This is a genomic window from Caballeronia sp. ATUFL_M2_KS44 (assembly GCF_023630965.1).
Taxonomy (GTDB): domain Bacteria; phylum Pseudomonadota; class Gammaproteobacteria; order Burkholderiales; family Burkholderiaceae; genus Caballeronia; species Caballeronia concitans.
Genome location: NZ_JALQEA010000039.1, coordinates 454058 through 508901, shown reverse-complemented (window position 1 = coordinate 508901; position 54844 = coordinate 454058). Strand labels below are relative to the sequence as shown.

The following is a 54844-nucleotide window of genomic DNA, read 5'->3' as shown; positions in this document are numbered from 1 at the left end:
CACGCGGCGCTGCAAGGCCGTTCGCTCGCGATCCTGCCGTGCTTCATGGCGTCGCCCGATGCGCGGCTCGTGCCGGTGCTGGCCGATCAGATCGTCGTGACGCGCGCGTTCTTTCTCTCGTGCCGCGAGGACTTGCGCCGGCTGCGGCGCATCACCGCTGTCTGGGACTATTTGCGCGCGGCGGCCGAAGCGAACCGCGCGTTCCTCATGGGCGATGCGCCCGGCATGGCCTGGGTGGACATCAAGCCCGCGTGAGTGAGCGGCGGCGTCATCGCGCGTACACGCTTTTTGACTTTGTTATCGCGATCAAGTGTTTTAATGCCGCTTTTCGGCGATAAACGCAGTTCTGCCCGTCTCACCACTACCCCGTATTACATTGATTCGCTATCCCAATCGATTATCGGCGCGCCGCGCGGATCGCCTCGAATCGCGCTTCTCGCGCCGTGCATCCCGCTTCGTTCAGCCCCGTTCACTTTCCGCCGTCCGCTGATGCCGTTCGTCATCTGGTCCAGGCGGTCGATGTCCAGCCAGCGCATCCGCTTCGTCGAAGCGCGCACGGCGCGCACCATCGCCGTCGTCGCATTGATGGCGCTTTTGATCGCGGCGCTCGCGATCGGCATCGTCATCGGCACGATGTTCGCGCGCACGCATCTCGGCGAAAAGCAGGCGCTCGCGGCGCGGCGTTCCTATGAAATCGAGCAGCTCGGCCGTATCGACGCCGGTCTCAGTGCGCTCGGGCCGCGCGTCGCGGCGTTGGCCGCGCAGTTGAGCGAATTGCACGACTTCGACATCCGGCTGAAAGGCTCGTCCGGCGGCGGCAACGCGCCGGGCGTTCACGATGTTCCGCCGCTGCCGGACAGCCAGGAGCCCGCGACATCGCTCGACGGCGCGGGCGGCCCGGAACTGCCGCCGCGTTTGTGCAACACGGACCTCGCGAGCGAAGGCACGCCGCCGCAACGGCTCAAGCGCGCGGAGAAAGCCGTCGAATGCCTCGACGACACGCTCTCGCAATTGCAGAGCCAGACGGTCGCGCATTACGTCGCGTACATGGCGTTTCCGGGCCGCGATCCCGCGCCGGGCGCGCGCTTCGGCTCGCCGTACGGCAATCGCATCGATCCGTTCACGGGCCACGCCAGTTTTCATCCGGGACTCGATCTCGTCGCGCCCACCGGCACCGCGATTCTCGCGAGCGCGGGCGGACGCGTCGTTCAGGCGGGCGAACGCAACGGCTACGGCAACGCCGTCGATATCCGTCATGCGAACGGCGTCGTCACGCGCTACGGACATGCATCGCGCCTGCTCGTGAAGGAAGGCCAGTTCGTGATGCCGGGCGACGAAATCGCCGAAGTCGGATCGACGGGCCGTTCGACCGGGCCGCATCTTCACTTCGAAGTGATCGTCGGCGGCGCGCAGCTCGATCCGAAGCCCTATCTCTCGCTCTTCACGCACAAGCCCAATGCGAAAGGCTGATTCAAAACGGGTGTCGCTGAAGCTCACCCAGCATCGTTACTCGCTCACGCCGAAGCGCAATGCCGCGTGGCTGCCCGGCGCGATCGCGGCGGTCTGCGCGGTCGGCGCGCTCGTCGCGGCGAGTTTCGCGCTGAAAAGTTCGCAGGACCAGTCGCGCAAGCTCGACACGCTGTGCGCGCCGCCCGCGTCCGAACAGACGTTGCGCGAGCAACTGGCTCACGCGCAATTCGCGCTGGAACAGGAAGCCGCGACGCGCACCGCGCTCGAACAGCGCGTCGCGCAAGGCACGGCGCAGATCGAACGATTGCAGACCGACCTCGCTTTCCTCAGGAAGCAACGCTGATTCAACCGGCCATCGTGGCCACGCCGCGCGGCGTGGCCGTTTGAAACCACTTTGATCGCATCACAAGGATTCGCCATGTTTTCATCGAAGAAAGACCCAAAGAGCGTCAAGACCGCCAAACTCTCCACGCTCGTCGCGCAGAACGTGCACGTTTCGGGCGATATCGAATTCAGCGAGGGCCTGCGCATGGACGGCCAGGTGACCGGCAACGTGACCGGCCGCCCGGGCGACGAATCGCTGCTCGTCGTGAGCGATCAGGGCGCGATTCACGGCAACGTGAGCGCTTACGACGTCATCATCAACGGGCGCGTGGTCGGCGACGTCACGGTCGCGCATTTCGTCGAACTGCAATCGAACGCGCACGTACACGGCAACATCTTCTATCAGAAGCTGCGCATGGACGTCGGCGCGACGGTCGAGGGCAAGCTGACCAAGCTCGATTCGATGCAGCCGGCACCCATCGCATTGCCCGCCGCCGAAGTCGTGCCGGCGCTCGATTACTCCGCAAGCTGAGCGTCGCGCGGGCTTGCACGAAGCCCGTTTCGCGAGGCAATCCGCTAAGATTTCCACGATGACAAAGCCACGCGCTCGTAGCCGCCCGGCACGAGCGCGCGGCCCATTACATCGACATAACAAGGGCGCCCCCATGCTCGTCAATTGCGCGGCCTATCAGAACGGCCGGAAGCTCGCGGACGTACACATCGACGATATCAACGCGTATCGCGATCTGCCCGACTCTTTCATTTGGGTTGCGCTAAAAGAGCCCGGCCCCGGCGAACTCGCGCACATGGCGCAGCAGTTTGGCCTGCACGAACTGGCCGTCGAGGATGCGCAGCACGGGCATCAGCGGCCGAAGATCGAGGAATACGGCGATTCGCTCTTCGCCGTGTTTCATACGGTCGAGTTCGACGAGGAAGGCGAATTACTCGTCGGCGAGATGAACGTGTTCGTCGGCAAGAATTACGTCATCTCGGTGCGTAACCGGACGACGCAAGGCTTTCAGGAAGTGCGCAAGCGCTGCGAGCGCGAGCCGCATCTGCTCAAGCACGGCCCGGCCTTCGTGATGTACGCGCTCCTCGATGCAGTCGTCGATCGCTATTTCCCTATCCTCGAAACGCTCGGCGCGGACCTCGACGAAGTCGAAGAGCGCATCTTCGAGCACAACGGATCGGCGGCGTCGCGGGAGATCATCGAGGATCTGTATTCGCTCAAGCGCCGCATGACGCTTTTGCAGCATCACACCGCGCCCTTGCTCGAAGCCGTGAGCAAGTTGTATGGCGGGCGGCCGCCCGGCGTCTGCGCGGGCATGCAGGAATATTTCCGCGATGTGTACGACCATTTGCTGCGCATCGTGAAGACCATCGAAGGCCGCCGCGAAATGATCGTCACGGCGATTCAGGTCAATCTCGGCCTCATCGCGCTCGCGGAAAGCGAAGTCACCAAGCGCTTGGGCTCGTTCGCGGCGCTCTTCGCCGTGCCGACGATGATCGCCGGCATCTACGGCATGAACTTTCATCGCATTCCGGAGCTGGACTGGGCTTATGGCTATCCGGCGTGCATCAGCGTGATGCTGGTCGTCGACGTGCTGCTATTCCTGCGCTTTAAGAAGGCAGGTTGGTTATAATGGCGACTTCGATGCGAAGTTTGCATCGGTAGTCGAACATTCATAGGGCAGCGCGCGGGAACTTTTGCGCGATGTTGTCTGTCTAATCGGACATGTTTGCTGTGATTTACCAGAGCCGCAGTCTTGCAGTCTTGCAAATCGGACTTGCCGGCCGCAGCTAGAACCAGCAGCAGACACGTTCAATCCTGCAGTCACGCATCACATCGCACGTTGGCAGCCGTGGCATCGCGCCGAACATCACTTCGGAGCGGTTCATGCGCCAATGTCGCCGTCCCGGTCATGCCGGCCAGGGTTCGCCGCCTCACGGCGGGCTCCGCAGTTCCGGCCTATGCCGTCAAGCTCAGCACGAGCCTGAAACGAGACGCGGCGCGCTCAATCGAGCGTGCCGGACACGCTTTACATCGCTTCTGACGCATTGCAGCGACGATGCCTTCTGGCGCAGCCGCTCGTGCATCCATCCGCGAAACCGGCGTTGTGTGCCTGCTCGTGTGCCCGCGCGCGTATCGCGTCGAAGCGGGCAATGGATGAATGAGGCAGGCGCAGCGCCCTACACCACCTTCAACAGGAGCTCAAATGGCGAAAGAAGAACTCATCGAACTCGATGGCATCGTTGACGAAGTGCTTCCCGACAGCCGCTACCGCGTGACGCTCGACAATGGCGTCGTCGTGGGCGCGTACGCTTCGGGCCGCATGCGCAAGAACCATATCCGCATTCTGGCCGGCGACCGCGTCACGCTGGAGCTGTCCGTGTACGACCTCACGAAAGGCCGCATCAATTTCCGTCACAAGGACGAACGCGCAAGCGGCGGCGGCGCGGCACGCGCACCGATGCGCCGGCGTTAATCCTCAAGTATCCGCAGTTAGCGTCCACCGCTGATCCGAAGGCTGCTTCGAAGCCCCGATCCGCGGCGGGCGGCCCCTCAAGTCTCATCCGCGCGCCGACAACAGCGCGTTGATCCCCACCGCAAATCCATCGGCGTCGTTCGTCGCCGACACCAGGCTCGCGCGGCTCTGCACGCCTTCCGACGCCTGTCCCATCGCAATCGACACCCCGGCAATATCGAACATCGCGATATCGTTGGTCATGTCGCCGAGCACGGCCACGCGCTCGAGCGGCACGTTCCTGCGCTGCGCAAGCTCGCGCACCGCTTCGCCCTTGTTCGCGAGCAGATGCGTGATGTCGAGGTAATAGCTCTGCGAGCGCGCCGCGTTCGCCCGCCCTTCCAGCCGCGCCTGCAACTGCTGTTCGACGCGTTCCAGGAGCGGCGCATCGGCGGTCGAGCCGACGATCTTGTCGACCGCATCCAGATCCACGTCGTCGAAGCGCTGCACGAGCACGCCGTCGTAACCGACCGTGCGACGCTCGCGCGGCACGTATGCGCCGTCCGGATTCGTCAGATACCAGACATCGCCGACGAACACCCACGCATCCACACCCGCCGACGCCAACGCTTCCAGCGACGTCTGCACCGCGTCGCGCGGCAGCTTGTGCGCGGCGAGCACTTCCCACGTGCGCGGCGCGACTAGATTGCCGCCGTTATACGACGCGTACGGCATGTCGACGGCGAGCGTCTCGACGATATGCCGCATGCCCGCGCCCGGCCGGCTGCTCGCCACCGTGAATTCGACGCCCGCCTCGTGCAGACGGCGCACCGCGTCTTTCGCGGCCTCGCTGATCGACTTGTCGGTGTGAAGCAGCGTGCCGTCGCAATCCGATACGACGAGCTGGACCTGCGCGAGCGCCTCGAAAGCGGCGGCGCCGTCGCCCGTCACGCTATGCAAACCGTATTGGCCATTCGCGTTCATGAAAGCGCTCCTTCGCGCTGATTGAAATGAGGCAATTGACGGGTTTCGCGCACGGAACGCGGATGCCACAGCTTCGCGCCGCCCTCGATGCCCGCCGCGTTCGACACCACCGCCACGTTCGCCGGCAACTCGAATTTCAGATGCGCCGCGTTGCCGCCGCCGATCCACAGCTTGTCGTAGTTCACGAGCGACGCCAGAATGCCGACGATCTTCTCCACGCGCCGGTTCCAGCGCTTGCTGCCCGCCTTTTCGCGCGCCGCGTTGCCGATGTATTCGTCGTAAGTCCGGCCCTTCGAAACCGGATGATGCGCGAGTTCCAGATGCGGCATCAGTTCGCCATCGCGGAAAAGCGCGGTGCCTGCGCCCGTGCCGAGCGTCAGCACCATTTCGATGCCGCTTCCTTCGATGGCCGCGAGCCCCTGCATTTCCGCGTCGTTGATCATGCGCACGGGCACGCCGCCCAGACGCTGCGCGATCATGTCCGCGAGCGGCACGCGATTCCAGTATTCGTTGCCGAGATTCGGCGCGGTCAGCACGACGTTCTCGCGCACGACGCCGGGAAAGCCGATCGATATATGCGTCGGCGGTTCCGCAACGATCGGCGCGACGAGCGTCATCAGCGTATCGACGACGACATCGGGCGTCGCGGGCTTCGGCGTCGGCACGCGCACGCGCTCGCTTTTCATCTCGCCGTCTTCGGAAAGCATGGCGGCCTTCAACCCCGTTCCGCCGATATCGATGGCCAAAATGCGGTCGGCCTTCGGCGCGCCCTTGGCGGTGGACACGCGCGTCCTGTGCTTCGTTCTGGTTTCCGTGCTCACGTTTTTTGTCCTTCTTCGTTGTGTTGATCGGCGCCATCGGCCGGCGGATTCAACGCGCGCCACGCACGGCCATCGCCTGCCAGCAGCGCGTCCGCCGCTTCCGGCCCCGCGCTGCCCGCCGCATAGCCGTGCACGGGCAGATCGCCATCCGGATGCAGCACGCGATCCACCACCGCCCACGCCGTCTCGATGCTGTCCGCGCGCTGGAAGAGCGTCGCGTCGCCGAGCATGCAGTCGTAGAGCAGCGTCTCGTAGCCCACGTTCGCGCTCGCCGCGAAAAAGTCGCTGTAATCGAACGACGAACGCACCGCGCCGATCTCCACCAGCGGGCCGGGCTTCTTCACGTTGAAATCGAACGTGGTGCCGTGCGCCGGATCGATGCGCAGCGTGTAGACATTGGGCGTGAGCGCGTCGTTGGGCGTATCGCGGAAAAGACGGAACGGCACCGCTTTCAGTTGCACCGATATCTCCGTGCAGCGCTCCGCGAGCCGCTTGCCGGTGCGCAGGTAGAACGGCACGCCGGCCCATCGCCAGTTGTCGACGTACACGCGCGCCGCCGCATACGTCTCGACACGGCTGTCCTTCGCGACGCCCGGCTCATCCCGATACGCGGGCCCCGCCGGACCGGCTTCGTACTGGCCGAGCACGACATCGTCGGGGGAAAGCGGCTTCATCGCCTCGAAGACTTCGGCTTTCTTGTCGCGCACGCTTTCGGCATCGAACGAATTCGGCGGCTCCATCGCGACCATGCCGAGCAACTGGAACAGATGATTCGGCACCATGTCGCGGAACGCGCCCGTGTGCTCGTAGAAGCTGCCGCGCTCTTCCACGCCGATGGTTTCCGCCGCCGTGATCTGCACGTGATCGATGTACTCGCGCCGCCAGACGGGTTCGAACATCGCGTTGGCGAAGCGCACGGCGAGAATGCTCTGCACCGTGTCCTTGCCGAGAAAATGATCGATGCGATACACCTGCGACTCGTCCGCGTGCGCGAGGATGCAGCGGTTCAGCTCTTTCGCCGACGCGAGGTCCGTTCCGAACGGCTTCTCGACGACGAGCCGCCTGAACGCGCCGTCCTTCTGTTCGAGCAGGCCGGCGCTGCCGAGATGCTCCGCGATCGGCGCGAAGAACCGCGCGCCCACCGCGAGATAGAACACGACGTTGCCGCTCTTCGCCTTTTCGAGCCGTTCCTTGAGGCGCGTGTAGGTCGCATCGTCGTCGAATTCGCCCGCGAAGTATTCGAGGCTCTGCGCCACGCGATTCCACGCGTCCTCGTTCAGCTTCGACGTATGGAACGTGCTCGCCTTGTCGGCGGCGAACTTGCGCAGCGACTGCGTCAGATCATCGCGCCATTCGTCTGTTTCGCGCTCGCCATGATTGACGCCGATGACCTGCATGCCGTCGTCGAGCAGGCCATCCGCGGACAGGTTGTAGAGCGCGGGCATCAGGAGACGCTTCGTGAGATCGCCGCCCGCGCCGAAGATCACCAGCGTGCACGGCGGCGCGCGCCGCTTCGTTTTGTTCGAATCGCTTGACTGCGTGGCTTCGTTCGGCATGACGTGGCGTTCCTTATCCGTTATCCGTTGCTGAAGCTGGAAAGACCCTCGGCGATGCGGCACAGTTCAATCGAACGCCTTGTATTACGGCACATGCGGCGCTCTGTATGCGTTTTGTAATTTCTCGCCTTTCGTGTCGTAAAATGTCCCGTCCTCGGGCGACGCGTCGCGACTTCGCAGATCACCAACATGAATCCAAACGACACTTCCATCGACCTGTCCGCTTACTTCGCGCGTATCGGCCATGACGATGCAACCCGCCCCGCGCCGACGCTCGACACGCTGCGTGCGCTGCATCTGCTTCATCCGCAGGCGATCCCCTTCGAGAATCTCGACGTGCTGCTCGGGCGTCCCGTGCGGCTCGATCTGGCGTCGATCCAGCGCAAGCTCGTCGCCGACCGGCGCGGCGGCTACTGCTACGAACACAATCTGCTTTTCCGCAGCGTACTCGAAGCGCTCGGTTTTCGCGTGCAAAGCTACGCGGCGCGCGTCCTGTGGGGCCGTGCCGATCCCGCCATGCCGCCGCGCTCGCACATGCTGCTCGTCGTCCAACTGGACGAAGGCGCGTTCGTCGCGGATGTCGGCTTCGGCGGCATGACGCTTTCCGCCCCGCTCGCGCTCGAAAGCGGCCTCGAGCAGATCACGCCGCACGGCGCGTTTCGTCTGGAGAGAATCGATCCCGACGCGCGGCTGCCGCATTTCCGGCTCGACGCGCTCATCGACGGCACATGGGCGCCGGTCTACCGCTTCGACTTCGATCCGCAATACGGCATCGACTATGAGATGTCGAACCATTTCGTATCAACCTATCCGCAGTCCATCTTCCTGCACAACCTGCTCGCCGCGCGCCTCGCGCCGGGCCGGCGCTACGGGCTGCTCAACCGTCGCCTGTCCACGCACGACGATCGTGAAGGCACCACGCATCGCGAACTGGCGAGCGTGGCCGACTTGCGCCGCGCGTTGAGCGAGGAGATCGGCATTCATCTGCCCGATGCGCCCGATTGCGCGAATCCCGTCACTACCGCCGATCTGGACGCCGCGCTCGCGCGTCTTTCCGCGTCCCATCCGGCCTGACCGCACGACACCGATGTTCAGAAGAAAAACGCCAGCAAGCCGCGACTTTCATACGCATCATCGCAGCACCATGCTCGGAAGCCGCCTGCCCGCGTGGCGCTCGCGGCTCGTCTTCGCGGGCGTGACGGCGGCGTTTCTCGCGCTGGCCGGGCGCGCGATGTGGGTGCAGGTCGTCGATCACGAGTTCTACATCGGCGAAGGACAGAAGCGCTATCAGCGCACGCTGGCGCTCGCCGCGACGCGCGGGCGCATCGTCGACCGGCATGGCGCGATGCTCGCCGTGAGCCTCGCGACCTACGAGGTGTGGGCAAGCCCGAAGCGTCTCGACGGCGCGCGCAACGACGACATCGCGAAGCTGCTCGGCGTGCCCGCGCGCGATCTGGCGCGGCGGCTCGATACCGACCGCAATTTCGTGCTGCTCAAGCGCCAGGTCGAATCCGAAGCCGCCGAGCGCATCGCGGAACTCGGGCGCGCGGGCGTCACGCTCGTGCCGGACACGAAGCGTTTTTATCCCGAGGGCGAATCGGCGGCGCATGTCGTCGGCTTCACGGATAACGAGGACCAAGGTCAGGAAGGCATCGAGCTTGCCGCCGATGCGCGTCTCGCGGGCGAAGCGGGCCAGCGCGAAGTCATTCGCGACCGGCTCGGGCGCGTGGTATCGCAGATCGGCGAGACGGAAATGCCGCAGAACGGCGAAACGATTCAACTGACCATCGACCGTCGGATTCAGCAGCTTGCGCATTCGCAATTGAAAGCCGCCATCGCGAAGCATCGGGCGCGCGCGGGCAGCGTCGTCGTGCTCGATGCGAAGAACGGCGAAGTGCTCGCGCTCGCCAACTATCCGAGCTTCGATCCGAACGACCGCAGCCGTCTCACCGGCGAGCAGTTGCGCAATCGCGCGCTCACGGACACGTTCGAGCCCGGCTCGACCATCAAGCCGCTCGTGGCGGCGCTCGCCATCGATCTCGGCAAGGTGCGGCCGGATACGCGCATCGATACGACGCCCGGCACCATGAAGATCGGTCCGAACGTGATTCACGACACGTCGAATCACGGCGTCATCACCGTGTCCGAAGCCGTGCAGATGTCGAGCAATGTCGCGCTCACGAAGCTCGCGCTGCAACTGCCCGCGCAGACCATCTGGGACAAGTATCGCGAATACGGCATCGGGCGCGCGCCGGAACTCACGTTTCCGGGCGCGGCCACCGGGCGGCTGCGTGCGCCGGAACGCTGGAAGCCCATCGAACAGGCGACGATGGCGTACGGCTACGGGTTGTCGCTTTCGCTGCTGCAGATCGCGCAGATATACACCGCGTATGCCGGCGACGGGCGCTTTCACGCGGCCACGCTGATCCACGGCGAGAAGCGCCGCGAAAGCGTGCCGGTGGTGAAGCCCGCGACAGCCGCCGCCGTGCGCGACATGCTCGAAATGGCGATGGGGCCGAACGGCACCGGACGCGCCGCCGCGGTCGAAGGCTATCGCGTCGGCGGCAAGACGGGCACGGCGCGCAAGCAGGTCGGGCGGTCATATGCGGCGAACAAGTATCGCGCGTCGTTCGTCGGCATCGCGCCGATGAGCGATCCGCGCGTGATCGTCGCCGTCATGATCGACGAGCCGACCGGCGGCACGTACTACGGCGGCACGGTGGCGGGACCGGTGTTCTCGGGCATCGTCGGCGCGACGCTGCCGCTGCTCGGCATTCCGCCCGACGCGTGATGCGCGACGCCACGCGCGGGAAGCCAGCGGGCGCGCACGTTGCTGTCTCGATCAGGCGCCGAAGCTGACCGAACCGTAAAGGCGCTGTGATCTAATGACGCGTTCGGCCTGAAATCACGATAACCGGGAAGACCATGAAAAAACTCGCCGCGGCCCTCGCGCTGCCCTTGCTCATGTCCGCTTGCGGGCGCTTCCATAACGCCGATGCAGGCCAGCCCGAAGTGGATACCGCATCGACGGAGAACCGCGTCGGCAGCATCGTGCAATGCATTGCCGACGAAGCGAAGAAGCACAACGCCACGTTCAAGCAGACCGCGATTCCGCAAGGCACGATGCTCGAATTCGGCGACTCCAACGTCATCAAGGTCCGTTTCGACAACGGCGAGACCGTGTACCGCTTCTATCCGGGCGAGCGCCACGCGTCGAACCTGTGGATCGAAGGCGCGGGCAAGAAATGCGCACCGTGACGCGCGGAGCATAGAACGGCATGCGCTCGACCAAAGCCATCAACGCCGTCGAACGGCTCAAGACCCGCACCGGCAATCCGCACTACGCGGCGGTGAGCATGCCGGGCGGCTATTTCTATCTCGTCGAACGGTCGGCGGAAGGATCGAACAAGCTCTGCGATCCTTTGCCGATGGACGACTTCATCGCGTTCGTCAACGCGCGCGAGCCCGCCAAGCCGCGCAAGGTCAGCAAGCTCGATCAGGCGATGGAAGCGCAAATTGGCCGCAGCGGCAAGCGCGCGGACAAGCCGACGCCCGACACGCTCGACTGAAACCGCGCTTGCGTCTGGCGCATCGCAGCATCGAAAGCACCACGCTCTCAGCAATAAATGTGCGTTGACAGACGGAGCCACATGGCACCCGTTGCGTACATTTTTGGTAACGGTCGTACCTTTGGTCATCAAGGACTCAAAGACAGCATCACGGGTCGCGATCGTACAAGTCAGATAACGAGCAAGGGCCGCCCGCGACGATTCATCAGAAATTGCGCGGGTGAAACGGGGTGCCCGCCGGCGTAACGACGAAAGAGCGTGCGTCGCGTCGCGCGGCTGAGAGGAAGACCAGCGATGAAGAAGAAAAAGAGCGAGGCCAAGGGCAGCTTGCTGCCTTCGGCTTTGGCGGATGTCGAACTTCAACATATCGAACGCGCGGTCGCGCAGCTTCGCACGATGCACAACCAGTCGCCGGGAACCCTGAACGTCGAGTACTGGCGTGAGCGGCTCGCGGCGGTCGTGAGCGGCTATGCGCTCGTGCCCGCGCAGAAGCAGCGCATCGAGGCGCTGCGCGTTGCGCTCGATGCGGTCCGCACCACTCCACGCGACGGCGGCAGCCGCAAAAGGTCGACCAACAGGCTTTGGGCGAAAGCGGCCTGAATAGCCGCTTTCGCCATTCGCGCAACGGCGCGATCCCGATCGTCGCGCGGCCGGCCCGGTCGCGCGCGCTTGCACTTGTTTGTCGAACCGGTTCACAGGCGGTCTCAGGCATCGTTCGTGCTCGATATGAAGCTTCCATTTGAACTGCCTGGAGGCGCCATGTCTGCATCGTTTCATCGAATCGCCGCCACGCTCGTCGCGTCCGCCGCGGCCGTGTTCAGCACGGTCGGCCACGCGCAGATCACCCAGCCGGCCGGTTCGGATCAGCAGGAAAACCGCACGTCGGATTCGACCGGCCGCGCGAATCCGTCGGGCACGATGGTGCATGAATCGCAGAAGCCGCAATCGAAGGATGCCGCCGGCGGCGCGCGCGGCCCGACCGTCGGCAAGGATCACAAGACCGAAGGCGCGGGCGGCTTCGGCAACGGCCTTTACGGCACGGGCGCGGGCAACAACAAGTAGCCCGCACGACAGCGCGCGGGCTCCGGCAGCGTTCAGTCCGCGCGCTGCGCCGATCCGTTGATCTCCGGCGCGATAGCCGCGTGATTGACGATCGCCACCAGCGACACCCCGCCGATCACGTTGCCGATGAACGTCGGCACGAGGAACACGAGGAAGTAATCGGAGACGCTCGCGGCGCCCGTCATCACCGCATACGCCGATTCCACCGATCCCGCGATCACATGCGACAGCTTGCTCACGGCCACGGTGTACGTCACGAGCAGGACGGTGAGCAGGCGCGCGGAACGGGCGCTCGGCAGCAGCCAGACCATCAGCGCGATGAGCCAGCCGGCGAACATCGCGCGCACGAGCGTCACGCCGAAACTCGCGGAAAGCGGCGCCTTGGCGACCTTCGCGAGCGCCTCGGTGACTTCGGGCGAGAACACGCCGGGAATCTGCAAGAGACCCGCGAAGATCATCGTGCCGATCAGATTGAAGAACAGCACGATTGTCCAGAGCCGGAAGGTCTTGGCGAGCGTCGTCAAATCGCGCCGCGTGAGCACGGGCAGCACCGCCGTCAGCGTGCTTTCGGTGAAGAGCTGCTGGCGGCCGAGAATCACGAAGACGAAGCCGATCGTGTAGCCGAAGCTCGTGATGAGGCTGCGCCAGCTCGTGTCCGGCAACTCGCTTTCCAGAATGGATTGGACGAGAAACGAGAAGCCCATCGAGAGTCCCGCCGCGAGCGCGGACCACATGAGCGCGCCGAACGTCCGCTCCATCGCGGCCTCGCCCTCTTCCCGCACGATTTCGTGAATGACGAGCGCGTGCGGCGTCGAATGTTCGGCGGCCTGTTCGCGCTCGGCTTCGTCGAGATTGGGTGATTCGGATCCGGCGGATGGCCCCTTGTCCTGCTCTGACATGATCGTTCTCCGTGAAGGCCGCTCGATGGGAATCGATGAGCGGCGGCGCACGATCAGAGCAGGAACGATGCCCGCGAATCAGGACACGGCGGACTAGCGCGCGTTGACGGTATCGCGCGTATCGTAGCCGCGCCACTTGTAGATGAGCGCCGACGCGAGCCAGCACGCGGCGAAGAGACCGACGATCGCATAGCCGAGCGCGCCGAAGTGCTCGGAGAGCATCGAAGCGATGTCCCACAGCCCGCCCTTCAGTTGCAGCCGGTCCGCGATCAGCCCGAGCGCCTCGACGCCGCCCACGAACACCGCGATCACCACCGAGATCAGCGTGACCGTCAGGTTGTAGTAGAGCTTGCGCACCGGCTTCATGAAGGCCCAGCCGTATGCGCCGAGCATCAGCATGCTGTCGGCGGTATCGATGAGCGACATGCCCGCCGTGAAGAGCACGGGAAACACGAGGATCGACCAGACCGGCATGCCGCGCGCCGCTTCCGACGCCGCAATGCCCATCAGGCCGATTTCGGTGGCCGTATCGAAACCGAGGCCGAACAGAAAGCCGAGCGGATACATGTGCCAGCTTTTGCCGATGAACCCGAAAAGCGGCCGGGCGATGCGCGCGAGCGGCCCGCCGCCGACGATCAGCATGTCCGCGTCTTCATCGCGGATGGCGTCGCCGCGCCGCACGCGCCGGAATGCGCGCCATACGCCGCGCAACACGAAGAGATTCATCGCCGCGATGGCGAACAGAAAGAGCGCCGACACCGACGTGCCGATCAGCCCGCCGATCTCGCGAAACGCGAGGAAGCGTCCCTGCACGGCGGCGGCTGTCGCGGCGATGACGGCGGTCGCGAGCACGACGACCGTCGAATGCCCGAGCGAAAAGAAGATGCCGACGGCGATCGGCCGCTTGCCCTGCTGCATCAGCTTGCGCGTGACGTTATCGATGGCGGCGATGTGGTCGGCATCGACGGCATGGCGAAGCCCGAGCGAATACGCGAGCAGCGACGTGCCGAGAATCAACGGATAGTGACGAAACGCGATCAGCGCCCAGACCCAGGCGACGATATTGAACGCGACGAGCCCGGCTAAAAGGCGCGTGGACCGGCGCGGAAGCATGAGAGCCAGAGGTGACGCGGTGCCGGGTTCGGAAGGTCGGGCCATGTGTGCGCAGACGTCACGGAGGGACAAAGGGTCACAAAGCGTCAAAGGATACCGTGCTTCGACCCTGAGCCAATATTCCCCGGCCTGAAGCGACATCGCCCGGCCGACGCGATGCATGCGACGGCCGGGCGATTGCCCGAACGAACGGCGGAAGCGGACTTACTTGCCCATGATCGTATCGACCGATTCGCCGATGATCACGATCTCCGTGCGACGATTGCGCGCGCGGCCTTCGTCGGTATCGTTGCTCGCGACGGGACGGTCGAACGCGAAGCCCTTGTAGTTGACACGCGACGCCGGCACGCCCTTGTCGGCGAGCGCTCGCGCGACGACTTCGGCGCGCGCCTGCGAGAGCTTCATGTTGTAGTCGCGCTCGCCGATGTTGTCGGTATGCCCTTCCACCAGCACGGGCTTCTTGCTGCGCATGATCAGCACGGCCGACCGCGCGATGGCGGGACCGGAATCCGCGCGCAGCGTGGCCTTGTCGAAGTCGAACAGCACCTTCTCCGGCAGGCGCACGCCCACGCCTTGCGGCGTCTCCGTCACCTCGATTCCCGCCGCCTGGTTCAACGACTCTTCCTTCGTGCGGTCCAGACTGGAACAGCCCGTCAGCACGGAAACGGCAGCCACTAAGGCGCCCATAGCCATCAGCTTCTTCAACTCTTTCTCCTTGCAGCTCATGAAATCGGCGTCGCGGCGACATTGCCGTGCGCCTCGACTGCATCCTGTTGGCATGTCTAAGCATCGACCGATGCCGGCACGTTTTCGGATGCACTTGTAAAAGCGCGAAAGGTATAGCACGGTCGTGCGGCGCACTTGTCAACATTTGCAAAGCGCGAAAGACAGGCGAGCGGCGCTTTCCCGGCATCGCGAAAAACATTGCCGGATTCGTTGGTTGGGTGCGCAAAGCGGCGCGGCTACCATGGCCCTTCCGCTTCACAGAGCCCGCCATGCCACGCTATCTCGACGACGCACAACGCGATGCAATCCAGGATCGGCGCGCGTCGTGGCGCTGGCGCAGCGAATGGCCGACGTGGCTCGTGATCGTCGCCGTGCATGGCGGATGGTTCGCCGTCGCGGTCCACGCGCGCACGCTCGGATTGCCCGTCGCGCTCGTCCTGCTGACGGTGCTCTCGTGCGGGTACATGTCGCTGCAGCACGAACTGCTGCACGGCCATCCGACGCGCTGGCCGTTCATCAACATGTTGTTCGGCGTCGCGCCGCTGGCGGTGTGGTTTCCGTATGCGGTTTATCGCGACTCGCATCTTCGTCATCACGACGATGCGCATCTCACCGTGCCCGGCCGCGATCCCGAGAGCTATTACGTGACGCCCGAACAATGGGCGAACGCGGGCGCGCTGCTGCGGGCCGCGATCGCCGCGCGCAATACGTCTGCGGGGCGCATGCTGATCGGGCCGTGGTTCTCGATCGCCGCGTCGTGGCGCGAGGCCGCGCAGGCGCTCGCGACGCGTCAGTGGCGAATCGTCGCGAGCTGGGCCGCGCATGTGACGATGCTGGCCGCGCTCGCGTGGTGGCTCGATACGCGATGCGGCATTCCGTGGCGCGCGCTGATTTTCGGCGTCGGCTATGCGTCGCTCGCGCTGGCTTCGGTGCGATCGTTCCACGAGCATCGCGCGGCTCACGACGAACGCGAACGGACGGTCATCAACGAGGCCGCGTGGCCGTGGCGGCTGCTTTTTCTGAACAACAACTACCACGCGGTGCATCACGACTTGCCGGGCGTGCCGTGGTACGCGCTCGGCGATGTCTACGAAGAACGGCGCGACGACTATCGCGCGGGCAACGGCGGCTTCGTCGTGCGCGGCTACGGCGAATGGCTGACGCGGCATGCGTTCGCACAGGTTGTATCGCCGGTGCATCCGTTCGCGGGCGACGCGGACGTGCGGACATCGGCGCAGACATCGGCGCAGACATCGGCGCAGACATCGGCACGAATTCGGCCGGTTCGCCGCGATATCGGTACGATGCAATCTCCTTCCGCCTGAACGCCCGCCGATGCAATGGATTGCCGCCTTGCCGATGTACAACGTCGCGCCCGCGCTCGCCGACGACTGGCGCGCATGGCTCGATGCCGCCCTCGCGCGCCTGTCCGGTCGGCTGATTGCGCGCGGCGACACCGTGCGGATCGTCGATCCCGGCGCGGACCTCACCGCGTTCTGGCTTCGCGACGACGTATTGCTCTCGCAAACCTGCGGCTATCCGCTGCTGCATGCGCTGAACGGGCGCGTGCAACTGGTCGCCACGCCCGATTTCGATGCGCCCGGTTGCGAGCACGGCGGATATCGCAGCGTGCTGGTGGCGGGCGCGCGGGTGGAAGCGGCGTCGCTCGAAGCGTGCCGCGGCCTGCGCGCGGTCTATAACGACGACGATTCCAACAGCGGCATGAACCTTTTCCGGCACGCGGTCGCGCCGTTTGCAGCGAACGGGCGATTCTTCGCGTCGGTCGCGAAAAGCGGCTCGCATCTGGCGTCGTTGCGGGCGATTGCCGTCGATCGCACCGCCGACGTCGCCGCCATCGACTGCGTCACGCTCGCGTTCGTGCGCACGCATCGGCCGGAGCTGGCGGCGGGCATCCGCGAGATCGGCGTGACGGCGAGCGCGCCTGCGTTGCCGTTCATCGCGTCGCGGCGCGTGCCGCCAGAAATCGTCGATGCCCTCGCCGCCGCGCTCTCCGAGGCAACCGCAAATGACGCGCCGTTCGCGCGCCGGCTGCGGCTCAACGGATTGCTGCGCTTCACACAGGCGGATTACGCGGTGATCGATCGCTATGAGCGCGAGGCGATCGAGTCGGGGTATCCGCGGCTTGCGTGATCGCGCGCTTGTCATCTGGAATGCTTACTGATGCGTCCCCGGTTGCCATGACCGGTGCGTAGAGCCGCGGCCATCGCTGCGTCTCCGGCGAGCCGCCGCCCCGAATCCTCCCGTCCCGGCAGACTTTTCAGACTTTCGGCACAATCGGGTTTTCCCATACGTGGCCGCGTCGAGGCCCGCTCCGCACGCATTCGCGCGCCGGAGCGCCGCGTCACCGAAAGCCAAGAATCCGCAATGATCCCCTTCTCGCTGCTCGACCTTTCGCCCATTCCGCTCGGCTCGACCGCCGCCGACGCCTTCGCCCATTCGCTCGATCTCGCCCAGCACGCCGAACGCTGGGGCTATCTGCGCTACTGGCTCGCGGAACATCACAACATGACGGGCATCGCCAGCGCGGCGACGTCGGTGGTGATCGGGCACATCGCGGCGGGCACCAAAACGATACGCGTCGGCTCCGGCGGCATCATGCTGCCGAATCACGCGCCGCTCGTGATCGCCGAGCAGTTCGGCACGCTCGCGTCGCTGTTTCCGGGCCGCATCGATTTGGGGCTAGGCCGCGCGCCCGGCACCGACCAGACCACCGCCCGCGCGCTGCGCCGCGATCTGCAAGGCAGCGCGGACTCGTTCCCGGACGATGTCGTCGAACTGCAACGCTTTTTCGCCGATCCCGTCGAAGGCCAGCGCGTGCGCGCAGTGCCCGGCGCGGGTCTGCACGTGCCGATCTGGCTGCTCGGCTCGTCGCTGTTCTCCGCGCAGCTCGCGGCCGCGCTCGGGCTGCCGTTCGCGTTCGCATCGCATTTCGCGCCGGATTATCTGCTGACCGCGCTGGACGTGTATCGCTCGCAGTTCCGTCCTTCGGCGACGCTGAAAAAGCCCTACGCGATGGTCGGCGTCAACGTCTTCGCCGCCGATACCACCGAGGAAGCGCGCTTCCTGTTCACGTCGCTCGAACAGCAGTTCATCAATCTGCGGCGCGGCACGCCCGGGCAACTGCCGCCGCCCGTCGAGTCGATCGCGTGGACGCCGGCCGAGCGCGCGGGCGTCGAGCATTCGCTCGCGTGCTCGGTCGTCGGCAATCGCGCGGATGTCGAAGCGGGGCTGCGCTCGGTCATCGACCAGACGCGGGCCGACGAACTCATCGTGACCGCGCAGATTTTCGATCATCAGGCGCGCCTGCGCTCCTTCGAGATCACGGCACAAGCGCGCGACGCCATCGGCACAAACGCCTAGCCGCACGTCCGCGCCACGCCCGGCACGCCCGCCAGCCGCCCGTGCTGGACGCGCGCGCTTTTGACAGGCAATAATGAGATACCGGAGCGGCGGCGCGAAGCATTGCGCGCGGCGCTTCGCGTCTGCTCTACCCGCCACGCATCGCCCATTCGAACGCGTACGCTTTTTGGTGCGCGCGGCCGGCGACGCGGCGGACAACAACAACGACGTTGCAAGAGGGAGAGGAAGAATGTCGATGCCGAGAAGCGCTGCCACCGGGGCCATGACGCTCCTGACGGAACACGATGAAGCGAGCGGCCAGGAAGTGCGCTCGCTGCGGCTCGAACCCGCCGCCGACGGCAAGGCCGTCCTGCTGATCGAAATCGACGAGCGCAAACCCGGTATTCATCGTGAAGTGCGTTATGAGATTACCCCCGCCGAACTGATTGCGGCCATTCGCGCGCACGGTGCGGAATTACCGGGAGAGCAGCATTCGCGTTAAAACTTTTTTAATAGTTGCCGCGCGCAGCATACAATAGAGTTCAAAGCGGGGTTTCAGCCGTCCGGCAGTGGCGGCGGCGCGAGCCTCGTGTTCCGCGGATCGTGGCCGAATTCGGCTTTCCGGCGTGACTTCCCGCGCGCACCCTTGTCGCGCGTCCGTCATGCGATCCCTGAACGGGCGTTTATCCGCAATCCGCTCGATGCCGGCTATATGAGCAACGAGACTAGCGGATTAAACCCGACCTGCGGTAAATACACTAATTGACGCGCGGCAGGCACTGCGCCACGCTTGTATAAACACAAACTCAAGTCTTCGAACCGCCCCGGTCCGCGCGGGGCATCGGTTCGTCATCTGTAAATCAAAAAGCTGAATCAGGAAAGCCGTGGACGAAAGAAAGCGAGATAGCATCATTGCGTATTTGCGCAGCCGCATGGCCGAATTCGGCATCACCGAAAGCGCATTGGCCGAAGCATTAGCCGAAGTGTCGGAGGCTCCCCCGCCGCCCATGCTCACGAAGACCAACGGAGCAAACGGCGCGATAAAGCCGAAACGGGCGATGCCGCAACTCCCGTCCCTGCCGCAAGCCCATGGCGACCAGCCGGTGTTTCGCAATGCCAGCGGCGATACGTGGGACGGCGTCGGCGACATGCCGGAATGGCTCAAGCGCGCGGTGCATGCGGGACAGGACATCGAGTTTTATCGCGTCTGAAGCCCTGGCTCCAAGGCTGCGCGCGCGCGTGGACGGCAACGCCCAGGCGCGCGGCTGCGTGCGCGCAACGTCATTCGTGAAACGCGCGAAATCAATTCGCGCGGCGTTACGCATCGCGTAGCGCGGGCGCGTCGTTTCATAGGCAATTCGCTGCTAATTATCAAGCTCAAAAATTTTCAGCGATGCATCGCCATCGTGCCGGAAACGGTTTATTGGTCGTTCCTGTAGCCGGCTGGCTTTGGCTCGCCGCGTATCGACCTCGTTGAGTCGCCGCCTGAGAGCGACAAAACGCCCTTCCCGGTCGTGAGGAGCACCCATGAACGCACACGGACGCCGCGAGCCCGACGCCGACATGTACCCAAATGCAATCGCCATTGCGCCGGCGCATCTGCTGGCCGATGACTGCGCTGCGAGGCATCGCGCCTGAGCCGCCGTGCGCGGCCGTTGATCCATCGAGGGACGAGCGCCATGCATACTCGCTCCGCCTCCCTTCCGAGCGTCGTGCGGCGCATGACGGCGGGCCGCATGCTGCTCGAAGGAGCATCGGTGGAGCGGGTCGCGGACGAGTTGCATCTATCGGTGCAGACGGTGCGCCGCTATAAAACGATCGTGTCCGAAGGCGGCCTCGACGCGCTCGCGAAAATGGGCGTCGGCGGGCGGGCATCGGTGCTGGATCACGAAGCGCTCGGCTGGATCGCGACGGCGCTGCAGGGCTCGGCGCGCGAGCACGGCTTCGAAAGCGATGCGTGGACCAATGCGCGTTTGCGCGAACTCATCGAACGGCGCTATGGCGTGCGCTACTCGCGCGTCTATGTCTGGCAGATCGCGACGAATCTCGGGCTCGGGCATTTGCTGTCCAAATCGCGCCGATGAAACGCGGAGCGCCGCGCAGCGCCCCGCGTCCAGTGCATCAGAAGTTGAACTGGTCGATGTTGTTCGCATCGAAAGTCGTCGGCGGGCCGAGAATCACTTCGCCGCTCTTGCCGACGGTGCGCTTGCCGAGCTTGCCCGCATCGAAGGAATCGCCTTCCTTGCCCGTGATCGTCCCCGACGCGAGATTCGCCGCCGCGAACGCGGCCAGATAACCCAACTGACCCGGATCCCACAACTGGAACGCGGTGACGGTGCCGTTCTTCACGAACGCGCGCATCTGGTTTGGCGTGCCGAGACCGGTGACCACGACCTTGCCCTTCGCGGGCGATGTCGAGATATAGCGCGCCGCCGCCGCGATGCCCACCGATGTCGGCGCGACGATGCCCTTCAGGTTCGGATACGCCTGCAGCAAGCCCTGCGTTTCGACGAAGGATTTCTGGTCGTCGTCGTTGCCGTAGGCGATCTTCACGAGCTTGAGCTTCGAATATTCCGGCTTCTTCAATTCCTCCTGCATCCATTTGATCCAGGTGTTCTGATTCGTCGCGTTGGGCGTGGCCGAGAGAATCGCGATCTCGCCTTCGCCGCCGACGAGCTTCGACAGCAGTTGAATCTGGCCGCGTCCGATCGCTTCCGAATCGGCCTGATTGACGAAGATCTGGCGTCCGTCGGGCGCGGTGTCGGAATCGAACGTGACGACCTTGATGCCTTGCGACATCGCTTTCTTGAGATACGGCACGACGGCGTTCGCGTCGTTGGCCGCGATCACGATCGCGTTCTGGCGCTGCGTGATGAGCGTGTTGATATAGCTCACTTGCGACGACGCCCCCGCATCCGATGGCCCCACGACCTTGCCCTCGCCCTTGAACTCCTTGATCGCGGCCATGCCGCCATCGTCGGCGATGACTTCGTACGGATTGTTGATCTGCTTCGGCAGGAACGCGATCTTGAGGCCGCTCTTCACTTCGGCGGCGCTCGCCGTAAACGCGACGCTGGCCGCGAGCAGCGCCGCCGCGAGAATCGGCGCGCGCATGAGTCGATACGGTGTCTTCATGTCGTCAAGTCTCCTGTCTATGCGCGAGATGCGCTGGTTATCAACGGGCTTGCGCCATCAGGCGCTTCTCGCGCGCCGCCCGCCAGCGCGCGACGAGATTCGGAATCAGCACGGAAGAAAGCAAGAGCGCGCCGGTCACGATGGTGAGCGTTTCGCTCGATACATCCGCGAGCGTCAGCGCATTGCGCAGCACGCCGATGATGACGAGCGACAGCAGCACGCCGATCATCGAGCCGCGTCCGCCGAAGATGCTCACGCCGCCGAACAGCACCGCCGCGATCACGGACAGCTCGAAGCCTTCGCCGTTGTCGCCGCGTGCGCTCGTGAAGCGCAGCGTATAGACGATGCCCGCGAGCGCGGCCATCGCGCCGGACATCATGAAGAGCTTGAGCTTCGTCTTCGCCACGTCGATGCCCGAGAACTGCGCGGCGGTCGGGTTCGCGCCGATCGCATAGAGGCTGCGGCCGAAGGGCGTCGCTTGCAGCAGCACGGTGAAGATGACCGCGCCCGCGATGACGAGCACGAACGGCATCGGCAGGAACGTGTTGGCGACGGTATCGATGCCGAACGCCGTGTACGACGCGGGAAAATCCGCGATGGCCTGATCGCCGAGCAGCACGTAAGCCAGCCCGCGAAACAACGCGAGCGTGCCGATGGTGACGGCCAGCGACGGCAAGCCGAAGCGCACGATCACGAGTCCGTTGAGCAGCCCCGCGAGCGTGCCGAACGCCAAAACACTTAGAATGACGAACGGCATCGGCAAGTGCATGTGCCACAACAGGCCCATCAATGCGCTCGATGCACCGAGCACCGACGCCACCGACAAGTCGATCTCCGCCGCGACGATCACGAGCGTCATGGGCAACGCGATCAGCGCGATCTCGGTGAAGTCCGCGAGCATGTTCGATAGATTCGCGGACGACAGGAACATCGGCGACAGTGCGCGGCCCGCCACGAGCGAGACGGCGAGCACGATGACGAGCATCGCTTCCCATTGCAAATGCCGACGTCTCGCCGTGGACAAAGCGGAATCGGGCTTAGCCATGATCGCGTTTCCTCATCATGCGGCGCGCGACGGAACGCGCGAGCAAGGTATCGAGCGTGATCGCCGCGACGATCAGCGCGCCTTGAATGGCCTGTTGCCAGAACGGCGACACGCGCAACACGACCAGCGCGATATTGATGACGCCGAGCACGAGCGCGCCGAGCGTCGCGCCCGCGATGGTGCCGACGCCGCCCGTGATCGCGACGCTGCCCACCACCGCCGCCGCGACCACTTGCAGTTCGATGCCTTTGGCCGTGCTGGCATCGACGGTGCCGAAGCGCGCGAGCCACAACACGCCCGCGAGTCCCGCGATCGCGCCTGACAACAGGAAGCCGATCATCACGCGACGATCCACGCGTATGCCCGCGAGCCGCGCGGCTTCGGGATTCGAGCCGATCGCATAGTGCTCGCGTCCGCCGCGATACTGCTTCAGATACACCGACAGCGCGATCAGCACCACGAGCGCGATCAACACGAGATTCGGCACGCCGAGCACCGAGCCGGTGGCGATGGCGGCGAAGGCATCGGGCAGGCTCGTCGCGTTGATCTGCCCGCCGTGGACCCACGCGTAATCCGCGCCGCGCACGATGTAGAGCGTCGATAACGTGGCCACGAGCGAAGGCACGCGTCCGAACGTGACGAGCGCGCCGTTCACCGCGCCGACGGTAAAGCCGATGCCGATGCCCGCGAACATCGCGACGATCACGGGCATGTGCGGGAACATGACAAAGAGGCTGCCGACCGCATACGCGCTCACGCCGACGATGGACGCCACCGAGAGATCGATATGCCGCATCAACATCACGATCGTCATGCCCGCCGTCAGCAAGCCGATGATCGAGACATTGAGCAACACGTCGCGCAGATTTTGCAGATTGAGGAAGTCGGGCTTCACGGCCGCCGTCGCGCCGACGAGCATGAGCAGCACGATGAACAACGTCAGTTCGCGGCTCTTCGCAATGGAAACGGCGAGGCTGTCGCGTTTGGGCTGCGCGGTCTGCATCGCGGGCAAGGTCGGGGAATGTCGGGTCATCATGCTGCACGTCCCAGCGCTTGAGGCGACGCGCCCAGAGCCGCGCTCATCACCCGTTCCTCGTTCGCTTCGGCGCGGGGAATGTCCGCGCTGATGCGGCCTTCGTGCATCACGAGCACGCGATCCGCCATGCCGAGCACTTCAGGCAGCTCGCTCGAAATCATCAACACGGCCATTCCCTCCTTCACGAGTTCGGCCAGCGTGCGATACACCTCCGCTTTCGCGCCCACGTCGATGCCGCGCGTCGGTTCGTCGATGATGAGCACTTTCGGATTCGTCGCGAGCCATTTGCCGAGCACCACCTTCTGCTGATTGCCGCCCGATAGCGTGCCGACGGGCGCATCGAGATCGCTGGCCTTGAGGCGAAGGCGCTGACCCCAATCGCTTGCAAGCGCCGATTCGCTGCGCGACGAGATGAGGCCGTGCCGCATCAACCGGCCGAGCACGGTCAGCGATGCATTGCGCGCGATCGACAGCTCCATCGCGAGTCCTTGCGCGCGGCGGTCTTCGGGCACGAGCGCGAGGCCCGCGCGCACTGCCGCCGCCGGCTTGCCCAGATCCAGCTTCTTGCCCGCGATGCTCACGTCGCCGCCATCGACCGGATCGATGCCGAAGATCGCGCGCGCCACTTCGCTTCGTCCCGCACCGACGAGTCCCGCGAGCGCGACGATCTCGCCTGCGCGGACATCGAACGAAACGTTCCTGAACACGCCCGCGCGCGTGAGATTGCGCACCGCGAGCCGCACGTCGCCGGGCGCGACATCGGCTTTCGGATAGAACGTGTCGAGATCGCGGCCGACCATCTTGCTCACGATCGCATCGATGCTCATGTCGGCGGTCAGCGCGTCATGAACCTTCATGCCGTCGCGCATGATCGTCATGCGTTGCGTGAGCGCGAAGACTTCATCGAGCCGATGCGTGATGAACAGAATCGCGACATCGCGCTCGCGCAACGCGCGCACGATGGCAAATAAGCGCTCGACTTCGGGCAGCGAAAGCGCGGCGGTCGGCTCGTCCATGATGAGCACGTTCGCATCGAGCGACAGCGCCTTCGCGATCTCGACGACTTGCTGATCCGCGATAGACAACCCGCGCACGAGCCGCTGCGCGCGCAGACTCACGCCGAGCGACGCGAGCAGCGCATCGACTTCGCGATGCATCTCGTCGTAGCGAATACGTCCGAGCCGGTCGCGCGGCTGCCGGCCCATGTAGATGTTCTCCGCGATCGACAGGTCCGCGAACAGCGTCGGCTCCTGATAGATCACGGCGATGCCCGCATCGCGCGCTTCGGCGGGATTCGCGAAGCGCCGCGCGACGCCATCGACGAGCAGTTCGCCGGCATCGGGCTGATACACGCCCGCGAGCAGCTTCACGAGCGTGGACTTGCCCGCGCCGTTTTCGCCGAGCAGCGCATGCACTTCGCCGGGGAACAGTTGCAGGCTGCCGTCGCCGAGCGCGCGCACGCGTCCGAATGCCTTGCTCGCGTGTCTCAGTTCGAGTCGTGGCGTCGTCATCGCGTTCTCCTAGATGCGGTAGATGCGCTCGGCGTTGCGCACGAAGAGCGCGTCCTTTTCGGCGTCGCTTGCATCGGCGACGATGCGCGCATACGCATTCCATATCGCCGTGTAAGAGCCGAACAGCCGGTCCACCGGAAAGTTCGACGCGAACATCGCGCGATCGCAGCCGAACGTGGCGATGGTTTCGAGCACGTAAGGCCGAAAGCTCTCAATGGTCCAGTCGTGATCGAACATCGCGAGGCCGCTGATCTTCACCGCGACGTTCGGGCACGCGGCCAGCGCACGCATGCCGTCACGCCACGCGCGATACCCCGCAGGCGATGCGCGATCCACGAACATGCCCGCGTGATTCACGATGAACTGCGTGTTCGCATGCTCGCGCGCGAGCGCCGCCGCATCCTGCATCTGCGAGGGATACAACTGAAGATCGAACGACAAGCCGAAGCGTTCGAGCAGCGCGAAATGCTTGCGCCATTGCGGATCGTGCATGTAGTGGCGTCCCACATAGTCGTACAACGGATCGTCATGCACGTTGAGAATCTGCCGGATGCCGCGCGTATTCGCGAACGCCGCGTGCGCTTCGAGCACTTGCGGCGCATTGTCCGCCGACAAATCCGCGCCCGCCACGATGCCTTCCGGCATGCCGCGCCCTTCGCCATCGGCGATGCTTTGCAGCCAGCGCGTTTCTTCGACGGGATCGGCGGGATCGTGATTCGCATCGACATGCACGACCTTCAGCACCGCGACGCTGCCGGTATCGCGCAAGAAATCGCTGATCAGATAGTCGTGACGCAAGTCGCGCGCATCGCCCACGAACGATGTCTGCGGATTCGCCAGCCACGGATAATGATGCGTGGAGAGATCCCACAGATGAATATGCGGATCGACGACCTGCATGATGGTTTCCTCGCGTTCGATGCGCGTTCAGGGAAGATGAAACACCGGCACGAGCGGCGCTGCGACAGGCGCGTTGTCCGCGTGCGTCTCCATCAGTTCGGCCATGTAGTCCCACCATTTGCGCATGACGGGCAGTTGCGGCAACGCATCCGTGGCGTGCGCGTCCGTGCGCCGGTACGTGGCGAAGAGATGCCCGTTCGCTTCGTCGAGAAAGATCCAGTAATCGCGGATGCCCGCGGCGCGCAGGGCATCGGCCAGTTCGGGCCATATCTCGCGATGGCGCCGTTCGTATTCCTCGCGCATGCCCGGCTTGAGGGTCATGCGATATGCCACTGTCTCCATGGCGGCCCGCCTTCTTATGTTTGTGCGCCCTACTGTGCGTGAAGACGCGTTGTGCTGCGACTATAATTCGCCGACCGATAACACGACAATCCGAAAGCAGGATCGACCGATCGCAAAATGACATCGCGCGCGATTCCGGCCTTTGCGTTGCGTTGCATCATCCGGACAGCCAAATGAATCAGAACGTCTCGCAGGTGGCGCTCGTCAACCGCCTGAAATTCAAGCATCTGGCGCTGCTCGTCGCGCTCGACGACACGCGCAATCTTCATCAGGCCGCCGATACCGTCAACGTCGCGCAGCCAAGCGCGAGCCGCATGCTCGCGGATATCGAAGAAGCGTTCGGCTTTCTGCTCTTCGAACGCAACGCGCGCGGCATGCATCCGACGCCGCTCGGCACCGCCGCGCTCGCTTATGCGCGACGCTCGCTCGCGGACCTCACGCGCTTCGCCGACGATCTCGACAACAAGCGGCGCGGCGGCCACGGCCAGTTGACCGTCGGCGCGATCATGGGCGCCGCGCCCGACGTGCTCGCCATGGCCGTCACCGAACTCAAGTCCGAGCGGCCGCTGCTGAACGTGCGCATCCTCGGCGAAACGAGCGATCAGGTGGTGCAACTGCTGCATCGGCGCGAAGTGGATCTCGCGCTCGGCCGCCTGACCACGCCTTTGCAACACAACGACTTCGACTTCGAACCGCTCGCGCGCGAAGCGATGCGCCTCGTCGTGCGCGCGAGGCATCCGCTGGCCGCGAAGACATCGCTCGCGCTCGACATGCTCGCCGGCTGGCCGTGGATTCTTCAGCCGATCACGAGTCCGGCGCGCGGTCTCTTCGAAGAGGAAATGGCGCGCGCGGGACTTACAACGCCCGCCGATATCGTCGAATGCGCGTCGATCTTCGCGACCTTGCAACTGCTGCAGAACAGCGACGCCGTCGCCATGCTGCCCGAGTCCGTCGTGCGCGATTACCTGCGCGCGGGCTTGCTCGCCGAATTGCCTATCGAGATCGGCAAGAGCCTGTCGGGCTTCGGCCTCTTGCGACGCAAATCCGAAACGCTGAGCGAGCCGGCCGAGTACTTCATCGCGCTGTTGCGCAAATATTCGGCGGCGTCGCTCGCGCTCACTGCAGGTTGACGAACAGACCGCCGTCCACCAGCAGCGACGCGCCCGTCACATAGCGCGCGCGATCCGACGCGAGAAACACGACGCATTGCGCGACATCGTCCGGCGCGCCGAGTCGTCCGAGCGGAATGCGCTTTTCCATGTACGCGCGCTTGTCTGCGTCCGACAGATCGTCGGCGTTCAAATCCGTCGCGATGGTGCCGGGCATCACCGAATTGCAGCGGATGCCATACGCTCCGAGCGCGATCGCGCACGACTGCATCAGCGAATGCACGCCCGCTTTTGTCGGCGTGTAATGCGTTTGCATGCCGCCGCCGACGAGCGCGCTGATCGAACTCGTCGCGACGATCGCGCCGCCCGCGCCCTGCGACTTCATCTGGTTCGCGGCGGCCTGCGTCACATAGAACGCGCCGTTCAGGTTCACGGCGACCGTCGTTTCATAGACCGAAGGCGGCATGTCGAGAAACGCGTGGAACGGACAAATGCCCGCGTTGCTCGACAGCACGTCCACGCGGCCGAACGCCTCCACGGTGCGCCGCACGAGTTCGATGCCCGTCTCGCGCTCGGCGACGTTGCCTTCGACCGCGATCGCGCGCCGCCCCAGCGCCTCGATTTCGCCGACGATCGATTCCACCGCCGATGCCTTGCCGTACGACTCATCGTTGTCGCGCCAGTAGTTGATCGCGACGTCCGCGCCTTCGCGCGCGCTGGCAAGCGCTATCGCCCGGCCGATGCCGCGCGAGCCGCCCGTCACGATCACGACCTTGTTTTCGAGCAGCATGTGAGCCTCGTCCGTGAGATCAGTGGGTGTAAGGCCGCGTCAGCGCGCATTCGGGATTGAGCCGCACGCCGAAGCCCGGCGTCTCCGGCACCTTCATGCGGCCGTTCACCGGCACGGGTTCGTCGAGCAGCAAGGGCGTGAACATCGGCACGACCTGATCGGCTTTCGGGGCCATCATCAGAAATTCGGCGAACGGCGAGTTGTGGCGCGTCACGACGAAGTGATAGCTGTACACCGACGACCCGTGCGGCACGACGAGCACGTTATGCGCGTCCGCGAGCGCGGAAATCTTGATCAGTTCCGTGATGCCGCCGCACCAGCCCACGTCCGGCTGCACGAGGTCCGCGCAGCCCATTTCGAAGAGCATGCGAAAACCCCAGCGCGTCGCTTCGTGTTCGCCCGTCGTCACCATCATGCCGCGCGGCACCGAGCGGCGCAGTTCGGCGTAGCCCCAATAGTCGTCGGGCGGAAGCGTTTCTTCGAGCCACTTGAGGCCGTATTCGTGCGCGGCGGTCGCCAGGCGTTTCGCGCAGTTCAGATCGAGCGACATCCAGCAATCGAACATCAGCCAGAAATCGTCGCCGACTTTCGCGCGCATGTCGGCCAGCTTCGCGATGTTCTTCGCCAGTCCTTCCTCGCCCTCGGCGGGCCCGTGCTGCAACGGCATTTTTCCGCCGATGAAGCCCATTTCCTTCGCGAGATCCGGACGCGCGCCGGTCGCGTAGAACTGCAACTCGTCGCGCACGGGGCCGCCGAGCAGCTGGAACACCGGCTCCTTGCGCACCTTCGCGAGCAAATCCCACAACGCGAGATCGACACCGGAAATCGCGTTCAGCACGATGCCCTTGCGCCCGTAATAGAGCGTCGCGTTGAACATCTGGTCCCACATCTTTTCGATGTCCGTCACGCGCTGGCCTTCGAGGAATCGCGCGAGATGCTTTTCGACGATGAACGCGCCGATCTCGCCGCCCGTCGTCACCGCGAAGCCGACGGTGCCATCGCTCGCTTCGATCTCGACGACGAGCGAACCGAGCACGTTCAGCCCGAACGACTGCCGGCTCTTTCGATACTCCGGGTAACGCGCCATCGGCGTGGCGATGTGATCGTCGATCCAGTGATCGGCGCCCTGGTCGTGATAATCGGCGCCGCCGCCGCGAACGGTGAAGGCGCGCACGTACTTGATGGTCGGCATGGACATGCTGTGTCTCCTTGTACCTTTTGATCAGGATGCGTTGGCGGCCTCGCCGCCCGGAACCGGATGTCGGCCGGGCACGCGCACGAACGCGACGATGACGAGCGCGGCCAGCACGCTCGCCGCGCCGAGCACGGCGAGACCGGCGCTCGTCGAATGGAATGCGGCTTCGGCGGCGGTGCGGGCCATCGGCGCGAAGAATCCGCCGAGTCCGCCGAGCGAATTGATGAGCGCGATGCCGGCGGCAGCAGCGGCGCCCGTGAGATAGCGCGTCGGGAAGGTCCAGAAAAGCGGCTGTGCGGCGATGAATCCGCTGGCCGCGCAACACAGCGCGATCAGCGAAACGACCGGCGCGCCCGCGATGCCGGACACCGCGATCGCCACGCCCGACATCGCGAGCAGCGCGACGGCGCACGCGCGATGCTTCGACGTTCGATCCGCATAACGCGGCACGATCCACGTGACGACGACCGCCGCGATCCACGGCAGCGCGGTCACGAGCCCGACGCGAAAGCCGACTTTGGTGCCGAGCAGCGCCGACACCTGCTGCGGCAGATAGAACACGACGCCATACACGGCTGCTTGAATCAAGAAGTACACGCAGCAGAGCACGAGCACGCGCGGATCGACGAGCGCGGCGAGCACGCTGCGCGGTCCGTGCGACGACGCGGCGCGCGCATCGTCATGCAGGCGCGCGGCGAGCCACGCGCGTTGATCGGGCGTGAGCCAGCGGGCGCGGGCGGGATCGTCGTCGAGATACCAGAACGCCCACGCGCCGACGATCGACGCAAGCAAGCCTTCCACGAGAAACAGCCACTGCCAGCCTTTGAGACCGGACATGCCGTGCAGATCGAGCAGCAGCCCGGACAGCGGCGCGCCGAAAATGAACGCGAGCGGCGCGCCGAAGTAGAAGACGCCCAGCGCCCGCGCGCGCGACGCCTGCGGAAACCAGCGCGTCAGGTAATAGACGATGCCGGGAAAGAAGCCCGCCTCCGCCACGCCCAGCAGAAAACGCAGCAGATAGAACGTGGTCTCGGAATGCGCGAAGGCCATCGCCGCCGACACGATGCCCCACGTGACCATGATGCGGCACATCCACAGCTTCGCGCCCACGCGATGCAGCAGCAGGTTGCTCGGCACTTCGAAGATCGCGTAGCCGACGAAGAACACGCCCGCGCCGAACGCGAACGCGGCGTTCGTGAGCCCGGTGTCCTGTTGCAGCGCCTTCTGCGCGAAGCCGATATTCGCGCGGTCCAGAAACGCGAGCACGTACATGAGCAGCAGGAACGGCAGCAGACGGCGCATCACGCGCGACGTGACGGCGCCTTCCGCGCGTGCGGAATCTTCCATGTCTCTCTCCGGTGAGACGTGCGGATCAGTAAGTCGCGCGTCCGCCCGACAAGTCGAACACCGCGCCCGTGCTGAACGCGCAGTCCTCGGACGAGAGCCACAGAATGAGCGACGCCGCTTCCTCGGGCATGAGGAAACGGTTCATCGGAATTTTGGAGAGCATGTAGTCGATGTGCTGCTGCGACATCGAATCGAAGATTTCGGTTTTGGCGGCGGCCGGCGTGACCGCGTTGACGAGAATGTTCTTGCCCGCGAGTTCCTTGCCGAGCGATTTCGTAAGCCCGATCAGCCCCGCCTTCGACGCGCTGTAGTGCGAGGCGTTCGGATTGCCCTCTTTGCCCGCGATCGACGCGATATTGACGATGCGTCCGTACCCCGACTTCAGCATGTGCGGCACGACCGCGCGGCACGTCAGATACGGGCCGATGAGATTGACGTCGATCACGCGCCGCCACACGTCGGGTGCAAGCTCCCACGTCGTGCCGTTTCCGCCGGTGATGCCCGCGTTGTTCACGAGCACATCGATCTTGCCGTGCGCGGCGAGCGTCTTCTGCACGGCGGCTTCGACGGACGCTTCGTCGGTCAGTTCGACGACCGCGTCGCTGACGATGCACTCGCGGTGCTTCGACGCGAGTTCATCGCTCGTGCGCTGCAGGCGTTCCGCATCGACGTCCCAGAGCGCGACGTTCGCGCCCGACGCCAGCGCACGCTCGGCCACCGCGAGCCCGATGCCCCGCGCGCCGCCGGTGATGACGACACTGCGCCCTGCCAGATCGATACGGTTCATGCCTGTCTCCTGATCGTTGTTTTGCGTCGGCTTCGTGCCGTGACAGGCACTATAGACCGGCGGCAATAGCGCAACAATTCGAAAGGGCAATCGTTCGATAGCGAAAGCGGATCGCGCGTTCAGCGGCGTCGAAGTTTGACGCGACGTTCCGCTTCCGGCGCGGCGTCTGCGGCTGATTTCGGCATGCGTGTGTCGTGGAGAACCTTATCGGCGAACATGGCAAGGGCAAAAATCGCAGCGACGCCGACAGGAAAGAGAAGAAGAAATGCGACGAACATCGAAAAACTCCCGAATGTGAGCGTCGCAGTATAAAACGCTATCTTCAGTCAATTAATGCCTAAGTTGGCAATATCGTATTCGAACGTGCGGCCTAATCTTTCGAGTTCCGTCGATTGGCAAGCCAACGGCGACCGGTCAGGCACGCGCGTTGCTCAAGACGACGCACCGCTGAATGACAGCGATCAACATTGACCAACTAAAAAAGCATGTTCAAACCGAAAGCCTGTACCGCTACCTGCGTTCTCGACGGAATGCCCGTCACCCTGACCTACTATCCCGACACCACCCTGCTCCGCATCACCAACGCCGCCACTGGCCGATGCGTGCGCGAAACGCGCTGGCCCGCGCCGTGGCGCACGCTGCTCGCGACCTTGCGCGAATTCAGCGGACGCGACACCGAAAGCCAGCTCGCGACGCTGCTCGACGAAATGCCCGAAGAGGCCGCGCTGGCCTGACCCGCTTGCGCACGGAAAACCCAACCACCACGCGAGGACGAACCTCGCTCAACGCTGTAGAAGAAGAGGAAACAATGGCAACTGGCACTGTGAAATGGTTCAACGACACCAAGGGTTTCGGCTTCATCAAGCCGGATGACGGCACGCCCGACGTGTTCGCGCATTTCTCGGAGATTCGCGCGGACGGCTACAAGTCGCTGCAGGAAAATCAGAAGGTGTTGTTCGAAGTGCGCCAAGGCCCGAAGGGCCTGCAAGCCGCGAACATCCAGCCGCAATAAACAACAATGCCAACGATGAAGCCGTGAAGCCGTTACCGGTCTCACGGCTTTTTTGTCGCTGATCGCCGGTCACACGCGTTCGAGCGCCGGTGCATCGGCGGGACGCAGCGCCATCCAGTAGATCAGGAAGCGCCCCGCGAAAATCCCCGCGACCACGCCCGACACCAGCGCGTTAAGCACGACGAAAGTCGAATCGATGCCGACCGGTCCGCTCGTCGCAAGCTCGAAGCCGATCCAGAACTTCGACGCGAACGTCACCAGAATCAGCGCAAGCGGCACGACCGATCCCGGCAGCGTGACGGTGCGCGCCGCGCGATCGACGCTCAGTCCGCTCGCCTTCGCCTGGACCACGCCGACGCCGATCCCGAGCAGCCCGCCCACGAACCACATCAGCGCGCTTTCCACGCCGGCAGCCGGTCCCGTGACGATATGCAGCAAGCCCCAGCCCGCAAATACCGCCGGCACGATGGCCAGCTTCGAAAGCGGCGCGGTGCCGCCTTTCATCGCCTTGAGGCCGCGCGAAACGAGGACGGCCAACAGCACCCACACGTACACCGGCGTGCCCGACAAAATCGCTGCGAAAGACATGTTCGTTCTCCAGAGATGATGCGTTAGTTAAGGTTCGCCGGCTTCTGACTTCGTCCCGCCGATCAATCTTTACGTTGGAAAGATTTTGACTTTCTCGCGTCGCTGCGTCAACATAAATTTACATTGTAAAGATTGATCGATCGACGCATTCCCATTCCTATGCAGAACACCACCGTTGCCCGCAAGCGCGGCCGTCCGTCGACGAAGACGACCGCGCCGCATCCGTACCATCACGGTTCGTTGCCCGATGCGCTGCTCGCCGCCGCCGAAACCGTCCTTCGGCGCGACGGCCTTCGCGGTCTCACGCTGCGCGCGATCGCGCGGGAAGCGGGCGTCTCGCACACGGCGCCTCAGCATCATTTCGGCGATACGGCCGGCGTGCTCAGCGAACTCGCTGCGAGCGGACATCGCCGGCTCGCGCACGCGATGGCGAAGCGCGCGGCGGCGGCCGGCGGCAGCGCGGAGCGTCAACGCGCGATTGCGCATGGTTATATCGATTTCGCCGTCGAGAATCCCGATCTCTTCCGGCTCATGTCGCGCAACGAATTGCTCGATACGAACAGGCCGTCGCTCGTCGAAGCGCGGCGGATGTCGGCGGGCGGACTGGCGGGCGTGTTCGATCACGCGTCGTCCGAAAAGCCCGCCGAAGGAACCAGCGCGTTCGGCAAGATGGACGCCGCGCGAGCGGTGAAAATGGCGTCCGCGTGGGGCCACGTGCACGGACTGGCGTCGCTGCTCGTCGATCAACGCCTGAACGGTCTCGCCGCCGCAACGGGCACCTTCGCGACGCCGCGCGCACTCGTCGATGCCGTCATCGACGGATTTTGAACCGCGATAGTGCGCGGCAGCGAACGCCATTCCCGGTCATCGGCGCGTAATATCGGTGCAACGACCGTTTCGTTTTTTCGAGCAGTTCGCGCAGACGTTTACAATCAGCGTTTACTGCGTATCGGCCGCGTGCGCGCGATGCGCCCCGGCGCCATGCCGCGCCGCCACTTACAGCACCCGCCTGGCAGTATGGTCACTGAAACGTCTTCTTCGGAATCGCTCGCCGTCGCCGAACGCGTGCGCGAGCTTATGAGCCGTCACGGCATCGGCAAGCGGCAGCAAACCGCCGAGTTGTGCCGCATTCTCGATCTCAGCTTTTCGCAGGGGCATCGCAAGCTGCGCGGCAACAGTCCGTGGACGATCGCGCAGATTCGCCGCGTCGCCGATGCCTTCGACGAGCCCGCGCTCAAGCTCTTCGACGCCATCGACACGCGCCCCGACGACACCGAAGGCACGCCGCACGACGCGGTGCTGAAACTCGGATCGGTCGAGATTCCGTGTACCGCGTGGATCGGCAATACGCTCGATGCCGGCACGCGGCCGGATTTCATCGCGCAGAAACTGAACGCCCGCTGGGTCGTCACGCGCCACGAAGGCGTGCTGCTGCAGGAAGCCTGCGACGTCCACAAGATCGAGATCCTGCCGCGCCGCGCGGATACGGAAAAGCCGGTCATCGCGGTCGTCGACGACGATCACGCCTCCGCCGACAATCTGCACGATTATCTGGAAATGACCGGCTTCACGGCGATGGCCTTCTACGGCCTCGACGCGTTCCTCGACGCGCTGCAGTCGCAAGTGTTCGATGCCGTGGTCATCGACTGGCTGTTCGGCGCGCACACGTCCGCGGGCGCGATCCAGGCCGTGCGCGAATCGGACAATCCGGATGCGCCGGTCTTCGTGCTCACGGGCGAGCTGACCACGGGCAAGGCGAGCGAATCGGAGATCAGCCAAATCATTCGCGACTACAACGTCACGTGTTTCGAAAAACCCGCGCGGCTCGGCATTCTGGTCGCGGATCTGTCGAAACGGCTGTTGCGCGCCTGATCGCCTGATCGCCAGCGTTCAAGCCGCGCGCCGCCGCGCCGTCGCCGCGCGATGCACGGCGGCTTTCAGCACTTCGTAGCGCACCGGCTTCAGCAAGTAGTCAAAGAAGAACACCGATGCGCTCGGGTCCACCAGTTCCGGCACATACGCGCTCACCGCGATGATCGGCACGCTCGCGCCCGGCGCGGTGCGCGCGCGATACTCGTTCGCGAACGAATAGCCGTCCTTGCCCGGCATGTGGAGGTCGGCGAGGATCACGTCGGCGTCGTAGGCGCGCAGCCACGCGAGCGCGCTGTCCACGTCCGGCACCGCGATCGCCCAGTAGCCGAGATGCGTCAGCATTTCGGTCAGCGACTCGCGAATCGCTTCGTGATCGTCGATGACGAGCACGCGCGATTTACCCGCGCCGGGCGCATCGGCGTCGTCGTGGCCGGCCTCGGGAATGCGCTCCACCGACGTCGCCGGCAGACTCACGCGAAACGCCGCGCCCTCGCCCACTTCGCTCGCCACTTCGATGCTCCCGCCGAGCAGATCGACGAGCCCGCGCACGACCGCGAGGCCCATTCCGGCGCCGTCGAAACGCCGCGTGCTGGACGAATCCAGCTGCGTGAACTCCTGGAAAATCAGCGGCAGCTGTTCGCGCGCGATGCCCGGCCCGGTATCCGTCACCGTGATGTCGAGGCGCTTGGCCGAGCGCGCGAAATGCACTTCGATGGAACCGGCGTCCGTGTACTTGATCGCGTTGGTGACGAGGTTCGTCACGATCTGCCGCACGCGATGCGGGTCCGACTCCAGCGGCCCGCGCTTGCCGTCGTACTCGCCGCGCAGATGCAGCCCTTTCGCGGTCGCGGCGGGCGCGTTGGCGTCGACGATCGATTCGAGCAGTTCCACCGGATCGAACACCGTCATGCGCAGTTCGAGCTTGCCCGCGCCGAGCCGCGCGTAATCGGTCAGATCGCGCATTTGCGCTTCGAGATGGCGCGCGCCGGTTTCGAGCCGCTGAATGATCTTGCGGTCCGCTTCGCCACGCAGATTCAGCCCGAGCAACTCGATGGACGAAACGATGGCATGCAGCGGCGTGCGCAACTCGTGGCTGATCATGCCGAGAAAAGTGTCCTTCGCGACGCCCGCTTCGCGCGCCGCCCGCGTCGCCTGATGCTCGGCGGCGAGCGCGGCGCGTTGCTGCTCGATGAGCCGCGTGCGGCGATAGCCGTTCAGCAGAAGCAGCGAGGTCGCCGCCGCCGAGAGCATGCCGAGCAGTACGCCGCTATAGATCAGATAGCGGCGCTTCGCGTCGAAATCGCGGACGATCGCCTCGTGCTCGGCGGCATCCATGAGACGGCGCCCGCTCGACAGTTCCGCGACGGCGGGCGCGTTCTGCCGCAACACGCCGATGATGCGCAACGTGCGCTGCCGGTCGCCGCGGAGCCTTTCCACATCGAACTGGATGGAACCGAGCGCCGTGCGCAACTGCCGCACGATCTCGTCTTGACGATTGCGCAGCGCTTCGTGCCCGTCGGGCGTGCGCGCCGATTCCGCTGCGTCGTCGAGCCGTGCGAGCAGCCGCGCGTAGCTGGAGCGCACCGCTTCGGCGTCTTCGTCGATGCCATTGCGCAAGAGCAGCACTTGCGTCTCGAACCGCTCGTACGCAATCTGGAACTGCGCGGCGTCCCAGTACAGCCCTTCGTAAGGCGCGACCACGCGATGCGTCTCGCGCGCGACCAGCCCCGAATACACCATGTAGCCGACCACGCCGAACGGCGGCGCAACGGCGAGCACGAACATCACCGCGTACCACAGGCGGCGAAGCAGCGGGCGCGCACTGGGCGCGCGAAACAGAGAGTCGTTGCGCGTAATGGCCATGTTCGTTCGATACCCGACGCGCGATGCGCGCGCTACCTGAGCGCGTCGATTTCGCGCGCTGCACGCTCCGACGCGACCACGATGAGCTTCATCGTCGCGCGTGTCGCGCCTACGAAGATTTTGCGCGCGGCCTGGTCGTCGAGCGCGTCGAAATCGACTTCGGTGAGCACCACGCACGGCGCGGATTGCCCCTTGAAGCGATATATCGATTCGAGCAGCACGTCACCTTCGCGATACTCCGGGTTGCCAAAGAGATCATAAGTGCCGGTGAACGCGCGCAGCCGATGCGGCCCGAGATGATCCACGGCCGTCAGCGCCGAGCCTTCGCGCCCGCGAAACGACAGCACCGCGATGTCCTGCTTGCGAAAGCCGAGCGAGAGCGCGTGCGTGATGGCACGCTTGGTCGCTTCGATGACTTCCTCGGGATGCCCGTCCTCGTAGGTGGAAATCGTGACGTCGGAGCCGTCGAACGGGCTGCCCGCATCGAGCCGCACACCCGGCCCGACGATCTTGCGGATGAAGCCGAGCAAATCGCGCGGGCTGCGATAGTTCGTGCTTTCGCGCAGGATAGTCCAGCCGGGCAGCGGCACCGGCTCGCGCAGATACAGGTTCTGCATCGGATCTTCGAGCCACCACCACGCGCCGTCCGGATTGAGCAGCCGTTCGAGCGATTCGACCCACGCCGCCTGAAAATCCTGTCCTTCGTCGACGATCAGCACGTCCGTCTTCCAGTGCTCCGGCACCGGCACGGCGGCGAAGCGCTCTTCGAGCGTCGTGAAGACGTTGGGCTGGCTGAAGTCGGGCGGACTGCCGGCATCGCGCGCGACGGCCGCGCTCAGTTGATGATAGTTCGCGATCTTCGCCTCTTTCGGCGCGATCGCGCGGATATGGTCCGCGAGCGGCCGGTTGAAGCACACGTAGAGCACGCTCTTGCCGGCGGCGAGCGCGTCGCGCATCACGCGCACGGCGAGTTGCGTCTTGCCCGCGCCCGCCGTCGCGATCACGCGCAGGCGGAACGGCTCGAATTCGAGCCGGCGCGCCCACGTCGCGAGACCGCCCGACAGCCGCGTGACCAGTGTGTTCGCCGCGCCGACGAGCGCGTTGGTATCGGGCGTGAGCGAGAGTTCATCGGCGAGAAAATGATGGATGCGCGCGGCGGCTTCGAAGCGTGGTTCGTCGGGCGGAAGAATCTCCAGCACGACGCGCGCGAGTTGCGCCTTGCGGCTCGCATCGACGATCCGCCCCGGCGGCACGCCCGCGATTGCCGCGTCTTTCACCGTATAGTCGGGGCAATACAGCAGTTCCTCGATCCGGTACGTCCCCGCGCCGAACGCCGCCGTGAACCGCCGATGCAGATTTTCGAGCGTGCGTGCAAGCTGAATGGCGACGTTGCGTTCCTTCTGCAGATAGACCTTGACGAGTCCCGCGCCGGTTTCGCGCAGGAAGCCGGCCTTCATCTCGATCATCAGCACGCGGCCGGACGGCGCGACCACGACGAAATCCGCCTCGCCGAAAACTGAAAAGCCTTCGTTGATGCGCGTCCAGTGAACGCCGTGATAAACGGTGTAATCCTCGGGCAACTTTTCGAGCAGCGCGAGCGTCTCCAGTTCGCGCGCGGCGGCGCCGGTCGCTTCGAGATTCTTCCAGTCGTCGGGAACGATTCGAGCCATGCGTTACCTTGTGTTGGTCAATGCGCGTGCGCTCATTGTACGCAAGGGTCAATCGGCATAGTCGTATCGGCCGCCACGTTCGAGCGCGCGCTGATACGCGGGCCGCGCGTGAATGCGCTTCAGAAAAGCGCGGATATGCGGCAGGCCGTTCGCGCCCGCGCGCTGGCTGGCGGCTTCGAGCGGGAAGCTCATCTGCACGTCGGCTGCGCTGAACGAATCACCCGCGAACCACGGCGATTTCGCGAGTTCGCCGTCGATATAGCCGAAATGCAGCTTCAGTTGCGGATCGATGAAACTCGACTGCAGCGTTCCCGCGATGCGCTTGGCAATCGGCTTCGCGAAAAACGGCATCTTCGCGCCCGCAATCCGCGACGCGACGAGCTTGAGCAAAAGCGGCGGCATGGCGGAGCCTTCGGCGTAATGCATCCAGTAGTTGTAGCGCACGCGTTCCGGCGACGCGCCATGCGGCGGCGAGAAGCGTCCTTCGCCATAACGGTCCACGAGATATTCGATGATCGCGCCCGACTCCGCGACGGTCAGCGCGCCATCGGTGATGACCGGCGACTTGCCGAGCGGATGCACGGCGCGCAGTTCCGGCGGCGCGAGCATCGTGTGCGGATCGCGCTGATAACGCTTCAGCTCGTATTCGACGCCGAGTTCTTCGAGCATCCACAGCACGCGCTGCGACCGGGAATTGTTGAGGTGATGGACGATGAGCATGGCGTGTGGTCGTATTCGGTACGCATCTTGCAGGCTATCCCCTGCTTCAAGGACATTGCCATTAAGACAAGGAAAAGGAGAACCCGATGACGCTCGTCATTTATCTCGTGGGATGGCTTATTTTCATCGGCGGCGTGTCGTGGGCGCTCGTCGCCATGCACGTCGCGCAACATACGATCGCGATCGTCGCGGTCATTCTGCTCGGTATCGCGGTGATCACGGGCGCCACGCGGGCGCGTAATCGCGACCGTTCATAGAGAGCGGCGCGCCGCGTGCATCGCGGCGCGCGCCTTTTGAAGCCCGGCGTCAGGCGACGACGCGTGCGTTGAGCGCGTCCTGAATCAGCGTGACGAGCGCATCGGGATGCGCGGGCTTCGTCATGAAATGCTGGAATCCTTCGCCGATACTTCGCAATCGATATTCGTCGCCGTCGTGGCCCGTCAGCGCAATGGCGACGGAAGGCGGCAGATTTCCGCGTATTTCGTGGTCGCGCAAATGTTGGATGAGATAGAAACCGTCCATTCCAGGAAGGTCGAGATCGCAGATCACTGCATCGGGGAGCACGCGGATCGCGGTTTCCACGCCGTCTTCGGCGTCGGCCACGGCGATGACCTCGGCTCCTTCATCTTCCAGCAACATCTGCAGTGACGCCCTGCTCTCGGGATCGTCTTCGATGAGTACGATCCGCGCATGCCCCAGTCTTGCTACTTCGTTCATGATTTTGTTTTCAACTGCCAAAAACGGAATTCTCGCGCGCGCGGTCTCCACGGCTCGCCGCTTCGTCCTTGTCTTCGCGTCGCGCTAGGTGCGCTTCCGTTGACAGAAAAACGCAGCGGGAATTCCGAACGCACCGTATCTTTTTGCCGCGCGTGCGCCGGTGCGGAACGTCTCGCGGTATCCGGGCGGCGCCAGCTCGATTGGCCGGTCGCCGTAATCCCAGCAATTCCCCCAACAGCAAATTTCGGACCGGCGAGCGGCCCTTTCGCCGGAATGCCGCGCCATACGGGGCGCGCGATTCCGGCCGATTTTTCCCCGGCCGCACCACCAATGCGCACGACCGTGTAATTCCGGCATGGTCCATCCCTTCTTGCACGTCAGACGTTTGCAAGGCTCGGAACGTCCGCACGCGTCGCCGGCGATTGCAACAGCGCCCGATACTCCGTCGGCGTGATGCCGACCGTCGCCTTGAACTGACGCGTGAACGCGCTGTGATCGGTGTAGCCGCACAGCGCGGCGACGTCCGTCACCTTGTCGTGCGTGACGAGCAGCGCCGTTGCCGCATCGAGGCGCGTTTTCAGCAGCACCTGTCGCGGCGTCAAATGAAAGACCTTGTGAAAATAGCGTTCGAGCTGCGCGATCGACATGTTCGCCATTTTCGCGAGATCGCGCATGTTTAGCGGCTGCACGTAATTTTCCTGGATATGCTGCACGACCGCCGCGAGCCGGCTGTATGCCGGATGCGTTCCCTCGGCCGCCTGCAGGTCGCGCGAAATGCCCGCGAGCCCGACGATCTTCCCTTGCGCGTCGTGAAGCGGCTGCTTGCAGGTCATGCACCAGCCGGGCTCGCGTCCGGGATACAGATGCAGTTCCAGTTGATCGATGAGTTGCACGCCCTGCGCGATGATCGCCTGATCCTGCGCCGTGTAGATGCGCCCGAAGCGGCGCGGAAACACGTCCTCGGCGGTCTTGCCGATGAGCGCGGTCTTGTCGTCCTTGTGGCCGCAACGACGCGCGAGCGTGCGGTTGACCATCGCGTAGCGCGCGTCGCGGTCCTTCACGAAGAAGACGATATCCGGCATCGCATCGAAGACCGGCGCGAGCAGCGCGAAGTGCGAGAGCATGTCGCTCAGCGACGAAGGCGTCGGCGCATCGGCGTGCAGCGCATCGCGCGAAGCGTGTCCGGCAGTAAGGCCCTGCGTGCTCATCGAGCGTTCGCGTTTGGTCGTGTGCGTGATTTTCGCGACGATTATAGGGGCGCTGGAATTGCGTCAATATTGGCGCTGTCCCCACTATTCTTCGGCATGCGACGGTGGAATGGAGAACCGTGGCCTGGCCCAGAAATGAAAAATGCCGTCCTGCGACGGCATTTTTCATGGTGCTGCTCGGCTTCGACGCTTCACGCGGCGATACGCGCACGCTCCGGTTCCGCGCGGTCGTCGCCGGCATCCTCGTTGTCATCGTAGAGATGCAGGAGCCGGTAACCGCTCTTGTACACCGGCTGCAGGCGGAAGTGGTTCACCGGCTCGATTTCCAGCGCGAGGCGCAGACGCGACACGTGACTGTCGATGGTGCGCGTGGTTTCGCGGAACTCGCGGCCCCAGACCATCGCGAAGATGTGATCGCGCGACAGCACGCGGCCGATGTTCGAGAAGAAAAGCTGCGCGAGGCGGAACTGCGTGCCGCTCAGTTGCACCGGACGGCCGCGCACGGTGACGGTCTGCTGGCGCGAATCGAAACGATACGGCCCGATTTCGAGGCACGCGCTCGACGTGGCCGGGAACGCGCGGCGCAGCAACGCTTCGATGCGCGCGCCGAATTCGCCCGGGCGGATGGGGTACACCACGTAGTCGTCCGCGCCCGCCGTCAGCGCACACACGACGTTGTGCTCCGCGCCGTCGGGCGTGGCGAACATGACGGGAACGCGTTCGCCGAAGCTCGAACGCACGGATTTGAGAAGATCGAGACCGCAGAGACCGGACGAATTCCAGTCGAGAATCAGCAGATCGACCGTCGAGCGCGAAAGCGCTTTGGAGAGCATGAGACCGTCGCCAAAGGTCACGACCGTGTGGCCGAGCCGTTTGACGACGTCGCTGATGAGGTTTCGATAACTTGTGTCGGTTTGCAAAACGGCGACGCGCATAGTGTCAAGCCTGATGAGTCTAAGGGACATGGGCCGAACGCCGCCCTGCTGCCGCGGCGTTCCCCGGGCGTCTCGTTACAAAAAGAGACGCCGAATACAGGCACGCATTCTGGTCAGCCGGGCATCCCTTTCCCATCGGATTGATCCGAAATTGTCAACGCATGTCATCACTTGTCACGGCGTGCGTCTCCCGGGCACCACCGCGCAATCGTCCGATTGCGAAAGTTCGTGTAGCGGAGACTTACATCCTGTAACATGCCGCCTTTGGCTCACAATGGCCCAAACCCCGCTTTCGCCGTTTTTACCGAGACGCCGCGAAGGCATGCGCCGCGGCTGCCCGTCGTCACGCGCAGTGCGGTTGGCGGGTGCCGGCTTCGAATCCGCGCCCGAGTCGTTCCCGTTTCGCGCTCACCCGGCGCGTCTGACATCCCGCAGGGCATCGCCTCGTTCCATGCGTCGCTGACGGCACGCGTGGCTTTTCTCATTACGGGTTCTCATTCGATGCAGGCAACACCTTTCGACGGCGCGTCGCACGCCGCCGGCCGCTCGCTCACGCGCGGCGATTACAAGACGCTCACGCTCGCCGCGCTCGGCGGCGCGCTCGAGTTCTACGACTTCATCATTTTCGTGTTCTTCGCGCCGGTCATCGGCCAGCTATTTTTCCCGCCTTCGATTCCCGACTGGCTGCGGCAATTGCAGACCTTCGGCATCTTCGCCGCCGGTTATCTTGCGCGGCCGCTGGGCGGCATCGTCATGGCGCACTTCGGCGACCTGCTCGGCCGCAAGCGCATGTTCACGCTGTCCGTGCTGCTGATGTCGGTGCCGACGCTCCTGATGGGCGGGCTGCCCACGTATGCGTCCATCGGCATGATGGCGCCGGTGCTGTTGCTGCTGTTTCGCGTGATGCAGGGCGCGGCGGTCGGCGGCGAAGTGCCGGGCGCGTGGGTGTTCGTGTCGGAGCACGTGCCGAGCCGTCATATCGGCTATGCATGCGGCACGCTGACGGCCGGCCTCACGGCGGGCATTCTGCTCGGCTCGCTGATCGCGACGGCCATCAACAAGAGCTTCGTTCCCGCCGATGTCGCCGCTTTCGCGTGGCGTCTGCCGTTCCTGCTCGGCGGCGTGTTCGGGCTGTGCTCGGTCTATCTGCGCCGCTGGCTGCATGAAACGCCGGTGTTCGCGGAGTTGCAGAAGCGCAAGTCGCTCGCGGCGGAGATTCCGCTGAAGGCCGTGCTGCGCGACCATGGCCGCGCCGTGATCGTGTCGATGCTGCTGACGTGGATGCTGTCCGCCGCGATCGTCGTCGTGATCCTGATGACGCCGACGCTCCTGCAAAAGCAGTTCGGCATCGCGCCGGCGACCGTGCTCGTCGCGAACTGCGCGGCGACGCTTTGCCTGACCATCGGCTGCGTGCTGGCGGGCGCGATCGCGGGGCGCATCGGCGCGGGCAAGACCATTTTTGTCGGCGGCATCATGCTGGCCGTGTCGTACTACGCGCTCTTCAAGCAGGTCGCAATCGACGCCTCCGTGCTGCTGCCGTGGTACGCGTTCACGGGCTTCACCGTCGGCGTGATCGGCGCGATTCCGTTCGTGATGGTCAAGTCCTTCCCGCCCGCCGTGCGCTTCTCGGGCATTTCGTTCTCGTACAACGTCGCGTATGCGGTGTTCGGTGGACTCACGCCGATCGTCGTCTCGCTGATGATGAAGTCGAGCCCGATGGCGCCTGCGCTGTACGTCGGCGCGTTGTGCGTCGTGGGCGCGCTGACGTCGCTCTTCATCAAGGAAGCGCCGGCTGCGCGATAAGTCTCGCGGCTGAACAATCGATGGCGCGCTCGCGGTTCGGAGCGCGCCATTTTTTTAGGCATGCAGGCACCGGGAACGCCCGTTGCACGCGCTACGGCCGAGCGCGTGAACGCGCGCCTTCGTCCCCGCCTTCGTTCCTTTCCCCGGAGAACACGCCATCATGTCCACCATGCCTCGCTCACCGGAAGAAAACATCGAGCCGGATCCCGACAAGCTGCTCGATCCCGACGCCCCGCCGAATCCCGACGATCCCGACATGCCCGACGGCCCCGATTCCGCCACGCCGATGATCCCCGCCGATCCGCACAACGGCGAGCCGCGCATGTAAGTCACGCGGCACGCGTAAAAAGCAATGCCCGCGCGGTCCGAAACCGCGCGGGCATTATTCGAGCAACGACGCGCGTTACAGGCTCGTCGTCTGCACCGTGCCTGTTTCCAGCGCGCGTTCGATCAGCGCTTCCTGCTGCGCCTTGCGCACCGCGTCCGCGACGAACGTGTCGGGCGCTTCCACTTCCGCCTTGATCGCGCCGATGATGCCGTCGGCCTCGACGATCACGAGCGACTCCGCCGAATCCGCGCGGCTGATGATGACGCGTTGCGGCCCGCCGCCTTCCGCGATGCTGGCGCAGAACTGCATGCGCTCACCGCCGATCACCTGTTCGAATGTTTGAATCATGGCTGCTTTTCCGCGTTGGTTGGACAAATGTCGTCAAGCGCGCGAGCGCGCAACGTTTCTATTATTGATCCGCGCGGCGTCGGCGGGTTCCTTTTTGTAAGGGTGACCGTCAACGGCGCGCGTCGGCGAGTTCGCGCAATGCGGCAGCGGTGGCGTCGTCGGCGGGAAAGAAGGCTTCGATCGCCAGTTCCGACAACGTGATGTCCACGGGCGTGCCGAACACGGTCGTCGTGCTGAAGAACGAAAGCACGCCACGTGCCGTGCGCAAACGCAGCGGCACGATGACCGCATCCGGCTCGCCGTGCCGCTCGTTCGCGGCATGCGGCGGCGCGGGATAAGCCTCGAGTTCCTTCATGAGCGCGGCGAGCGTCGCATCGCCCGACACTTCGACCTGACGCCGCACGCGCGCGAGCAGATGCGCGCGCCATTCGTGCCAATTCTCGATAACGCTCGCGAGTCCCAGCGGATGCATCGACAGCCGCAGCACGTTCACCGGCGGCGCGAGCAGCGACGCATCCGCCGACGCGACCAGCGGCCCGAGCGCGGCATTCGCGGCGATCATCGTCCAGTGCCGGTCGACGGCCAGCGCGGGATACGGCTCGTGTCCTTTCAGCACGAGATCGACGGCGCGGCGCGCTGCATCGAGTTGCGGATCGGCGAGCGCGCGTTCGCGATACAGCGGCGCGTAACCCGCCGCCAAGAAGAGCGTGTTGCGCTCGCGCAGCGGGACGTCGAGTTGCTCGGCCAGGCGAATGAGCATGTCGCGGCTCGGCATCGACCTCCCCGATTCGACGAAGCTCAAATGCCGCGTCGATACATCCGCGATGCCCGCGAGATCGAGCTGGCTCATGCGCCTGCGCTGACGCCATTCGCGCAGCAGCGTGCCGACGGTGGCGGGCGCGGGCCGCGTCGTGGGCTCAAAGAGTGTGTCCATGCGCCGATATTAGATGAAGCGCGCACGTGTCATCCATTACCTCACGCGTCATGCGCCACGTAACATTTACCGCGTCATAAAGCCCTTCGAAATGTTTGCGCAAACGCCCCTAAATCTTCCCGTGTACCGCGCCGTTAAAAAGCCCAGCATCATTGCAGACAATGCTTGGCGAGCCGTGCGTGATTCGTCGATCGAGCGCGCACGGCTCGCCTAGCCCGGACATTTGCGGAGAAATCATGTTTGTCGTTATTGGATGGGTTCTGGTCATCGGCTCGGTGATCGGGAGTTTCATCGGCGTCGGGGGCCACCTTGCCGCGCTCGTTCAGCCGTTCGAATTGCTGTGTATCTTCGGCGCGGCGATCGGCGCATTCGTCGTATCGAACCCGACTGCCACGCTCAAGAAAACGCTTCAGGCGCTGCCCAAGGTGTTCAAGGGTGGCGGCTATACCAAAGAGAAATATCTCTCGCTGATCGCGCTGCTCTATGAGCTGCTGCAAAAGGCGCGCAAGGAAGGAATGATGGCGCTCGAAGCCGATGTCGATGCGCCCGAAGCCAGCCCGCTCTTTCAGAAGTACGAACACGTGATGGCCGATCATCACCTGCTCGACTTCATCGTCGATTATCTGCGCATGATGTCCGCGGGCAACGTGAATGCGCTGGAATTGCAGGACCTGATGGACGAAGAGCTCGAAACGCATCACGCGGAAAGCTCCGTCGCGGCCAACGCGATTCAGAAGATGGCCGATGGCCTGCCCGCATTCGGCATCGTCGCGGCGGTGATGGGCGTCGTGCATACGATGGGTTCCGTGGGCGCCGCGCCCGCCGTGCTCGGCGAGATGATCGCGGGCGCGCTCGTCGGCACGTTCCTCGGCATTCTGCTCGCATATGGCTTCATCGGACCGCTCGCGGACCTGCTCAACGCGAAGGGCGCGGCCGAAGCCAAGCCGTTCCAGTGCGTGAAGTCGGTGCTGCTCGCGTCGATGAACGGTTATGCGCCGACCGTGGCCGTCGAATTCGGCCGCAAGGTGCTGTTCACCGCGGATCGTCCGAGCTTCCAGGAACTCGACGACGCCGTGCGCGCCACCAAGATGCCGAAGTCGGCCTGACGAACGCGTTGATCGAAAGGAATAGCGCTCATGGCTGAAAGACCTTCACGCGACCCGTTGCAATCGGTGCTCGCGCCCACCGTCGTCGTGCGCCGCAAGAAGAAAGGCGGCGGCCACGGCGGGCATCATGGCGGTGCATGGAAGATCGCCTACGCCGACTTCGTCACCGCGATGATGGCCTTCTTCCTTCTGATGTGGCTGCTCGGCTCCACGTCGAAGTACGACAAGGAAGGCATCGAGCAATACTTCAACACGCCGCTCTCCGCGCTCTTCGGCAACGAAGGCGGCGCGTCGTCGCATACGAGCATCATCAACGGCGGCGGCAAGGACTTGTCGAGCTCGCGTCCGGGCGAAGCCAGCAAGAGCCAGACGCAGCCCGTGCCGCCTTCGGTGGCGCGCGCGTCCGTCGCGGCAGAAGACCTGCAACGCTTGCAGCAGTTGAAGCAGAAGCTGACCGCGCTCATCGAGAACACGCCTGCGCTGCGTGCGTTCAAGGACCAGATCCGCATTGCGATCACGAGCGAAGGCTTGCGTATCGAGATCGTCGATTCGCTCAAGCGGCCGATGTTCGCATCGGGCAGTTCGAAGCTCGAAAGCTATGTGACGACGATCCTCTCGAACATCGGCGCATCGCTCAACGACGTGGACAATCGCGTGTCGATTGCAGGCCATACCGACGCCGTGCCGTATTCAGGCAGTCAGGCCGGCTATTCGAACTGGGAGCTGTCGAGCGAGCGCGCGAACGCGGCGCGCCGCGCGCTGGTCACGGGCGGCATGAAGGAAAGCAAGGTGCTGCAGGTACGCGGTCTCGCCGACGTGCTGCCGCTCAACAAGAACGTCATCGACGAGCCGACGAATCGCCGCATCAGCATTCTCGTGCTGAACAAGGCCGCCGAACTCGCGTTCTTCCGCGATGGCGGACGCACCACGGCGGACCAGGCCTTGCCCGCCGATACCGCGATTCCCGCTGCAGTCGCGGCGAAATCGAACCTTGCGGTGGGCGTGGTCAAGTAAGCAGCGCTTACGCGAACCACTCCATCGCGGTCTGCACGACGAGCCACGCGTTCGCCGCGCTGATCACGATGAACAGCAGCCACGCGAGCGCCTTCGTATGCAAGGCGTTCGCGAAGCGGCCCATCAACCCGCGATCGCTCGTCATGCGAATCAGCGGATAAAGCGCGAACGGCAGCTGCAAACTCAGCACGACCTGACTCGCGACCAGCAGCTTGCCCACCGCGCCGTTTCCCATCAGATACACGCCGATCACCGCCGGCACCAGCGCGAGCGCGCGCGTGATCAAGCGCCGCTGATAGCACGGAATCTTCAGGCGCAAGAAGCCTTCCATGATGACCTGCCCCGCAATGGTGCCGGTGAAGGTCGAGCTTTGCCCCGAAGCGAAGAGCGTCACCGCGAAGAGAATCGCGGCGAGCCCGGTACCGACAATCGGCGCGAGCAGCTTGTAGGCATCCTCGATTTCGGTGACTTGCGTATGCCCCGTCGCATGAAACGCGGAGGCCGCGAGAATCAGAATGGCCGCGTTGATCAGGAGCGCGAGCAGAAGCGACACGATGGTATCGAGCCGCGAGAGCTTGATCGCGGATGCAAGGCTCTTTTCATCGCGATTGACGACGCGCGTCTGCACGATCGACGAATGCAGATACAGGTTATGCGGCATGACGGTGGCGCCGAGAATGCCGATGGCGAGATAAAGCGGCTCGCGATTCGACAGCATGTCGATGGACGGCACGAGCCCCGCCGCGACCGCGGGCCAATGCGGCTTCACCAGCGCGAGTTCCACCACATATCCCACGCCGATAGTCGCGATCAGCCCGAGCATGATTGCTTCGAGATCGCGGAAATTCTTGCCCTTCAGCCCGAGCACGATGAGCGTGTCGAATGCGGTGAAGACCACGCCCCACATGAGCGAACAGCCGAACAGCAAGTGAAACGCGAGCGCGCCGCCGAGCACTTCGGCCAGATCGCACGCGATGATCGACAACTCCGCGAGCATCCATTGCGCATTCGCGATGGGCTTCGAGTAACGTTCGCGCGAAAGCTGCGCGAGGTCGCGGCCCGTGACGATGCCCAAGCGCATCGACAGGCATTGCAGCACCATCGCCGCGAGGCTCGACAAAAGGACGACGAACAACAAGCCATAGCCGTATCGCGAGCCGGCTTCGATATCCGTCGCCCAGTTGCCCGGGTCCATGTAGCCGATGGAGATGAGCAGGCCCGGCCCCGCGAATTGCAGCAGCTTCTTCCAGAGCGGCGCACCCGGCGCGACGATGACGGAGCCTTTGACTTCGGACGGGCAGAACGGCGCGGTCGCCGTGGTCGGCAATTTGAACGGCAATTGATGGGTTCCGGTGTCGATGTGAAGCGCGGCGCAAGGCCCGATGAGCAGGCGAGTCTATCACCGGCTGCGCGGTCTTTCAGACGCGTGCCCGGCCATTCATCTGACCGACGCGCCATCTGGATGCCAGCATCTCGTCACCGTCCGACCAATAGAATTCACACATGATCCTGGCGCGCATGCCGCGATCGCCCATCACTTGCATGAGGAGTCCGCCATGAAGCTAGTCACGCGCATTGCCATCGCCGCACTCGTCGCTTCGCCGCTCGCCGCCGTCGCCCAGGAAGGGCTCACGCGCGCGCAGGTCAAGGAAGAGTTGAAACAAGTCGAACAGGCCGGCTACAACCCATCCGAGCGCGACGCGTTCTATCCCAACAACATCCAGGCCGCAGAAGAAAAGATCCACTCGGGAAGCGCATATGGCGCATCGTCGGATGGCACCTCGGCATCGGGCCGCACGATGTCGACCACGCCTCCGGGACAGACGCCGGAGTAACTCGATCGCACGTTTGCAGGCGAACCTCATGGCGCGTGCCTAGAATGAAGAAGGCCGCGCGCGAATGCCGTGGCCGCGCACCGTAGTCGCGTTTCTTCATCACTTCGTATGAGGAGTTCGCCATGAAGCCAGTCACGCGCATCGCCGCCGCCGTTCTTGCGCTGTCGCCTGTTATCGCAGCAGCGCAAACCAGCGGTCTCACGCGTCAGCAAGTCGTCGACGATCTCGTTCGCGCGGAACGCGCCGGCTACTATCCCGGCGTGGACGACCAGCGTTATCCCGGCAGTTTCCTCGATATCAAGGAAGGCATCTATACCGGCGCGAGCGTCTATCGTTCGGCCCGGCCTCGCAACGTCCCCGCCAATACGGACGGTTCATCCGCGAACTGAATCGTCGCATCGGGCGATCGCGTCGATGCGATCGCTCACGTCTCTTCCTTTTTTCTTTCAAACGCCCTTATATGACGAAACCGCCATTTTCACGTCATATTGTCGTTGGGGCGCGGCCACTACCATAGCGTCACCGAACACGATTGCCGCATCGCGTTCATCGATCATCGCGCGCCGCTCAACCATCGCCGCGCCCTTCCCTCGCATTTTCCGAACGACTCAATGTGGATCGTCAACGTTGCGCTCAAGCGGCCCTACACGTTCATCGTGATGGCCATCATGATCCTGCTGGCCACGCCCTTCGTCCTGTTGACGACGCCAGTGGACGTCCTGCCTGAAATCGATATTCCCGTCGTCAGCATCATCTGGAATTACACGGGCCTCTCTGCCGAGGACATTGCCAATCGCATCACGTCCGTCAACGAGCGCAGCCTCACGACGACGGTCAATAACATCGAGCATATCGAGTCGCAGTCGCTGCCCGGCATCGCGATCATCAAGCTGTTCCTGCAACCCACCGCGAACATACAGACGGCGATTGCGCAGACCGTGGCCGTCGAACAGGCGCAATTGCGGCAGATGCCGCCGGGCGCGACGCCGCCGCTCGTCATCAGTTATTCGGCTTCCAGCATTCCGGTGATTCAGCTCGGGCTTTCGAGTCCGAAGCAGTCGGAGCAGGACCTGAACGATACGGCGCTCAACTTCCTGCGCCCGCAACTCGTGACCATTCCGGGCGCGGCGGTGCCTTATCCATACGGCGGCAAGACGCGGCTCATTTCCGTCGATCTCGACACGCGCGCGCTGCTCGCCAAAGGTCTCACGCCCACCGATGTCGTCAGCGCGGTGAATGCGCAAAACCTCATTCTTCCGACGGGCACCGCGAAGATAGGCCCGAAGGAATACACGATCAACATGAACGGGTCGCCGACGACCGTCGCGGGCCTCAACGACATTCCGGTGCGCACGGTGAACGGCGCGACCACGTATCTGCGCGAAGTGGCGCACGTGCGCGACGGCTTCTCGCCGCAGACGAACATCGTTCGGCAGGACGGAAGGCGCGGCGTGCTCATCTCCGTGTTGAAGAACGGCAACGCGTCGACGCTCTCCATCGTCAATACGTTGCAGGACCTCTTGCCGCAAGCGCGCGCTTCGTTGCCGCAAGACCTCAAGATCACGGCGCTCTTCGATCAATCCGTGTTCGTCAAGGCCGCCGTGCAGGGCGTGGTTCGCGAAGCGCTGATCGCAGCGGCCCTCACTGCCGCGATGATCCTCCTCTTTCTCGGCAACTGGCGCAGCACGTGCATCATCGCGATATCGATACCGCTCTCGATTCTCTCGTCGCTGCTTGCGCTGCACGCGCTCGGGCAGACCATCAACATCATGACGCTCGGCGGTCTCGCGCTCGCGGTCGGCATTCTGGTGGATGATGCGACCGTGACCATCGAGAACATCGAACGTCACCTTCATCTCGGCACCGATCTTCACGATGCCATTCTCGAAGGCGCAGGCGAAATCGCGGTGCCGGCGCTCGTGTCCACGCTGTGCATCTGCATCGTCTTCGTGCCGATGTTCTTTCTCACCGGCGTCGCGCGCTGTCTGTTCGTGCCGCTCGCGGAGGCCGTCGTCTTCGCGATGATCGCGTCGTACATCCTGTCGCGCACGCTGGTGCCGACGCTCGCGATGCTGCTGATGGGCCACGCGCACGCACCCGATGCGAACAAGAAACCGAATCTCTTCGCGCGGCTATACCGGCGTTTCGATCACGGCTTCGAGCGCATGCGTGGCGCGTATATCGTGATCCTGAGCAGCCTGCTCGTGCGGCGGCGACTCTTCGCCACGCTGTTTCTGGGCTTCTGCGTGGTGTCGGCGGGACTCGTCTTCCTGCTCGGCGAGGACTTCTTTCCGACTGTCGATGCCGGCGATATCCGCATGCACATGCGTGCGCCAACGGGCACGCGCATCGAGGAAACGGCGCGTCTCGCGGATGAAGTCGAGAAGGTCGTGCGTCAGGTCGTGCCGCAAGACGAACTCGCGACCATCCTCGATAACCTCGGCCTGCCTTATAGCGGCATCAATCTTTCGTACAGCAATGCGGGCACCATCGGCACGCTCGACGGCGAGATACAGGTCGCGCTCAAGCCCGATCATGCGCCGACGCAAAACTACATCGATACGTTGCGCAACCTGCTGCCGCGCCGCTTTCCCGGCGTCGAATTCTTCTTTCAGCCCGCCGATATCGTCACGCAGATCTTGAACTTCGGGCTGCCCGCGGCCATCGACGTGCAGATACAAGGGCAAAACCAGCAAGCGAACTTTCAGGTCGCGAGCAAGCTGATGAAGCAGATACGCATGATTCCCGGCAACGTGGATACGCACATCCAGCAGAAGCTCGACGAGCCGACGCTCAATCTGCAAATGGATCGCACGCGTCTCCAACAGCTCAATCTGTCCGCAAGCAACGTCGCGCAGAACGTGCTCATTTCGTTGTCCGGCAGCTCGCAGACATCGCCGGGCTTCTGGTTCAATCCGCGCAATGGCGTCGAATACAACCTTGCCGTGCAGACGCCGCAGTATCAGGTGTCGTCGATCGACGAACTGATGCGCACGCCCGTGTCCGCATCGGCGAGCGGGCCCACGCAACTGCTCGGCAATCTCGTGCGCCTTGCACCGCAGAGCGAATTCGCCGTGGTCACGCACTACAACATCCGACCGGTCATCGATCTCTTCGTGAGCGTCGAAGGCCGCGATCTCGGCAGCGTCGCGCGGCAGGTGAATCATCTCGTCGATGAAGCGCGCCGCGCGTTGCCGCGCGGAAGCCAGATCGCCGTGCGCGGACAAGTGGAAACCATGCGCACGTCGTTCTTCGGCCTGGGCGTGGGTGTCGCGATGGCGATCGTGCTCGTGTATCTGCTGATCGTCGTGAACTTTCAGTCGTGGATCGATCCGCTCATCATCGTGAGCGCGCTGCCTGCCGCGCTCGCGGGCATCGTATGGATGCTGTTCCTGACGGGCACGCATCTCTCCGTGCCCGCGCTCACCGGCGCGATCATGACGATGGGCGTCGCCACTGCGAACAGCATTCTGATGGTCTCGTTCGCGCGCCAGCGTCTCACGGCAGGCGCGCCGCCGCTCACCGCCGCGCTCGAAGCAGGCGCGAGCCGCATCCGTCCCGTGTTGATGACCGCGTTCGCGATGATCATCGGCATGATCCCGATGGCGCTCGGCCTCGGCGAAGGCGCGGAGCAGAACGCGCCGCTCGGACGCGCGGTCATCGGCGGACTGTTGTTCGCAACCGTATCGACGCTCTTCTTCGTGCCGCTCGTGTTCGCGGGCATTCATTCGCGCCTCGCACGCAAGGCGCGGCGCAAAGAAGAAGCGCAGCACAGCGATCCAAGCTAAACCGTCTCACGTCCGAAGCCGAACATGACAGAAAAGAATCACGCCTCGCTGGCCATTCCCGCGCGCGATCCCAACGAAGGCCACGCGCTTCCACCGCGCAACGTCGAATGGAAACGCGCGAAGATCGCGATCGTCATCGTGCTCGCGCTGCTCGCCATCGGCGCGGCGCGCACGGTCGTGACCGATATCGTGCATGGCCGCTCCGTCGCGACGCGCACGCAGCAGAACGCGCAACAGTACGTGAACGTGGTCGTGCCATCGCAGACCGACGGTGCCGGTGAAACCACGCTGCCGGGCACGTTGCGCGGCTTCGTCGAATCGCCCATTTATGCACGCGCGACGGGTTATCTGCTGCACTGGTATGTCGATATCGGCGCACGCGTGAAGCAAGGCCAGTTGCTCGCCGATCTCGATACGCCCGAGATCGATCAGGAACTCGCGCAAGCCGTCGCGCAACGCGATCAGACCGCATCGAGCCTCGTGCTTGCAAAGAGCTCGCTGCAACGCTGGCAGCAGTTGCGTCAGCGCGATGCCGTCTCGCAGCAGGAACTCGATGAACGGCAAAGCACGTATAACCAGGACGTGGCGAATCTCGCCGCCGCCGATGCCAACGTGAAGCGTCTGCGTCAGCTCGAATCGTTCAAGCGCATCGTCGCGCCGTTCGCGGGCGTGGTCACGCAACGCAATGTCGATGTCGGCGATCTCATCGATGCGGGCAGCGGCGCGAGCCGCGCGCTCTTCGCGCTTGCGCAGTCCGATCCGTTGCGCGTCTATGTGCAACTGCCGCAGGCGTATGCGCAGAACGTATCGGTCGGACAGCAGGTCGTCGTCACGCAAGCCGAACTATCGGGCCAGCAATTCCACGGCAAGATCACGCACATCTCCGGCGCGATCGATGTTCCCACGCGCTCGCTGCAGATCGAAGTCACGCTGCCCAATCCCGATGGACGTCTGCGGCCCGGCGCGTATGTGCAGGTCGCGGTGCCGTCCACGGCGCATGCGCGTTTGCTCGTGCCGGGCAACGCGTTGCTGTTCCGTTCCGAAGGTCCGCGTCTCGCCGTCGTCGATGCAAACGGCCACGTGCATCTGCGCAAGATCGTGATTGCGCAGGACCTCGGGCAGTCGCTCGAAATCGAAAGCGGTATCGAGCAGAACGACAAGATCATCATCAACCCGAGCGATTCCATCGCGGACGGCGATCATGTCGTGATCGCACCGGAAAAGAAGGCGGCGTCATGAAAGCGGCTGTCTTCATCCTCTTGTCGTCGATGCTCGCGGCCTGCACCGTCGGTCCCGATTACAAGCGGCCTCTTGCCGACACGCCGCCCACATGGAAGACGGATTCGTACTGGCGCGTGGGCGAGCCTTCGCATGCCCCGCTTGCACTCGACTGGTGGCGCAGCTTCAATGACGACACGCTCGATACGCTCGAAACGCAAGCGCTCGCACAGAACCAGACGCTTGCAGCCGCGAGCGCGCATTACGAACAGGCACGCGCGACGCTCGCGCAGACTTCATCGCTCGCGGTGCCTGAAGTCGATCTGGGCGCGCAGGCAT

Annotated in this window: 59 protein-coding genes and 1 pseudogene (2 of these 60 cut by a window edge); 33 read left to right on the top strand and 27 right to left on the bottom strand. The window is 64.3% G+C overall.

Annotated features, from left to right (window positions below):
* The 6 genes from NCR39_RS17765 to infA all read left to right on the top strand — a co-directional run.
* Positions 1-255: the 3' portion of a LysR family transcriptional regulator gene (locus NCR39_RS17765; protein WP_250453380.1), read on the top strand. It extends 708 nt beyond the left edge of the window; only the last 255 of its 963 coding nucleotides appear in the window; its start codon lies beyond the left edge, outside the window; the stop codon is at positions 253-255.
* 264 nt (positions 256-519) lie between these two features.
* On the top strand, positions 520-1470 hold the full coding sequence (locus tag NCR39_RS17760) for a M23 family metallopeptidase (RefSeq protein ID WP_250453379.1): 951 nt from the start codon (positions 520-522) through the stop codon (positions 1468-1470).
* Between the two features lie 10 nt (positions 1471-1480).
* Positions 1481-1813: a hypothetical protein gene (locus NCR39_RS17755; protein WP_250453378.1), complete on the top strand. Its 333-nt coding sequence runs from the start codon at positions 1481-1483 to the stop codon at positions 1811-1813.
* Positions 1814-1888: 75 nt separating this feature from the next.
* Positions 1889-2326, top strand: a complete 438-nt coding sequence (locus tag NCR39_RS17750; RefSeq protein WP_250453377.1) for a bactofilin family protein — start codon at positions 1889-1891, stop codon at positions 2324-2326.
* Between the two features lie 133 nt (positions 2327-2459).
* Positions 2460-3437: a magnesium/cobalt transporter CorA gene (corA, locus tag NCR39_RS17745; protein WP_250453376.1), complete on the top strand. Its 978-nt coding sequence runs from the start codon at positions 2460-2462 to the stop codon at positions 3435-3437.
* A gap of 573 nt (positions 3438-4010) precedes the next feature.
* The gene (gene infA, locus NCR39_RS17740; protein ID WP_250453375.1) at positions 4011-4280 is read left to right on the top strand and encodes a translation initiation factor IF-1; all 270 of its coding nucleotides are present in this window, start codon (positions 4011-4013) and stop codon (positions 4278-4280) included.
* A gap of 84 nt (positions 4281-4364) precedes the next feature.
* Here the strand turns inward: infA and NCR39_RS17735 are convergent, their stop codons facing one another.
* From NCR39_RS17735 to zwf, 3 genes are read right to left on the bottom strand one after another with little or no spacing between them, the layout of a single operon-like run.
* Positions 4365-5243 (bottom strand): HAD family hydrolase, encoded by an 879-nt coding sequence (locus NCR39_RS17735; protein ID WP_250453374.1) that lies wholly within the window; start codon positions 5241-5243, stop codon positions 4365-4367.
* Positions 5240-6028 carry an ROK family protein gene (locus NCR39_RS17730; protein ID WP_250453667.1) on the bottom strand — a complete coding sequence of 263 codons (789 nt, stop codon included), beginning with the start codon at positions 6026-6028 and terminating at the stop codon, positions 5240-5242. Before NCR39_RS17730 ends, NCR39_RS17735 begins: the two co-directional genes overlap by 4 nt.
* 32 nt (positions 6029-6060) lie before the next feature.
* The gene (gene zwf / locus NCR39_RS17725) at positions 6061-7620 is read right to left on the bottom strand and encodes a glucose-6-phosphate dehydrogenase (RefSeq protein ID WP_250453373.1); all 1560 of its coding nucleotides are present in this window, start codon (positions 7618-7620) and stop codon (positions 6061-6063) included.
* A gap of 189 nt (positions 7621-7809) precedes the next feature.
* Here zwf and NCR39_RS17720 point away from each other — a divergent pair, with 189 nt between their 5' ends.
* The 6 genes from NCR39_RS17720 to NCR39_RS17695 all read left to right on the top strand — a co-directional run bounded on the left by NCR39_RS17720 (position 7810) and on the right by NCR39_RS17695 (position 12251).
* Positions 7810-8694, top strand: coding sequence for an arylamine N-acetyltransferase family protein (locus NCR39_RS17720; protein ID WP_250453372.1), 885 nt, complete (start codon positions 7810-7812; stop codon positions 8692-8694).
* Positions 8695-8707: 13 nt separating this feature from the next.
* Positions 8708-10411, top strand: a complete 1704-nt coding sequence (locus NCR39_RS17715; protein ID WP_250453371.1) for a peptidoglycan D,D-transpeptidase FtsI family protein — start codon at positions 8708-8710, stop codon at positions 10409-10411.
* A gap of 134 nt (positions 10412-10545) precedes the next feature.
* Positions 10546-10878, top strand: a complete 333-nt coding sequence (locus NCR39_RS17710) for a hypothetical protein (protein WP_250453370.1) — start codon at positions 10546-10548, stop codon at positions 10876-10878.
* 20 nt (positions 10879-10898) lie between these two features.
* Positions 10899-11189, top strand: coding sequence for a hypothetical protein (locus NCR39_RS17705; protein ID WP_250453369.1), 291 nt, complete (start codon positions 10899-10901; stop codon positions 11187-11189).
* 294 nt (positions 11190-11483) lie between these two features.
* On the top strand, positions 11484-11789 hold the full coding sequence (locus NCR39_RS17700; RefSeq protein WP_250453368.1) for a hypothetical protein: 306 nt from the start codon (positions 11484-11486) through the stop codon (positions 11787-11789).
* A gap of 159 nt (positions 11790-11948) precedes the next feature.
* The gene (locus tag NCR39_RS17695; RefSeq protein ID WP_250453367.1) at positions 11949-12251 is read left to right on the top strand and encodes a beta-xylosidase; all 303 of its coding nucleotides are present in this window, start codon (positions 11949-11951) and stop codon (positions 12249-12251) included.
* A 32-nt stretch (positions 12252-12283) separates the two neighbouring features.
* On the opposite strand, the gene NCR39_RS17690 is transcribed toward NCR39_RS17695, so the two are convergent.
* The 3 genes from NCR39_RS17690 to NCR39_RS17680 form a co-directional block, all read right to left on the bottom strand.
* Entirely contained in the window at positions 12284-13150 is an 867-nt protein-coding gene (locus NCR39_RS17690; RefSeq protein WP_250453366.1) for a formate/nitrite transporter family protein, read from the bottom strand.
* Between the two features lie 93 nt (positions 13151-13243).
* Positions 13244-14308: a HoxN/HupN/NixA family nickel/cobalt transporter gene (locus tag NCR39_RS17685; protein WP_502800234.1), complete on the bottom strand. Its 1065-nt coding sequence runs from the start codon at positions 14306-14308 to the stop codon at positions 13244-13246.
* Positions 14309-14467: 159 nt separating this feature from the next.
* A complete protein-coding gene (locus tag NCR39_RS17680) occupies positions 14468-14950 on the bottom strand; it encodes an OmpA family protein (protein WP_502800233.1) in 483 nt (160 codons plus the stop codon).
* Between the two features lie 308 nt (positions 14951-15258).
* Here NCR39_RS17680 and NCR39_RS17675 point away from each other — a divergent pair, with 308 nt between their 5' ends.
* The 6 genes from NCR39_RS17675 to NCR39_RS17650 all read left to right on the top strand — a co-directional run bounded on the left by NCR39_RS17675 (position 15259) and on the right by NCR39_RS17650 (position 20433).
* Positions 15259-16314 (top strand): fatty acid desaturase, encoded by a 1056-nt coding sequence (locus NCR39_RS17675; protein WP_250453363.1) that lies wholly within the window; start codon positions 15259-15261, stop codon positions 16312-16314.
* Between the two features lie 10 nt (positions 16315-16324).
* A complete protein-coding gene (locus NCR39_RS17670; protein ID WP_250453362.1) occupies positions 16325-17140 on the top strand; it encodes a phosphate/phosphite/phosphonate ABC transporter substrate-binding protein in 816 nt (271 codons plus the stop codon).
* Between the two features lie 234 nt (positions 17141-17374).
* The gene (locus NCR39_RS17665; RefSeq protein ID WP_250453361.1) at positions 17375-18370 is read left to right on the top strand and encodes a luciferase-like monooxygenase; all 996 of its coding nucleotides are present in this window, start codon (positions 17375-17377) and stop codon (positions 18368-18370) included.
* Positions 18371-18605: 235 nt separating this feature from the next.
* Complete coding sequence (locus NCR39_RS17660) at positions 18606-18851, top strand: hypothetical protein (RefSeq protein ID WP_250453360.1); 246 nt, start codon at positions 18606-18608, stop codon at positions 18849-18851.
* A 430-nt stretch (positions 18852-19281) separates the two neighbouring features.
* On the top strand, positions 19282-19560 hold the full coding sequence (locus NCR39_RS17655) for an H-NS family nucleoid-associated regulatory protein (protein WP_250453359.1): 279 nt from the start codon (positions 19282-19284) through the stop codon (positions 19558-19560).
* A 468-nt stretch (positions 19561-20028) separates the two neighbouring features.
* Entirely contained in the window at positions 20029-20433 is a 405-nt protein-coding gene (locus tag NCR39_RS17650; RefSeq protein WP_250453358.1) for a helix-turn-helix domain-containing protein, read from the top strand.
* Positions 20434-20470: 37 nt separating this feature from the next.
* Here NCR39_RS17650 and rhaS read toward each other — a convergent pair whose 3' ends face one another.
* The 6 genes from rhaS to NCR39_RS17620 are packed head-to-tail and all read right to left on the bottom strand — an operon-like array spanning position 20471 to position 26318.
* The gene (gene rhaS / locus NCR39_RS17645) at positions 20471-21484 is read right to left on the bottom strand and encodes a rhamnose ABC transporter substrate-binding protein (RefSeq protein ID WP_250453357.1); all 1014 of its coding nucleotides are present in this window, start codon (positions 21482-21484) and stop codon (positions 20471-20473) included.
* Positions 21485-21524: 40 nt separating this feature from the next.
* On the bottom strand, positions 21525-22529 hold the full coding sequence (locus NCR39_RS17640) for an ABC transporter permease (RefSeq protein WP_250453356.1): 1005 nt from the start codon (positions 22527-22529) through the stop codon (positions 21525-21527).
* On the bottom strand, positions 22522-23562 hold the full coding sequence (locus tag NCR39_RS17635) for an ABC transporter permease (protein WP_250453666.1): 1041 nt from the start codon (positions 23560-23562) through the stop codon (positions 22522-22524). The genes NCR39_RS17640 and NCR39_RS17635 overlap by 8 nt, the downstream gene beginning before the upstream one ends.
* Positions 23562-25076, bottom strand: a complete 1515-nt coding sequence (locus tag NCR39_RS17630; protein WP_250453355.1) for a sugar ABC transporter ATP-binding protein — start codon at positions 25074-25076, stop codon at positions 23562-23564. The genes NCR39_RS17635 and NCR39_RS17630 overlap by 1 nt, the downstream gene beginning before the upstream one ends.
* A 9-nt stretch (positions 25077-25085) precedes the next feature.
* Entirely contained in the window at positions 25086-25976 is an 891-nt protein-coding gene (locus tag NCR39_RS17625) for an amidohydrolase family protein (RefSeq protein WP_250453354.1), read from the bottom strand.
* Between the two features lie 27 nt (positions 25977-26003).
* Entirely contained in the window at positions 26004-26318 is a 315-nt protein-coding gene (locus NCR39_RS17620; RefSeq protein WP_250453353.1) for an L-rhamnose mutarotase, read from the bottom strand.
* Between the two features lie 173 nt (positions 26319-26491).
* Between NCR39_RS17620 and NCR39_RS17615 the strand changes: the two genes are divergently transcribed.
* Complete coding sequence (locus tag NCR39_RS17615) at positions 26492-27448, top strand: LysR family transcriptional regulator (RefSeq protein ID WP_250453352.1); 957 nt, start codon at positions 26492-26494, stop codon at positions 27446-27448.
* On the opposite strand, the gene lra1 is transcribed toward NCR39_RS17615, so the two are convergent.
* From lra1 to NCR39_RS17590, 5 genes are all read right to left on the bottom strand, one after another.
* Positions 27435-28217 (bottom strand): L-rhamnose 1-dehydrogenase Lra1, encoded by a 783-nt coding sequence (gene lra1, locus NCR39_RS17610; protein ID WP_250453351.1) that lies wholly within the window; start codon positions 28215-28217, stop codon positions 27435-27437. The genes NCR39_RS17615 and lra1 overlap by 14 nt on opposite strands.
* Positions 28218-28236: 19 nt before the next feature.
* The gene (gene rhmD / locus NCR39_RS17605; RefSeq protein ID WP_250453350.1) at positions 28237-29415 is read right to left on the bottom strand and encodes an L-rhamnonate dehydratase; all 1179 of its coding nucleotides are present in this window, start codon (positions 29413-29415) and stop codon (positions 28237-28239) included.
* A 24-nt stretch (positions 29416-29439) separates the two neighbouring features.
* On the bottom strand, positions 29440-30759 hold the full coding sequence (locus NCR39_RS17600; protein ID WP_250453349.1) for an MFS transporter: 1320 nt from the start codon (positions 30757-30759) through the stop codon (positions 29440-29442).
* 25 nt (positions 30760-30784) lie between these two features.
* On the bottom strand, positions 30785-31546 hold the full coding sequence (locus NCR39_RS17595; RefSeq protein WP_250453348.1) for an SDR family NAD(P)-dependent oxidoreductase: 762 nt from the start codon (positions 31544-31546) through the stop codon (positions 30785-30787).
* Positions 31547-31665: 119 nt separating this feature from the next.
* Positions 31666-31824 (bottom strand): hypothetical protein, encoded by a 159-nt coding sequence (locus NCR39_RS17590; RefSeq protein ID WP_250453347.1) that lies wholly within the window; start codon positions 31822-31824, stop codon positions 31666-31668.
* A 207-nt stretch (positions 31825-32031) separates the two neighbouring features.
* On the opposite strand from NCR39_RS17590, the gene NCR39_RS17585 reads away from it, so the two are divergent.
* Complete coding sequence (locus NCR39_RS17585; RefSeq protein ID WP_040052163.1) at positions 32032-32280, top strand: hypothetical protein; 249 nt, start codon at positions 32032-32034, stop codon at positions 32278-32280.
* Positions 32281-32354: 74 nt separating this feature from the next.
* On the top strand, positions 32355-32558 hold the full coding sequence (locus tag NCR39_RS17580; RefSeq protein WP_040052162.1) for a cold-shock protein: 204 nt from the start codon (positions 32355-32357) through the stop codon (positions 32556-32558).
* A gap of 69 nt (positions 32559-32627) precedes the next feature.
* Here the strand turns inward: NCR39_RS17580 and NCR39_RS17575 are convergent, their stop codons facing one another.
* Positions 32628-33146 carry a DUF6622 family protein gene (locus tag NCR39_RS17575; protein WP_250453346.1) on the bottom strand — a complete coding sequence of 173 codons (519 nt, stop codon included), beginning with the start codon at positions 33144-33146 and terminating at the stop codon, positions 32628-32630.
* A 159-nt stretch (positions 33147-33305) separates the two neighbouring features.
* Here NCR39_RS17575 and NCR39_RS17570 point away from each other — a divergent pair, with 159 nt between their 5' ends.
* Complete coding sequence (locus NCR39_RS17570) at positions 33306-33974, top strand: TetR/AcrR family transcriptional regulator (protein WP_250453345.1); 669 nt, start codon at positions 33306-33308, stop codon at positions 33972-33974.
* Positions 33975-34163: 189 nt separating this feature from the next.
* The gene (locus NCR39_RS17565; protein ID WP_250453344.1) at positions 34164-35018 is read left to right on the top strand and encodes a helix-turn-helix domain-containing protein; all 855 of its coding nucleotides are present in this window, start codon (positions 34164-34166) and stop codon (positions 35016-35018) included.
* A gap of 18 nt (positions 35019-35036) precedes the next feature.
* Here NCR39_RS17565 and NCR39_RS17560 read toward each other — a convergent pair whose 3' ends face one another.
* The 3 genes from NCR39_RS17560 to NCR39_RS17550 are packed head-to-tail and all read right to left on the bottom strand — an operon-like array spanning position 35037 to position 39271.
* A complete protein-coding gene (locus NCR39_RS17560) occupies positions 35037-36881 on the bottom strand; it encodes an ATP-binding response regulator (RefSeq protein WP_250453343.1) in 1845 nt (614 codons plus the stop codon).
* A 32-nt stretch (positions 36882-36913) separates the two neighbouring features.
* On the bottom strand, positions 36914-38551 hold the full coding sequence (locus NCR39_RS17555) for an ATP-binding domain-containing protein (RefSeq protein ID WP_250453342.1): 1638 nt from the start codon (positions 38549-38551) through the stop codon (positions 36914-36916).
* A gap of 48 nt (positions 38552-38599) precedes the next feature.
* Entirely contained in the window at positions 38600-39271 is a 672-nt protein-coding gene (locus tag NCR39_RS17550) for a glutathione S-transferase (protein ID WP_250453341.1), read from the bottom strand.
* Positions 39272-39357: 86 nt separating this feature from the next.
* On the opposite strand from NCR39_RS17550, the gene NCR39_RS17545 reads away from it, so the two are divergent.
* Entirely contained in the window at positions 39358-39528 is a 171-nt protein-coding gene (locus NCR39_RS17545) for a hypothetical protein (protein ID WP_250453340.1), read from the top strand.
* A gap of 49 nt (positions 39529-39577) precedes the next feature.
* On the opposite strand, the gene NCR39_RS17540 is transcribed toward NCR39_RS17545, so the two are convergent.
* The 3 genes from NCR39_RS17540 to NCR39_RS17530 all read right to left on the bottom strand — a co-directional run bounded on the left by NCR39_RS17540 (position 39578) and on the right by NCR39_RS17530 (position 42131).
* Entirely contained in the window at positions 39578-39988 is a 411-nt protein-coding gene (locus tag NCR39_RS17540; RefSeq protein WP_250453339.1) for a response regulator, read from the bottom strand.
* Between the two features lie 377 nt (positions 39989-40365).
* A complete protein-coding gene (locus NCR39_RS17535) occupies positions 40366-41112 on the bottom strand; it encodes an AraC family transcriptional regulator (RefSeq protein ID WP_250453665.1) in 747 nt (248 codons plus the stop codon).
* Positions 41113-41387: 275 nt separating this feature from the next.
* Positions 41388-42131 carry a response regulator transcription factor gene (locus NCR39_RS17530; protein ID WP_250453338.1) on the bottom strand — a complete coding sequence of 248 codons (744 nt, stop codon included), beginning with the start codon at positions 42129-42131 and terminating at the stop codon, positions 41388-41390.
* Between the two features lie 501 nt (positions 42132-42632).
* Here NCR39_RS17530 and NCR39_RS17525 point away from each other — a divergent pair.
* Together NCR39_RS17525 and NCR39_RS17520 are read left to right on the top strand one after the other, a co-directional pair.
* Positions 42633-43934 carry an MFS transporter gene (locus NCR39_RS17525; RefSeq protein ID WP_250453337.1) on the top strand — a complete coding sequence of 434 codons (1302 nt, stop codon included), beginning with the start codon at positions 42633-42635 and terminating at the stop codon, positions 43932-43934.
* 160 nt (positions 43935-44094) lie between these two features.
* The gene (locus NCR39_RS17520) at positions 44095-44262 is read left to right on the top strand and encodes a hypothetical protein (RefSeq protein WP_250453336.1); all 168 of its coding nucleotides are present in this window, start codon (positions 44095-44097) and stop codon (positions 44260-44262) included.
* Between the two features lie 75 nt (positions 44263-44337).
* Here the strand turns inward: NCR39_RS17520 and NCR39_RS17515 are convergent, their stop codons facing one another.
* Together NCR39_RS17515 and NCR39_RS17510 are read right to left on the bottom strand one after the other, a co-directional pair.
* The gene (locus NCR39_RS17515; protein ID WP_040052151.1) at positions 44338-44610 is read right to left on the bottom strand and encodes a hypothetical protein; all 273 of its coding nucleotides are present in this window, start codon (positions 44608-44610) and stop codon (positions 44338-44340) included.
* Between the two features lie 109 nt (positions 44611-44719).
* A pseudogene (locus NCR39_RS17510) lies at positions 44720-45552 on the bottom strand (helix-turn-helix domain-containing protein).
* Positions 45553-45780: 228 nt separating this feature from the next.
* On the opposite strand from NCR39_RS17510, the gene motA reads away from it, so the two are divergent.
* Positions 45781-46650: a flagellar motor stator protein MotA gene (motA, locus tag NCR39_RS17505; protein ID WP_250453334.1), complete on the top strand. Its 870-nt coding sequence runs from the start codon at positions 45781-45783 to the stop codon at positions 46648-46650.
* 30 nt (positions 46651-46680) lie between these two features.
* The gene (motB, locus tag NCR39_RS17500) at positions 46681-47664 is read left to right on the top strand and encodes a flagellar motor protein MotB (RefSeq protein WP_250453333.1); all 984 of its coding nucleotides are present in this window, start codon (positions 46681-46683) and stop codon (positions 47662-47664) included.
* Between the two features lie 7 nt (positions 47665-47671).
* Here motB and NCR39_RS17495 read toward each other — a convergent pair whose 3' ends face one another.
* Positions 47672-49003 (bottom strand): Nramp family divalent metal transporter, encoded by a 1332-nt coding sequence (locus tag NCR39_RS17495; RefSeq protein ID WP_250453332.1) that lies wholly within the window; start codon positions 49001-49003, stop codon positions 47672-47674.
* Between the two features lie 217 nt (positions 49004-49220).
* On the opposite strand from NCR39_RS17495, the gene NCR39_RS17490 reads away from it, so the two are divergent.
* From NCR39_RS17490 to NCR39_RS17470, 5 genes are all read left to right on the top strand, one after another.
* The gene (locus tag NCR39_RS17490; protein ID WP_250453331.1) at positions 49221-49499 is read left to right on the top strand and encodes a DUF4148 domain-containing protein; all 279 of its coding nucleotides are present in this window, start codon (positions 49221-49223) and stop codon (positions 49497-49499) included.
* A gap of 122 nt (positions 49500-49621) precedes the next feature.
* On the top strand, positions 49622-49888 hold the full coding sequence (locus NCR39_RS17485; RefSeq protein WP_250453330.1) for a DUF4148 domain-containing protein: 267 nt from the start codon (positions 49622-49624) through the stop codon (positions 49886-49888).
* A 222-nt stretch (positions 49889-50110) separates the two neighbouring features.
* Positions 50111-53287 (top strand): efflux RND transporter permease subunit, encoded by a 3177-nt coding sequence (locus tag NCR39_RS17480; protein ID WP_250453329.1) that lies wholly within the window; start codon positions 50111-50113, stop codon positions 53285-53287.
* Positions 53288-53311: 24 nt separating this feature from the next.
* Complete coding sequence (locus tag NCR39_RS17475) at positions 53312-54526, top strand: efflux RND transporter periplasmic adaptor subunit (protein WP_250453328.1); 1215 nt, start codon at positions 53312-53314, stop codon at positions 54524-54526.
* Positions 54523-54844: the 5' end (the start) of an efflux transporter outer membrane subunit gene (locus NCR39_RS17470; protein WP_250453327.1), read on the top strand. 1148 nt of this gene lie beyond the right edge of the window; the window shows 322 of its 1470 coding nt (coding positions 1-322); the start codon lies at positions 54523-54525; its stop codon lies off the right edge, out of view. Before NCR39_RS17475 ends, NCR39_RS17470 begins: the two co-directional genes overlap by 4 nt.

Excerpts from the sequence above, each read along its gene's own strand:
- NCR39_RS17760 (WP_250453379.1), top strand. The coding sequence starts at position 520 with ATGTCCAGCCAGCGCATCCGCTTCGTCGAAGCGCGCACGGCGCGCACC.
- NCR39_RS17480 (WP_250453329.1), top strand. The coding sequence starts at position 50,111 with ATGTGGATCGTCAACGTTGCGCTCAAGCGGCCCTACACGTTCATCGTG.
- rhaS (WP_250453357.1), bottom strand. The coding sequence starts at position 21,484 with ATGAAGACACCGTATCGACTCATGCGCGCGCCGATTCTCGCGGCGGCG.
- NCR39_RS17625 (WP_250453354.1), bottom strand. The coding sequence starts at position 25,976 with ATGCAGGTCGTCGATCCGCATATTCATCTGTGGGATCTCTCCACGCAT.
- infA (WP_250453375.1), top strand. The coding sequence starts at position 4,011 with ATGGCGAAAGAAGAACTCATCGAACTCGATGGCATCGTTGACGAAGTG.
- NCR39_RS17710 (WP_250453370.1), top strand. The coding sequence starts at position 10,546 with ATGAAAAAACTCGCCGCGGCCCTCGCGCTGCCCTTGCTCATGTCCGCT.
- NCR39_RS17715 (WP_250453371.1), top strand. The coding sequence starts at position 8,708 with ATGTTCAGAAGAAAAACGCCAGCAAGCCGCGACTTTCATACGCATCAT.
- NCR39_RS17570 (WP_250453345.1), top strand. The coding sequence starts at position 33,306 with ATGCAGAACACCACCGTTGCCCGCAAGCGCGGCCGTCCGTCGACGAAG.
- NCR39_RS17680 (WP_502800233.1), bottom strand. The coding sequence starts at position 14,950 with ATGGGCGCCTTAGTGGCTGCCGTTTCCGTGCTGACGGGCTGTTCCAGT.
- NCR39_RS17485 (WP_250453330.1), top strand. The coding sequence starts at position 49,622 with ATGAAGCCAGTCACGCGCATCGCCGCCGCCGTTCTTGCGCTGTCGCCT.
- NCR39_RS17700 (WP_250453368.1), top strand. The coding sequence starts at position 11,484 with ATGAAGAAGAAAAAGAGCGAGGCCAAGGGCAGCTTGCTGCCTTCGGCT.
- NCR39_RS17675 (WP_250453363.1), top strand. The coding sequence starts at position 15,259 with ATGCCACGCTATCTCGACGACGCACAACGCGATGCAATCCAGGATCGG.
- NCR39_RS17525 (WP_250453337.1), top strand. The coding sequence starts at position 42,633 with ATGCAGGCAACACCTTTCGACGGCGCGTCGCACGCCGCCGGCCGCTCG.
- NCR39_RS17575 (WP_250453346.1), bottom strand. The coding sequence starts at position 33,146 with ATGTCTTTCGCAGCGATTTTGTCGGGCACGCCGGTGTACGTGTGGGTG.
- NCR39_RS17750 (WP_250453377.1), top strand. The coding sequence starts at position 1,889 with ATGTTTTCATCGAAGAAAGACCCAAAGAGCGTCAAGACCGCCAAACTC.
- NCR39_RS17720 (WP_250453372.1), top strand. The coding sequence starts at position 7,810 with ATGAATCCAAACGACACTTCCATCGACCTGTCCGCTTACTTCGCGCGT.
- NCR39_RS17655 (WP_250453359.1), top strand. The coding sequence starts at position 19,282 with ATGGCCGAATTCGGCATCACCGAAAGCGCATTGGCCGAAGCATTAGCC.
- corA (WP_250453376.1), top strand. The coding sequence starts at position 2,460 with ATGCTCGTCAATTGCGCGGCCTATCAGAACGGCCGGAAGCTCGCGGAC.
- lra1 (WP_250453351.1), bottom strand. The coding sequence starts at position 28,217 with ATGCTGCTCGAAAACAAGGTCGTGATCGTGACGGGCGGCTCGCGCGGC.
- NCR39_RS17615 (WP_250453352.1), top strand. The coding sequence starts at position 26,492 with ATGAATCAGAACGTCTCGCAGGTGGCGCTCGTCAACCGCCTGAAATTC.
- NCR39_RS17660 (WP_250453360.1), top strand. The coding sequence starts at position 18,606 with ATGCCGAGAAGCGCTGCCACCGGGGCCATGACGCTCCTGACGGAACAC.
- motA (WP_250453334.1), top strand. The coding sequence starts at position 45,781 with ATGTTTGTCGTTATTGGATGGGTTCTGGTCATCGGCTCGGTGATCGGG.
- NCR39_RS17490 (WP_250453331.1), top strand. The coding sequence starts at position 49,221 with ATGAAGCTAGTCACGCGCATTGCCATCGCCGCACTCGTCGCTTCGCCG.
- NCR39_RS17590 (WP_250453347.1), bottom strand. The coding sequence starts at position 31,824 with ATGTTCGTCGCATTTCTTCTTCTCTTTCCTGTCGGCGTCGCTGCGATT.
- NCR39_RS17520 (WP_250453336.1), top strand. The coding sequence starts at position 44,095 with ATGTCCACCATGCCTCGCTCACCGGAAGAAAACATCGAGCCGGATCCC.
- NCR39_RS17650 (WP_250453358.1), top strand. The coding sequence starts at position 20,029 with ATGCATACTCGCTCCGCCTCCCTTCCGAGCGTCGTGCGGCGCATGACG.
- NCR39_RS17535 (WP_250453665.1), bottom strand. The coding sequence starts at position 41,112 with ATGCTCTCGCACTTCGCGCTGCTCGCGCCGGTCTTCGATGCGATGCCG.
- NCR39_RS17690 (WP_250453366.1), bottom strand. The coding sequence starts at position 13,150 with ATGTCAGAGCAGGACAAGGGGCCATCCGCCGGATCCGAATCACCCAAT.
- NCR39_RS17600 (WP_250453349.1), bottom strand. The coding sequence starts at position 30,759 with ATGGAAGATTCCGCACGCGCGGAAGGCGCCGTCACGTCGCGCGTGATG.
- zwf (WP_250453373.1), bottom strand. The coding sequence starts at position 7,620 with ATGCCGAACGAAGCCACGCAGTCAAGCGATTCGAACAAAACGAAGCGG.
- NCR39_RS17665 (WP_250453361.1), top strand. The coding sequence starts at position 17,375 with ATGATCCCCTTCTCGCTGCTCGACCTTTCGCCCATTCCGCTCGGCTCG.
- NCR39_RS17580 (WP_040052162.1), top strand. The coding sequence starts at position 32,355 with ATGGCAACTGGCACTGTGAAATGGTTCAACGACACCAAGGGTTTCGGC.
- NCR39_RS17540 (WP_250453339.1), bottom strand. The coding sequence starts at position 39,988 with ATGAACGAAGTAGCAAGACTGGGGCATGCGCGGATCGTACTCATCGAA.
- NCR39_RS17735 (WP_250453374.1), bottom strand. The coding sequence starts at position 5,243 with ATGAACGCGAATGGCCAATACGGTTTGCATAGCGTGACGGGCGACGGC.
- rhmD (WP_250453350.1), bottom strand. The coding sequence starts at position 29,415 with ATGTCCATGCCGACCATCAAGTACGTGCGCGCCTTCACCGTTCGCGGC.
- NCR39_RS17515 (WP_040052151.1), bottom strand. The coding sequence starts at position 44,610 with ATGATTCAAACATTCGAACAGGTGATCGGCGGTGAGCGCATGCAGTTC.
- NCR39_RS17620 (WP_250453353.1), bottom strand. The coding sequence starts at position 26,318 with ATGGAGACAGTGGCATATCGCATGACCCTCAAGCCGGGCATGCGCGAG.
- NCR39_RS17530 (WP_250453338.1), bottom strand. The coding sequence starts at position 42,131 with ATGCGCGTCGCCGTTTTGCAAACCGACACAAGTTATCGAAACCTCATC.
- NCR39_RS17545 (WP_250453340.1), top strand. The coding sequence starts at position 39,358 with ATGACGCTCGTCATTTATCTCGTGGGATGGCTTATTTTCATCGGCGGC.
- NCR39_RS17555 (WP_250453342.1), bottom strand. The coding sequence starts at position 38,551 with ATGGCTCGAATCGTTCCCGACGACTGGAAGAATCTCGAAGCGACCGGC.
- NCR39_RS17550 (WP_250453341.1), bottom strand. The coding sequence starts at position 39,271 with ATGCTCATCGTCCATCACCTCAACAATTCCCGGTCGCAGCGCGTGCTG.
- NCR39_RS17685 (WP_502800234.1), bottom strand. The coding sequence starts at position 14,308 with ATGGCCCGACCTTCCGAACCCGGCACCGCGTCACCTCTGGCTCTCATG.
- NCR39_RS17630 (WP_250453355.1), bottom strand. The coding sequence starts at position 25,076 with ATGACGACGCCACGACTCGAACTGAGACACGCGAGCAAGGCATTCGGA.
- NCR39_RS17560 (WP_250453343.1), bottom strand. The coding sequence starts at position 36,881 with ATGGCCATTACGCGCAACGACTCTCTGTTTCGCGCGCCCAGTGCGCGC.
- NCR39_RS17640 (WP_250453356.1), bottom strand. The coding sequence starts at position 22,529 with ATGGCTAAGCCCGATTCCGCTTTGTCCACGGCGAGACGTCGGCATTTG.
- NCR39_RS17695 (WP_250453367.1), top strand. The coding sequence starts at position 11,949 with ATGTCTGCATCGTTTCATCGAATCGCCGCCACGCTCGTCGCGTCCGCC.
- NCR39_RS17565 (WP_250453344.1), top strand. The coding sequence starts at position 34,164 with ATGGTCACTGAAACGTCTTCTTCGGAATCGCTCGCCGTCGCCGAACGC.
- NCR39_RS17585 (WP_040052163.1), top strand. The coding sequence starts at position 32,032 with ATGTTCAAACCGAAAGCCTGTACCGCTACCTGCGTTCTCGACGGAATG.
- NCR39_RS17670 (WP_250453362.1), top strand. The coding sequence starts at position 16,325 with ATGCAATGGATTGCCGCCTTGCCGATGTACAACGTCGCGCCCGCGCTC.
- motB (WP_250453333.1), top strand. The coding sequence starts at position 46,681 with ATGGCTGAAAGACCTTCACGCGACCCGTTGCAATCGGTGCTCGCGCCC.
- NCR39_RS17635 (WP_250453666.1), bottom strand. The coding sequence starts at position 23,562 with ATGACCCGACATTCCCCGACCTTGCCCGCGATGCAGACCGCGCAGCCC.
- NCR39_RS17705 (WP_250453369.1), top strand. The coding sequence starts at position 10,899 with ATGCGCTCGACCAAAGCCATCAACGCCGTCGAACGGCTCAAGACCCGC.
- NCR39_RS17475 (WP_250453328.1), top strand. The coding sequence starts at position 53,312 with ATGACAGAAAAGAATCACGCCTCGCTGGCCATTCCCGCGCGCGATCCC.
- NCR39_RS17595 (WP_250453348.1), bottom strand. The coding sequence starts at position 31,546 with ATGAACCGTATCGATCTGGCAGGGCGCAGTGTCGTCATCACCGGCGGC.